Origin of the sequence: Nocardia sp. No.11, from assembly GCF_038752175.1 — a bacterium.
Lineage (GTDB): Bacteria > Actinomycetota > Actinomycetes > Mycobacteriales > Mycobacteriaceae > Nocardia > Nocardia canadensis.
The window spans coordinates 171,329-228,032 of the sequence record NZ_JBCGFB010000001.1 but is presented as its reverse complement, the minus strand read 5'-3'; the positions used below and the strand labels follow the sequence as shown (position 1 = coordinate 228,032).

The following is a 56,704-nucleotide window of genomic DNA, read 5'->3' as shown; positions in this document are numbered from 1 at the left end:
CCAGGGTCAATATCCGCCACCCCAGTACGGTGCGCCGCCGCAGGGCTACGGGCAGCCACCGTACGGTTATGTGCCACAGCCCTCTCCGGGTCCGCCGCGCCGTGGTGGTGGCGGTGCGGGCGTGATCATCGCCGTGGTGGTCGTGGCGGTGCTGGTCGTCGTCGTGGGCATCGTGGCCGTCGTGCTCGGAACGCGCTCGTCCGACGACACCACCGCGTCCCCGACATCGGTCACCTCCGCGGCGGTGCCGACCGGGTCGCTGTCGGGCACCACCACGGCCCCGGTGACCCCCGGTGCGAAGGGCGTGCTCATTCCCACCTATCGGGTCGCCTACGACGTGCCGTCGACCTGGTCGGTCGCCCCCTCCTACGACACGATGAGCTTCACCACCGCGAGCGGTTCCATCGACGGCCGCGGCCAGTCGACCGAGGGCGAGAAGTACTGCCCCGGCTCCGCCTATCGGGCGATGGCCGCGGTCACCACGAGCACGGAGTCCGATCCGGCCGCCGCGGCGAAGACGGTCGCGAAAATCGCTGCCGAGGGCGGATATTCGGATCCCAGTGGCGGCAAGCTCACCACGCCGAGGTCGTTGACCACCCGGAGCGGCGTCGCCGGACAGTTCGTGGAGAGCACGGGACCGTGGAAGCCCCAGCTCTCCGGCTGCACGGCCGATGCCTACTCGGTCTACACCTTCGCCTTCCGCAATGCCGCAGGCACCCTGCTCGTGCTGACCATCCTCGTCGACCGCAACACGAGCGGGGAATTGAGCGCCGAGGAGGCCGAGAAGCTCGTCACCAGTCTGCGCCTGGTCTAGCGGCGGAAGCCGCGCGGCCGCGGTGTTCGTAGACTCGACCTATGACGGCAGCGGCATCCGATTCGACTGTGCTACCGGCGAGTCTGGTGGAGATGACGGCGCGGCACGTGCGGGCCGAGGTGCTCAGCGGCGCACTGGCCCCGGGCGCGCGAGTGGGGGAGGAGGCGCTGTGCGCGCGGTTGGGGATCAGCCGGGCGCCGGTCCGCGAGGCGCTGCGTCGCCTCGCCGAACAGGGCTTGATCGAGCACCTGCCGCGACGGGGCTACCGGGTGGTGGTGTGGTCGGCGTCCGACATCGTCGAATTGTTCGAAGTACGCCGGGCGTTGGAGCGCCATGCCTTGACCACCGCGCTGCCCCACGCCGACCTGGATCGTGGGCTCGGGGGAGTGCGCGCGGCACTCGACGAGCTGACCGAGGCCGACCGGCGCGGCGACTGGGTCGCCCGTGACGACGCGCACCGCCGTTTCCACGCCGAGATCGTGGCGCTGGCAGGTAATCGGCAGCTCGACCAGGTGTACGGCCAGATCCTGGTGAAGCTGCAATTGGCGATGGCCCGCAATCTGCGACAGGAGACCGAGGTGGCCGCGCGCCGCGAGGGTGTGCGCCGCCACCAGGAGTTGCTGGCCGCGGTGGCCTCGAACGACCCGGCGACCGCGGAGGCCGCGCTGAGACAGCACGGCGAGCAAACATACCTGAAACTCGGTATCTGCTAACACATCCGATACAGACGGCGCCTTCGGTCGTCACACATTTTGTCGACAATCGACAACATGATCGGTTCGGCAGGCCCCACGGTCACGGAAATCCTCGCCCAGCACCAGGACGGCAACGGTTCGCCGACCAGAACGGCCGCGCGGGTCGCCGACGCCGTCGCGGCGCGCGGCGACGACGGCACCTGGATCACCCCGGTGCCGCGCGCCGCGTTGCTCGCCGCCGCGGCGGAGATCGAGCGTAGGCCGGGGGCGCGGGCGCTGCCGTTGTACGGCGTCCCGTTCGGGGTGAAGGACAGCATCGATGTCGCCGGCTACCCGACCACGCTGGCCTGCCCGGACTACGGCTACACCGCGACCCGCACTGCGCCCGCGGTTCAGCGGCTGCTCGACGCGGGCGCGTTGTTCGTCGGCAAGACCAACCTCGATCAATTCGCGACCGGGCTCAACGGCACCAGGACGCCGTATCCGTTGCCGCGCAGCGTGTTCGGTGGCGATCTCATCTCCGGTGGCTCGAGCTCCGGGTCGGCGCTGGCGGTCGCGCTCGGGCAGGTGCCGTTCTGCGTCGCCACCGACACCGCGGGCTCGGGCCGAGTGCCCGCCGCGCTCAACGGGATCGTCGGCTGGAAGCCGTCGCGCGGGTTGATCAGCACCGTCGGGCTGGTGCCCGCCTGTCGATCGCTCGACTGCCTGACCTTGATGGCCACGACGGTCGAGGACCTCGACCTGGTCTTCGACATCATCGCCGGGATCGACCACGACGATCCGTGGACGCGGGCGCGCGGGCCGCGCTATCGCGGCGCACCGATCCGGGTCGGCCTGCCCGCCGCGACCGAGCTCGAGTTCTTCGGCGACGAGGCGATGCGCGTCGCCCACCTGGCGGCCCGGGATCGCCTGCCGCGCTCCGGCTTCGACTGCGTGGAGACCACGTTGACGCCGTTCCTGGACGCCGGCGCCCTGCTCTACCAGGGCCCGTGGGTCGCCGAGCGACTCGTCGAGTTCGAGACCTTCCTCGCCGAGCGGCCCGACTCGATGCTGCCGGTGATCCGCGAGATCCTCACCGGCGGGCAGCGATTCACCGCGGTCGAGGTGTTCCGCGCGCAGCAGCGGTTGCAGGAGCTGCGGGCCGGGGTCGGCCGGCTGTGGGCGGACTTCGACGTGGTGATCGTCCCGACGATCGGCACCACCTTCACCGTCGAGCAGGTCCTGGCCGACCCGATCGCGACCAACACCGTCCTCGGGCACTACACCCACTTCGGCAACCTGCTCGACCTCACCGCGGTCGCCGTGCCCGCGGGCACCACCCGCGACGGCAGGCCGGTCTCGCTCATGGTGTTCGGGCCCGCCCTGGCCGACGATGTCGTCCTCGCGGCCGCCGCCCGCCTGCTCGACGAACCCCGCGCTGTCACCCCATCACTCGCCACCGTCCTCGAGGACCACCGATGACCGAGATCCCCGCCACCCCGGCACCGTTCCCCTTCGACCCGGCCACGACCGCGCTGCTCGTGATCGACATGCAGCGCGACTTCCTGCTCCCCGGCGGCTTCGGCGAGAGTCTCGGCAACGATGTCGCGCTGCTGCGGACGGTCATCGACCCGCTGGCCGGGCTGCTCGCCGCCGCGCGCGCCACCGGCATGCCGGTGATCCACACCAGGGAGGGGCACCTGCCCGATCTCTCGGACTGCCCGCCCGCGAAATTGCGGCGCGGCACCCCGTCCCAGCGGATCGGCGACCCGGGCGCGTTCGGCCGGATCCTGATCCGCGGCGAGTACGGACACGACATCATCGACGAACTCGCGCCCATCGAGGGCGAGGTGGTGATCGACAAACCGGGCAAAGGCGCGTTCTACGCGACCGAGCTCGGCGAGGTACTGCACCGGCTCGCGATCACCTCGCTGCTCGTCACCGGCGTCACCACCGAGGTATGCGTGCACACGACCGTCCGCGAGGCCAACGATCGCGGCTACGAGTGCCTGGTCGTCGCCGACTGCGTCGGCTCCTACTTCCCCGAGTTCCAGCGCGTCGGGCTGGCGATGATCGCCGCCCAGGGCGGGATCTTCGGGTGGGTCGCCGACTCGACCGCTGTCGTCACCGCGCTGACGGCCACCACCGCTTCACCAGTCACGGCCTAGCGAACAGGAACAGCCCATGTCCGTCGACACGACCACCACCAGCAAAGCCCCCGAACCTCCTGCGCCCCTGGTGCTTCCGTGGTGGACACGCGGTGACACCAATGCCTTCTTCGGTCTGGCGTTCAACATCCTGGTCAACGTCTTGACCCTCACCACGCTCACCATCGCCGTGGTGCGGATCCCCAGCGGTGATGTCCTGGGCACCGTGCTGCCCGCGCTCGGGGTCGCGCTGGTGCTCGGCAATCTCTACTACATGGTCCTCGCGCGGCGGCTGGCCCGGCGGGAGAATCGCGGCGACGTCACCGCACTGCCGTACGGACCGAGTGTGCCGCACATGTTCATCGTCGTGTTCGTGGTGATGCTGCCGATCTACCTGACGACCGGAGATCCGTTGCGGGCGTGGGCGGCCGGGCTGGCCTGGGCGTTCATGATCGGGGTGATCGTGATGATCGGCGCCTTCGTCGGGCCCGCCATCCGCCGGGTCACCCCGCGCGCCGCGATGCTGGGCACCCTCGCCGGCATCTCGATCACCTTCATCGCCATGCGGCCCGCCGCGCAGATGTGGGAGGTGGCCTGGATCGGTCTGCCCGTGCTGGCCATCATCCTGATCGGCTTCTTCACCGATGTGAAGCTGCCGGGCAATATCCCGGTCGGGCTGGTGGCGCTGCTGGTGGGCACGGCCATCGGCTGGATCGGCGGCTACATGTCCGCACCCGATGTGGCGCAGGCGGCGAGCGATATCGCGCTGGGCCTGCCGGACCTGCGCCTGGATCTGCTGTTCGACGGATTGAGCAACCTCGCGCCGCTGCTGGCCACCGCCATTCCGCTCGGCATCTACAACTTCACCGAGGCGATGAGCAATGTCGAGAGCGCCGCGGCGGCCGGGGACAACTACAACCTGCGCAGCGTCCTGCTGGCCGACGGCTTCGGCGCGATCATCGGGGCAGGCTTCGGCTCCCCGTTCCCGCCCGCGGTCTACATCGGCCACCCGGGCTGGAAGGACGCCGGCGGGCGCACCGGATACTCGCTGGCCAGCGGCCTGACCATCGGCGTCATGTGCCTGCTCGGCCTGTTCGGAGTGCTGGCGACGCTGCTGCCGATTCCGGCGATCGTGCCGATCCTGCTCTACATCGGCCTGCTGATCGGCGCCCAAGCCTTCCAAGCGGTGCCGCGACTGCACGCGGTGGCCGTCGTCGCCGCCCTGCTGCCCAATCTCGCGGAGTGGGCGGTGACCCAGATCGACAACGCGTTGTCGGCGGCGGGCACCTCGGCCGACAAGGTCGGGTCGGCGGCGCTGGGCCAGGCCGGTGTGGTGTACGACGGGCTGAAGACGTTCGGCTCCGGGGCGGTGCTGGCCGGTCTCGTGCTCGGCGCGATCGTCACCTTCGTTCTCGACAAGCGTTTCCGCGCAGCGGGACTGGCCGCGCTCATCGGCGCCGTACTGAGCTGGATCGGTCTCATCCACGCCCACGCGGTCGAGTGGGCGGCCGCGCCGCAAGTGGCCCTCGGGTACGCGTTCTTCGCGATCGTCTGCCTGGCCTACTCACTTGTGCCCTCGGCCGCGACCGAATCGGCGGCGGTCGACGAGACCTGATCGCCGCTCAGCCGGTGCCGTGCTGGTCCGCGGACTGTCCGGGCTCCGGGAGTTCGGTGTAGAACTCGCGCAGCGCCGCCGTCACTCCGACCAGCACCCGGTGGGCCGCCGCCAGATCGCTGTCGGGCAGATCCGCCAGCGCCGCCCGGACGCGCGCGCTGAGCGGGCCGAAGAATCCGGCCGCCACGGCCATGCCGTCCTCGGTATAGCCGAGATGGACGCGCCGCCGATCGGTGGCATCGGGTACCCGCGCGAGATGGCCGGATTCGATCATCCGCTCGACCAGATAGGTCACCGCGGGCGCGGACACGCCCATGAGTTTGCTCAGCTGGCCTGCGGTGACCGGCGCGCCCTCGGCGTCGGCGGTCGCCACGTGCATCAGGGCGCGGAAGTCGTTCGGGCGCAGATTGTTCGACCGTGCGAAGACGTGGCCGATCTGTTCCGAGATCGCGGTCAGCGCGCGCAGATCCCGGGCGATCTCGGTCTGCAGCTCCGTCCGGTCGACGGCCGGATCGGGCTCCGCGATGTCCTCGCCCACGCACTGTCTCCTCTCACTGTCCGGCTGCGAGCTTAGCGTCCGGATCCTGCGACGTTGCATATTAGTTAAGTTTCTGAAATAGTCTCCCTCGTGACGGGAGACAGCGACGGAAATGGCTGGGACCGGTTCGCCCGACTGGTCACCGGAAGGCGATCGTGGGCTGTGCTGCTGGTAGTGCTCGCTGCCGCGGTCGCCGTGATGGCGCTGGCCGGCGGCAACGACAGTGCGGGTCAGGCGCCGGTGTCGCTGCCCGGGTCGGCGGAATCGGCGCGGGCGGCCGAGGCCGTCGAGCAGTTTCCCGACGCGGGGACCGCCACCGCGATCATGGTGGCGACGCGCGTCGACGACGGCGTGCTGACCCCGCCGGACCTCGCGGCGGTGGACGCCGCGCTCACCCGGGCCGGGGTGCCCGCGCCCGAGGGACCGCGGGTCGTTCCCGCGCCCGACGGCCGCGCCGTCCTCGCGCAGATCCCGGTGTCGGCGGAGCTGAACGGTTTCGCGCTCACCGATCGGATCGCCGAGTTGCGCGTCGGGCTCACCGCCGAACTGCCGGATTCGTTGCGCGTGCAGGTGACCGGCGGTCCCGCCTTCGGCGCGGATATCGCCGACTCGTTCTCCGGCGCGAACACCCTGCTGTTGCTGGTCACCGCCCTCGTGGTGATGGTGCTGCTGATCGTCACCTATCGCTCGCCGGTGCTGTGGCTGGTCCCCTTGACCGTCGTCGGCCTGGCCGACCGCGTCGCCACGAGCGTGGGCACCGCGCTGGCCCAGGTCACCGGGCTGACCTTCGACGGGTCGACCTCCGGGATCACCAGCGTGCTGGTCTTCGGCGCCGGAACCAACTACGCCCTGCTGCTGGTGTCGCGCTACCGCGACGAACTGCACCGGCACGACGATCATCGGATGGCCCTGCGCGCGGCGGTGCGGCATGCCGCACCCGCCATCGTCGCCAGCAACGTCACGGTGGTACTGGCGCTGCTGACGCTGTTGCTGGCCCTGCTGCCCAACACCCGCAGCCTGGGCGCGTTCGCCGCGGCGGGCCTCGTCGTCGCCCTGATCTTCGTCCTCGCGGCCCTGCCGCCCGCACTGGCGCTGTGCGGACGAAGGGTGTTCTGGCCGTTCGTGCCACCCGCGGACGGTCGCGATACCGCCGCGCACGGCGTCTGGTCGGCCGTGGCCACGCGCGTGGTGCGGCGGCCCGCGATGGTGGCCGGTGTCGCGTCGGCGGTCCTGGTGGTGCTCGCCACCGGGCTGGCCACCACCGACATCGGACTCTCGCGCACCGAACAGTTCCGGGTCGACGCCGAATCGGTCGACGGGCTCGAGACCATGGCCGAGCACTTCCCGTCCGGCTCCTCGGACCCCGCCGTGGTGATCGCCCGGACGAGCGCCGATGCCGCCGTGCGCCCTGCACTCGAAGGCGTGCGGGGTGTTTCGCGGGCCACGGTGTCCGGTGTCTCCGAGGTCGGCACCACCCGCTGGTCGGTCGTGCTGGACGCGGCACCCGGCTCGGCGGAGGCATTCACCACCATCGAAGCGGTCCGCTCGGCCGTCGGCGCGGTTTCGGGCGCCGAGGCGCTCGTCGGCGGATCCGATGCCGAGGCGCTCGACATCCGCGATGCCGCCCGCCGGGATCAGGCGCTGGTCATCCCGCTGATCCTGGCCGTCGTGCTGCTGGTGCTGCTGGCGCTGTTGCGGGCCGTTCCGGCGGCGGTGCTGCTCGTCGGAGTGACCGTGCTCAGCGCGCTGGCGGCGCTCGGCGCGGGCAGCTGGATCAGCGGCACGGTGTTCGGGTTCCCGGCCCTGGACACCAATGTGCCGCTGTTCGGCTTCCTGTTCCTGGTGGCCCTGGGCGTGGACTACACGATCTTCCTGGTGACCAGGGCCCGCGAGGAGGCCGGAACGTACGGCACCACACAGGGAATGGTGCGTGCCGTCGCCTCGACGGGGGCGGTGATCACCAGCGCGGGTGTCGTTCTCGCCGCGGTGTTCTGTGTGCTGGGCGTTCTGCCGTTGATCACGCTGACCCAGCTGGGCATCGTCGTCGGTATCGGCATCCTGCTCGACACCTTCGTGGTGCGGACCCTGGTCGTCCCGGCGCTGTTCGCGTTGCTGGGCGACCGGGTCTGGTGGCCGTCGTCGCCCGCGAGGACCGAGGACGCGGGCGCCGAGCCGGTCCACGCGTCGTGAGGACGGGGCCTGGCGATCAGGCGTCGTGCGGCAAGGACGCCAGGTAGTCCCGGAAGTCGGTGGCCTGGTGTCCGGTGAGGGCGGGCACCGCGTCGGAGACCTGGGCGAGATCGCCCTGGGCGATGGCGGTGTAGGTGCTTACCCAGCCGTCGACCTCCCACTGCGGCGCGTGGTAGCCGGCGCGCGTGGCGTAGGCCTCCTCGACGGTCTGATCGACGAAACGGTAGGGGCGGCCGAGGATTTCGGTCATGTCGGCCGCGGCGGTCGGCAACGTGAAGGCGCGCGGGCCGGTGAGATCGAAGGTCTCGCCGGTGTAGGTGGTCGAGGCCAGTACGGCGGCGGCGCAGTCGGCGACGTCGGCGCGGGTCACCGCGGCCACCTTGCCGTCACCGGCCGGGCCCGCGATGACGCCGTCGGCATCGGCGAAGTGCGGGATGATGTCCTGATACTGGTTGTCGCGCAGGAACGTGAAGTCCAGACCGGACTGGCGGATGGCCTGCTCGGTGTACCAGTGGTCGCGGCCGAAGGTGAAGGTGCAGTCCGGTGCCGCGCCGACGAACGACAGATACACGATGCGCCGGACACCCGCGCTCCGAGCGGCGTGCACCACTGTGGCCTGCTGCGCGGCGCGGTCGGCGCTCTCCGTGGCCGAGACGAAGAAGAAGGTCTGCACACCTTCCAGCGCGGGGGCCACCGTCGCCGGATCGGCGAAATCGAGGACCGCCCGGCTCGCGCCCGCGATGGCCGGCAGGCGGTCGAGGCGCCGGCCGAGCAACCGCAGCGGTGCGCTCGAGTCCGCGAGCAGCCGGGCGACCCGCCCGCCGATCTGTCCACTGGCCCCTGAAATCGCAATGGTTTCCGGCATCTGCCCAGGCTATTGCACGCGAGGTGCGTGGCAGTGGACGCGCCGGTCGCCGTGTCGCGCGCTGCGGTTCGGCCGTGCGAATGATGAAATCTGCGGGTGCGTGTTTCGAGCGGGATCGCCGCCTTCGCCGCGGCCGTGATCATGACCTTGCCCGCGCTCGTCGCGGCACCGGCGAGCGCGGCGGTGCGTGACACCGCCTGCGGGTCGACACTGTCCGCCGCCGACATCGCCGAGATCGTGCGGCTTTCCGACACCTCGACGATCACCGGCGCCGACGGTCTCGCCCGCCTCGAGGACGCCGTCGCCCGGCATCATCGGATCACCGAGATCCTCGTCGACCACCGAGATCTGCGCGGCTTGTTCGCAATCGGGCTCGACGGCGTCGAATACGCCGCCGTCATGCCGTTGCAGCGCGACCCCGGCGCCTTCGTCGACCGAGAGTACGCGCACGCGATCAGTACCGAACTGCTGCGACGCTTCCTCGACAACCTGTACGCCGAGTTCACCGGCGGCGTCGCCGAGCCGCAGTGGGCCCACTACTTCGCGCTCGCGCGGGACTGCGGCGCCTCGCGCGCCCGCACCGCGATGGCGGGCTACAACGCCCACCTGACCGTGGACCTGACGTATTCGGTTGCGGCCGTGGGCAGCCGGCCGGAGAACGCGCCGGACTATTTCGAGATCGTCGCCGGTATCGCCGCCGCCGGCGATCTGATCGTCGAGCGCACCAAGGCCGTCTACGGGGCCGACCTCGGCCCGCTGTGGCGGTTCTACTTCGTCGGCGAAGGACTCGACCAGCTCTTCGGCGCGGGAGTAGCGACCGAACAGCTGCTCATCGCCGCTGATCTCGGCGCCAACGTCGTCATCTTCACCAACGGCCTAGCCCTCCAGGACCCCGCCCTCGCTCCCACCGTCCGAACCGAGATCACCGCCCTGTGGCAGGCCGCGGACCTGGCGTTCGAGGCGCTGGCCCGGATCAACGCCCTCTGAGATCGGGAGGACGAAGCTACCGGCGAAGACAATCTCCGAGTCGGCGGGCGAGCTGATCCGCGCCGCGGGGAGGACAAGGCGAAGCGATTGTCAGAACCTGACACCGATCGCTGATAGATCATGCCGAAGCATCTCGATCTCGAGAAGTTCGTGAATCCATGTCGGCGCGGTTATGCGGTGGTGCGCCATCTCCCGGACTGCGGTGGCGGCGACCACGGCAGTGGCCAGCGATTGTCCACGGCCGCTGGCCCAGCGTGAGGACCCATCGAATGCTCGCACGAGCACAACCCATCTGTCGCCGCCGGGCATTCGATGCGGAACCACCGCCCGTAGTGCGGGTGCCCAGGTGAGTGCTGCCAGCCCGGCGGTGGCGAGGCGGGAGTCCAGTCTCAGGTAGCTGCGGACTGGTACTGCGAATTCGCGGGTGAGTCGGTGCTGGTCGACGAAGTCGGCGCGCAGCGCGGGAAACGGCCGGTATCCCGCGTATTCGGGAATGGTGAATTGCGCGGGTTCGGTGAAGTTGCGGACGCTGGTGCCGTCGGGGTCGGGGAAGTGTTGTCCCATCAGCCGGTAGGTCCAGGCGGTGGCGGCGGCGCCGTGGTGTTCCCCGGAACCGAGACCGACCATGATGTCGACGGGGCCGGGGTCGCGTGAGAGCACGTCGACGGCGAGCAGGGTCGTCAGGCCGGGCGCCAATCCGACCCCCAGGACGACAGGCCCCTCGACGCGCTCCAATGCCTGCACGTAGCCGGAGGTCGCGGAAATCTCGAGGAAGGCGATCCCGCGGCAGGCGCACGCCTCCGCGAGCCCAATGTCCTCGACGCCTGCGCAATTCACCACGATCGAGACTCCGTCGAGAGCGGAGACGACACTGTCCACCAGGGCGACATCGAGCACGCGGTCCGCGCGTGCCGCATCGCGTCCGGCCGCGAGCACCGGTACACCTCGTGCGCGCAGTAGCCGTACCAGATGGCCTCCGACGGCTCCGTATCCGCCCAGGACCAGCACACTCACAGGGTTTCCTCGGGCGCGAGCGCTTCGACGGAGTCGCCGCGGAGTCGTGCTGAGGGGAGCAGTTGCCGTGTGAGCGCGTCGGTGGCCCACGACGCCCACTCGGCATCCGTCCAGCCGCGTTGGTGGACGAGTAGGCGGTAGGTCTCGGGGGCCAGTGTGGCAAGAGCGATGTCGGCGGCGCGGGCAGCGGTGATGCCACCGCGCAGCGTCGTCTTGCCGGCGAGGGCCTCGGCCAGACGAAGTTGGACCAGGTGACGTTGGGCGACGTTGGTTTCCCAGATCTCGGCGAGTTCCGGGTCGGTCGCCGCGGCCGACCGAATCACCTCGAGCAACGGGCTGACCCGAGCGAAAATCGTTGCCGCTGCGGCGACTTGAAGCCGGATCTGCTCGGCGGGCGCCGCTGCGAGGGCCTCGGTGAACCAGGGACGGTCCATGGTGGCGACCGGTTCGGTGTCGCCGGCGATCTCGACGTCGAGTAGTTCGGACAGGATCGCGCGCTTGGTGGCGAAGGTGAAGTACAGCGTCTGCACCGCCATGCCGGCCTGATCGGCGATGGCCTTCATCGTGGTCGGTGTGTAGCCGCGGGTGGTGAACAGTTCCCGTGCCGCTGCCAGCATCTTTTCTCGGTTGGCCGTTGTCCTGGCTGCTCGCACACCGGTGTTCTTGCCTGTCATGCCTCGCATACTACTTGACTAGAGCGTAACTCTAGTGAAATCTGACTAGAGTTACGCTCTAGCGAAAGGGTTGTGCTCATGCCGAGCAAGGTTGTACTCGCGCCGAAGGACCGGCTGGTCCTGCTGTTGATCACGATGGTCGAGCTGGTGGTCTTCCTGGACACGACCGTGCTGAATGTGGCGCTGCCCAGCATCGGCGCGGACCTCGGGCTCGACGAAGCGGGATTGGGCTGGGTGACCAACGCCTACCTCCTCGCCTTCGGCGGATTCATGCTGCTCGGCGGGCGCGCCGCCGATCTGCTCGGACCACGCCGGGTGTTCGCGGGCGGGCTCGCAGTCTTCACGGTGGCGTCCGCGCTGGCCGGATTCGCGCCGACCCCGGCGGTCCTCATCGCGGCCCGGGCATTGCAGGGCCTCGGCGCGGCCGTGGTCATCCCCGCGCAACTGGCACTGCTCACCCTGACGTTCACCGAACCCACGGCACGCAACCGCGCCTTCGGCGTGTGGAGTGCGATGGGGGCGGCGGGCGCGGCCATCGGCACCGCGGTCGGCGGACCACTCACCGATCTGTTCGGCTGGCCGTCGATCTTCCTGATCAACCTGCCCGTGGGTGTGCTGGCGCTGGCCTACGTCCGAGTGCTCCCGCCGGATCCGGCGCCATCCGTCCGGGCGCTGCGTCGGCTCGACGTGCCGGGTGCGATCACCGGCACGGTGGGGCTGTTGATCACCGGATATGCCATCGGCGCCCTCGGCGGCGAGTCGACGCGCACCGCGGCGTCGGGTCTGCTGGTGACCGGGCTCGCCCTGCTCGCGGGCTTCGTACTCCTCGAGGCGCGGAGCGCGCATCCGCTGATGCCGTTGCGGCTGTTCGCCGTTCGCCAGGTGAGCGGGTCGGCCGTAGTCAACGCGCTGGTCGGTGCGGCGCACGTGCCCACCTTCGCCCTGCTGGCGCTGTACCTGCAGAACACTCAGCACTACAGTCCGACCGGCTCCGGCCTCGCGGTGCTACCGGTGGCCGTGGTGAACGTGGTGGTCTCCCGGACGCTGATCCCGTACGCGCTGGATCGGCTGGGTGCCTGGCGGGTGCTGGCTGCGGGCCTCGGGCTACAGGCGCTGGCCATGGCCTGGTTCGCTCGTCTGCCCGAGCATGGCAACTACCTGATCGACGTGCTGCCCGGGGCGGTGCTGCTCGGCGTCGGCCTGCCCGCCGCGTTCGTCGGCGTCACCGTCCCCGCGGTCACCTCCGTTTCCCCAAGCGACGCCGGGATCGCGGCGGGCATCGTCAACACCGCACAGCGTGTCGGATCGGGGGTCGGAGTCACGGCTGTTCTGCTGCTCGCCGATGTGGTGGCTCGGCAGTCCCCGGCAGTCGACGCCTACCGGACGGGCCTGAACGTCGCCTTCGCGGGCGCCGCCGCGCTGGCCGCGATCGGCGCCGTGCTGACCATCGCCTTGCTGCGCACGAGTCCGGCCACGGACGCGGAGCCGAAGTCCGAAACCCCCGCCGTAGTGAACGATTGACAGGAGTACCCCGATGGCAAACGACAAGCGTGGCTTCCACTGGATTCGCACCGAGATCGAACGACTCGATCCGGAGGTGGACAGCGAACGGATCGTGAGATTGACCAGCTGCCAGCTCCTCCCGAAGAGCCTGCTCGCGGTGCACCTGTTCTATACCGTCGGATTCGTCCGTTTCGCCGGTCCGCCGGTCTCGGCGGAATCGGTGGACCGCAACGGCACCGGGATGCTCTACGGCCACGGAATCCGGCGCGCCGACGAAACCATGTTCCACCTCTTCTCCTGGGTCGACGACGGCGTATCCAGCCCCACCAGCGTCGAAAGCCTCGGCTACGTACGGAACTGGCACTCCGGCGTTGCCCGCAACTGGCCGATGCCCGTGCATACCTTCCAGCACAGCGCCGCCGTCTTCACCCTCATCTACGACCGCCTGCTGCGACAGGTCGTCGGAGCTCCCGGACTGAGCGAGAACGAGCGCCGCGCCCAGCTGATCCACTGGCGCGGCGTGTCCGAACACCTCGGTGTGACCGATATCCCGGGTACCTGGCGGGACATGGAACAGTTCCTCGAATCCTACGAATACGGTGCTTCGCCGTGTTCGCGAAACGCCACCTGCTGCCGAATCCGCGTGCGGTGTTCCGGCTCAGCGACATCATCGCCGAGCACAAGTACTCGGCACTGGTCACACCATCCATCCCGGCGTCGGGAACCACACAGAGCGAACGCTGAGGCGGTGTCGGTTTCCGGCGCGGTACGCGGGTGCCGCCGATGTCGAACCTCTGGTTGAGCGTCCGCCCGTTTGCTGGTCGGCCGGAGGGAAACGAACAGGCCGGCTCAACGGAGACCGACATCGGTGCTGTGGTGATCGGTACCGTGATCGCTGGATTGGGCTTCGAACCATCGGTGCAGTGCGTCGACCAGTGTGGGGTCGGCCGAGGAGTAGTGCAGGGCCGCACCGGCGGTCAGTTCCTCGTAGCGAACGGTGATGCGACCCGCGCCTGCCCGGAGTTCGGCCAGTCCGGGCATCTGGTCGCCGTGAATTCTTGCGGGATCGGTGAAATCGCCCGCGGCGAACTTCGCTGCCTCTGCGGTGAGGTGTTCGCGGATCAGCCGGGTCTGCTCTGTCCCGGCGAGGTCGTTGGCGGTGACGGTTTGCTGTCCGCCGTCGGGGGTGGGCACGAAGGAGTGGGTGGTCTCGGTCAGATCGAACGGCATGACGGCGGCGCCTCGGTCGGCGACCTCTGCCCGCCGTTCCACCAGGCCTGACGGGGAGACTTCCCGTGTCGACGCCCACCACAGTCCGCCGGCGGCGACGATGAGCGCGAGGAAGACCGATACCACGGCACGGGTACGGCCGGACATGTTGTCAATGTTCATCTGCAGCCTCTGTCAGGGTCGAAAGTGCTTGCAGCACAGCGTCTCGCTGCGCTGTCGGGATGCGGCCGAGGAAGGTCTCCATTCGCGTGCGCCGGGCGGCCGAGATGTCCGCGGCCACCCGCTCACCGCTGTCGGTGAGCCGCAGTAGGACCATGCGTCCATCGGCCGCGCCGCCGCGGACTCGCTCGATCCAGCCGCGCCCTTCCATCAGCCCGACCATCCGGCTGACCGTGCTTTTGGTCAGTCGCAGGATCATGCCGAGTTCGGACTGGTTGATCGGTTGCCGTGCGGCGAGTTCGGTCAGTGCATGCGCTTGGGATATCGGGATCGTCTGCCCGCACGGCGTCGTGTCGGGTTGGTGCAACCCGAACGCTCGCACGAAGGCGACAACGCCGCTTTGCAGACGATCGACGTCCGGGTTCGCGGCAGGTTCGTTCGACATAGTTCGACCGTACAACCAATTAGTTCGATCGCACAACTACATGTCGGCAGGAGACTCGTCTGCGCTGGCGTCACCCGCCCGGGTCGCAGTCCCGGGCCGAGCTGCCGTGACCAGAAACAAAACAGCCCCGGGCAACGGGTGAACCGTTGTCCGGGGCCGATTTTCGCGACGGGGGTCAGCCCGCGGTCTGCTCCTTGCTGCGGATCTCGATGATCGGCAGGACCAGGGCGGCGGGGGCGCCTGCCGGGACGGCGGGCTGGTGCGGGGCGACCGGGTCGATGCGGGTGTAGCCGGCGCTCTGGTCGGGGCGGGTGTCGACCTCGCCCTTGTTCGGCCAGTAGGCGGCCGCGCGCTCGGCCTGGGCGGTGATGGTCAGCGACGGGTTCACGCCCAGGTTGGCCGAGACGGCGGCGCCGTCGACGACGCTGAGGGTGGGGTAGCCGAAGACGCGGTGGTAGGCGTCGATCACGCCGTGGTCGCGATCGGCGCCGATCGCGGCACCGCCGAGGAAGTGCGCGGTGAGCGGGACGTTGAAGACTTCACCCCAGGTGCCGCCCGCGACGCCGCCGATCTTCTCCGCGACGCGACGGGTGACATCGTTGCCCGCCGGGATCCAGGTCGGATTCGGTTCGCCGTGGCCCTGCTTGGAGGTCAGCTTGCGCCCGCCGAACAGCCCGCGCTTGGTGTAGGTGGTGATCGAGTTGTCCAGGTGCTGCATCACCAGCGAGATGATGGTGCGCTCGCTCCAGTTCTTCACGCTCAGGAAGCGCAGCAGCAGCAACGGATGCAGGAGTGCGACACCGAGGAAGCGCAGCCAGCGCGGGACCTTGCCGCCGCCGTCGACCATCAGGGTCTGTAGCAGGCCCATCGAGTTGGAGCCCTTGCCGTAGCGCACCGGCTCCACGTGAGTGTCGGGCGTCGGGTGGATCGAGGACGTGATCGCGACGCCCTTGGTGAAGTCCTGACCGGGGGCGAGCGTCTTGGTCGCCGCGCCGACGATGGACTCGGAGTTGGTGCGGGTCAGCAGGCCGAGCTTGTCCGACAGGTTCGGCAGCACGCCCTGATCGCGCATCGAGTGCAGCAGCTTCTGCGTGCCGAGCGTGCCCGCGGCCAGCACGACGTGCTCGGCGGTGAAGGTCTTGGGGTCCTTGCGGACCCAGGCGCCGGTGCGCTCGGTCGCGACGTCCCAGGTGCCGTCGGGCAGCGGACGCAGGGCAGTCACGGTCGTCATCGGAATGATCTGCGCCCCGGCCTTTTCCGCGAGGTACAGGTAGTTCTTGACGAGGGTGTTCTTGGCCCCGAACTTGCAGCCGACCATGCAGTCGCCGCATTCCACGCACCCGGTGCGCTCGGGGCCCGCGCCACCGAAGTACGGGTCGGCCACGGTCTTGCCCGGATCACCGAAGAAGACGCCGACGGGGGTCTGCACGAAGGTGTCGCCGACGCCCATGTCCTCGGCGACGGCCTTGAAGATCTCGTCGGCGGGGGTCATGTGCGGGTTGCGCACCACACCGAGCATCTTCTGGGCCCGCTCGTAGTACGGGGTGAGCTCGGCGCGCCAGTCGGTGATGTCGCGCCACTGGGCGTCCTGGAAGAACGGCTCCGGCGGCACGTAGAGGGTGTTGGCGTAGTTCAGCGAACCACCGCCGACTCCGGCGCCACCGAGGATCAGGACGTCGCGCAGGGGGTGGATGCGCTGGATGCCGAAGCAGCCGAGCTTGGGTGCCCACAGGAATTTGCGCAGGTCCCAGCTGGTCTTGGGCAGTTCGTCATCGGCGAACCGGCGACCCGCCTCGAGAATGCCGACCTTGTAGCCCTTCTCGACCAGGCGCAGCGCGGTGACACTGCCACCGAAGCCGGAGCCGACGATCAAGACGTCGAAGTCGGTGGTGCGATCGGACATACGAGGGCTCCTCGATCGGTGTCGACAGTGACCTCGGTAACGCTAACGTCGACAGCCAGAGCTGTCAAAGTCCGGCGCGGGCGGCCCTATGCTGGTCGGGTGCCCCGATATACCCGAGCGGAACTCGCCGACGTCAGCGGCGTCGCGGCGCGCACCATCCGCTACTACCACTCGCTCGGCGTGCTGCCGAAACCCGGCCGCGCGGGCAAGGAGGTCGTCTACTCCGACGCGCACCTGGACCGGTTACGCGACATCGTCGCGATGCAGGCCCGCGGGCTGCGCCTGGACGCCATCCGCGAGGTGTTCGACGCCGAGCCGTCGCCCGGTGCGGGCGATTGGCGCACGCTGTTCGATCCGCGCGCCGTGCAGGCGGGGGAGCGGGCGGTGATCGTCGACGACGCCGAGCTGATCGAGCTGCTCGGTGACCGCGGCACCGACGTCCTCGCCGAGCTCATCGGAGCGGGCTATCTCGAACGTCGCGACGACGCCTGGTTCGTGCCCGACCGTCCGATGCTCAAGGGCGCGCTCGTGCTCTACGACGTCGGCACCGACATCACGCTCAGCGGCGTCCTGCGCACGCTGATCCGGGAGCGGATCGCCGATCTGGCCGACGACGTGGTGCGCACGGTGCGCGCCGCCGCGGGCACCGGCTACGGCGGCGAGGACATCGGTGTCGACCTGAGCCGGTTCCGCGAGCAGTTCCTGGCCATGGCCTGGGAGGTCGGCGGCGCGACCTTCGCCGCGGAGATCGAACGCGCGGCCGGAGTCGTCGAGCCGGCCGACGACACAGCCCAGCGGCGGCGACTGGACCGGGCCGCGGGTGCGCGATGATCGGGGGATGAGTACCGATCGACCGGGGCCGAGGGCACTGGCGCGCGCCCAGACCCTCGCCGACATCAAGCGGATCGGCCGCGAGCACCTGGCGTCGCAGGGCGCGGCCGCGCTGTCGCTGCGCGCCGTCGCCCGTGATCTGGGGGTCGTGTCGTCGGCGGTGTACCGGTACGTGCGCAGCCGCGACGAATTGCTGACGATGCTCGTCGTCGACGGCTACAACGCGCTCGGCGACGCGGTCGACGCGGCACTGGCCGACGCGCCCGACGACCCGGCGACGCGGTTCCGGGTGGTCGCCCGGACGGTGCGGACCTGGGCGCTGGCCGAGCCCGCCTGGTACGGATTGCTGTTCGGCACGCCCGTGCCGGGCTACGCCGCCCCCGCCGAGGACACCGAGACCCCCGGAATCCGGGTGATCGCGACGCTGCTCGGCATCATCGACAGCGCCTTCCGCGCCGGACAGCTCGGCGCTCCCGCCGTCGAGCCGGTCGTGTCGACCGCCACGTCGGCCGACTTCACCGCAATCCGGGAGCAATTCGGCATGACCGCCCCGGACTGGTTGATCGTGGGCGGCCTCACCGCCTGGACGACCCTGTTCGGCGCCGTGAACTTCGATGTCTTCGACATGTACGGCCGCGACACCTTCGCCGATCGGGCCGAGGTGTTCGACCTCCAGATCGACCAGATGCTGCGAATGCTCGGATTCGGCCGAGTAGCCGTGAACTAGCCATTCGGTCCGGTGTGGCGGACCGCCTACTGTGGACCGGTCGGTACCGTAGCGAACGAGGTGATTCCCACGGTATGTGGAAAGAGAGATGTGTGTACGGCGATGTCCACCGGCGTCGCCAACGAACGGGAGTGCCCGAGTGAATTCTCGCGAGGAGATGTTGCGTCGCGTCCGTGACGGGCTGCTGGACCTACCCGACGACGAGCGCCGAGTCCCTCTGCGCCGGACCTCACGGCACGGCGACGATGTCGATCCCGCCGAGCGTGCCGCGGTCCTGGCCGAGTTCGCCGAACGGTTGCGCGACCACGGCTCCCTCGTTCGTACCGTCGACCTCGCCGGCCTCCCGGCCGCGGTCGCCGACGTCTTGTACGGCATGAGCGTGCGCTCGGTCCAGGCCGCGGTCGAACCGGGCCCGGCCTGGCTCGATCACTGGGCGAGCGCGCCCGGGCACGAGGTCGTGCACCGCGGCTCGGGTGCGGCGGACTCCGGCGACGCCGTCGTCCGCGACGCGGTGGCGGGCGACGCCTCGACCGGCTCTCTCGCTCTCGACGTCGACGGCGGTCCCGACGTCTCCGAAGTGGTTCCTCAGGTCTGTGTCCTGCGCGCCGAGCGTGTCTTCGGCTCCCTGCCCGACGCCCTCGACCGCCTCGACCCCCGCCGCCCCCTGGTCTGGCTGGGCGGTCCCGGCGATGCCGATCTCGCGCGCCGGCTGGTCGTGCTCCTCGTCGAATAGCGGTTCGCGATCGGCGGTCACAAGTCGGTGTGGCGGGTTGTGTGGGACTGTGGGTCTCAGTTATTCTCGGATCAACCGGTGTGACGACGCTTACAGCGCCGACGCCGGACGCGAACCGAGGAGGCACCGATGACGCTGACCGAATCGAGCCGTGGCGGACTCATCACCGAGGAGTACCGAGATGCGCTGGCGACCCTCTCGCAGGGGTCGGTCGACCGGCATTTCGATCCCTACCTCGATATCGACTGGGATTCGCCGGAGCTCGCCCTTGACCCGGACGACGTGCGCTGGGTTCTCTCGCCCGACGTCGACCCGCTGGGTGCCACGCAGTGGTATCGCGACCAGCCGCTGGATCGGCAGATCGCGATCGGGAAATGGCGAATCGCGAACACGATCAAGGTGGGCGCGGCCTTCGAGAGCATCCTGATCCGCGGAATGATGCAGTACATCATGAAGCTGCCGAACGGCTCGCCCGAGTTCCGGTACTGCTTGCACGAGATGACCGAAGAGTGCAACCACATCCAGATGTTCCAGGAGCTGGTGAATCGCATCGGGGTGGACGTGCCCGGTATGCGCCCGATGTTCAAGGCGCTTTCGCCGCTGATCGGTGTCGCGGGCGGCTACGCCCACACGATCCTGTTCATCGGCATCCTCGGCGGCGAGGAACCGATCGATCACTATCAGAAGGCGGTCATCCGCGAGGGTGCGTCCATGCCGCCGATGGTGTTGCGGACCATGGAGATCCACATCGCGGAGGAAGCGCGGCACATCTCCTTCGCCGGTGAGTTCCTGGCTGCGCACATCAGCCGGATGGGCAAATTCAACCGGGGCGCGTGTTCGGTGGCGTTCCCGATCGCCATGCGCTGGCTGGCCGGAGAGATCATGGCGCCACCGCGGTCGTTCGAGCGCGAATTCGGCATTCCCCACGAGGTGATCGAGCAGGCGTTCTGGAAGTCGGAGCACTCGCGCAAGATCCTGTCGGGCTACTTCGGTGACATGCGCAAGCTCGCCGACGACCTCGGCCTGATGAATCCGATCGCCCGGCGGTTGTGGCGCACGCTCGGTGTCGACGGCCCGGCCTCGCGCTACCGCAGCGAGCCCGAGCGCGGACATCGCCGGGTCGCCTGACGGCGGATCAGCTCGTGGCGAGTCGGGTGATGATGTCGACCAGCTGCTGATCGGGATCAAGGGTCAGGCCGTGGCGGCGGGCGACACCGTCGACCACGTGCCAGGCGTAGGAGGCGACCTCCTCGATCAACTGGTCCCTGGTCAGCACCGGCTGCGGGTCGTTGGCCCAGCGGGTGACGGTGGCCTCGGTCATCGACACGATGGCGAAGGTCATCGTGTCGGCCGAGCCGTCGTCGCTCACGCCGACGACACCGGCGAGGCCGGTGACCAGCGCCCGGGTCGACGCCGCGATGGTGCCGATCAGCGCGCTCATCGCGTCGATCTCGGAGTCGTCGTCCGACGGACCCGTCCGCAGGAACTCGTGCAGCCGGGGGTGGTCCTCGATCCAGGTGACCACGGCACCGACCGTGCGCACGAGAATGCTGTTGATGGATCCGTCCGCGATGTCGAGTGCGTCTTCGATGTCGGCGACGAAGCGGTCGGCGATCTCGCTCCTGATCCGCCGGTCGAGTTCGTCGCGGCCCGCGAACTGCCGGTACACCACCGATTTCGCGAGGCCGGCGTGCTCGGCGATCTGGACGATCGGCACCTCGACCCCGGCGGGCGCCTGCTCGAGCAATTCGACCGCCGACAGCACGATCCGCTCCCGGCGGCTGTCGTTGTGCGGTTGCCATCGGGCTTGTCTGCCGCTCACGGCGCTGGAGGGGCGTGACGTTGCGCTCGACACCCGCCCGAGTGTAGAGCACCCGGCACGCGCGGAAACCGCTACCGAGGGACCGACACGGGATCGGTGCAGCTCGTCGCCGCGTCGACCAGCGAGCACGGGACCGGTGCGCGGGTCGGGCGGTAGTCGGCGGGGACGCCGCCGCCCGCGGTGATCGCGCGGTAGGCCGCGACAGCGTCGGTCGGGGTACGGGTCAGCGTCGGGTCGGTCAGCACATCGACCGTGTACAGCCCGAAACGTGGTGTGTAGGAACCCCATTCGTAGTTGTCGGTCAGGCTCCAGTAGTTGTAGCCGATCAGCGGGATCCCGTCGGCGACGGCGCGCTGCAGCCAGTAGACGGTGTCGCGCAGGGAGTCGGCGCGGGTGTAGCCGTCCGCGCGTGGGAGACCGTTCTCCGTGGGGATGCCGTTCTCGACGATGTAGAGCGGCTTGCCGGGGAATCGGCGGGTGTAGTGGTCGAGGGCGTAGTAGATGCCTTCGGATTGCAGGGGCAGTGTCCAGAGTCGGTCGAAGTCGGGGACGGTGAGCTGGGTGGGGGAGACACCGTAGTAGTAGTCGATGCCGATGTAGTCGAGACGGGCCGCGATGCGGTCGAGCAGTGGCCCGCTGACCGCGTCGTCGACGCCGGGAATGAAGGCGATATTGCTGGTGACCCGCGCTCCGGGCTGCACGGAGTGGATGTAGTCGTAGATGTTGTTGTGCGCCTGGGCGATTCGGTCGGTCATGGCAGGGGCGTCGGCCACGCCGATCCCGCCCTTGCGCACTTCGTTGACCAGATAGAACGTCGGCTCGTTGAAGGTCACCCACAGGGGGTCGACGCCGGCGAAACGGTCGACCACCGCCCGCGCGTTGGCGAGCCAGTTCGACACGATCTCGGGATCGCGCCAGCCACCACGGTCGGCGGTCCAACCCGGGTACACCCAGTGGTCGAGGGTGAGCATCGGGCGCATCCCCGCGTCGGTGATCGCGCGCACGACGTCGTCGTAGAAGGCGAGTGCGCTCTCGTCCCAGACGCCGGGTTGTGGTTGCACCCGCGCCCACTCGATGCCGATGCGGTACACGCGCACACCGAGATCCGCGGCGAGGGCGATGTCGGAGCGGTACCGGGTGCGGAAGTCCACCGAGTTCAGATAGGGGTCCTGGGTGGCACCCGAGGCCGCGTAACGGCGCCAATTGCTGTCCGGCGCATCGCCTTCGGCCTGGAATCCGGAAGCGGCTACGCCCCAAAGGAATTCGGGGCCGAGTGAGGCGAGGTGAGTCGGCGCCGGTGGACGGGCGATGGCAGGGGAGGGGCTGGCCGCCAGGAGTGCCGTGGCGGCCATGGCGACGGCGGCGAGGAATCGGCGACCGCTGGGGGAGGGCATGGCACTCGCTCCTGAGAGGAAGGGTGGGGGAGTGGTCCAGTGTGCGTCATCGGGACCACGGATTCCGGGAATCGCGTCGGTGCGGCGCCCGAAGAGCAGCGAACTGGCATTTGAAACATGATGTTACGTAGATATGCGCATCTATTTATTGATGCTCACCTACCCCGTTCAACCCACTCACGTTCTCGACATGTCCTCATGTCATCACCGCTCACTCGCATGGACGAGGGGGCGGGCGGCGGCGCTCCGCATGTCGCCCCCGGCACTCCGGGAAGGTGAGTGAGTTGCCTCTCAGCGGCCGGTCCCGAGTCGAGGTATCCGTTCCGCTCGAGACAGGATTCGAGGATGGCGTGGAATCCCTTACCTGCCCTCGCACGTGAATTCGCGGCACAGCCCTGGGTGATGCGCGGCGCGGGCATCGTGCTGCCGACCGAACGACTGCTCCGCAAGCTCAGTGGCGGCCGGTGGGGAGTTCTGGATCTGGCCGGCCTGCCGTCGATCGAGGTCACCGTGGTCGGGCGCAAGTCCGGGCAGCCGCGCACGACCTCGCTACTGTGCGTCCCCGACGGCGACGGCTTCTATCTGGTCGGGTCCAACTGGGGTAAGCCCGAGCACCCGGCGTGGTCGGCGAACCTGCGTGCGGCGCGCACGGCCTCGGTCCGTTACAACAGCAGCTCCGCGTTCCCGGTGACGGTCGCCGAGATCACCGGCGTCGAGCGCAAGCGTGTATGGGACCAGGCCGTCGAGTTCTGGCCCGGCTACGAGATGGAGTTCGAACGCTCCGGTGGTCGCGAGTTCCGCATCTTCCGCCTGGACCGCATCGCTGACTGACACGACGCTACCCACCGTGCCGGCGGGGTGTCAGAGGCCGAGTTTGGTGACGGCGTTGTCCTCGAGGGGGTTCGCGGTGCGGATGTAGCCGTGGACGGTACGGGGGTTGGACCAGCGGCCCTGGCGCATGATCTCGCGGTCACTGGCGCCGCCGAGGGCGGCCTGGGTGGCGAATCCGGCGCGGAGGGAGTGACCGGAGAACAGGTCCGGGTCGAGGCCGGCGCGGGCGGCGTAGCGTTTGACGAGTTCAGCGACGGCTCGGCCGGACAAGGGGGACGCGCCGATGGAGCCGTGGCGGTTGATGGTCGGAAACAGTGGTCGCTCGGTGTCGGTCGCCAGGGGCGTGCCGGTGAAGCCGTGGCAGCGGTGAATCGTGGTATCGGGGACGGGGTGATCGGCGGTCCAGGAACGGGCGCCGAGGTCGCCCGCTGCCGCGTGCACTTCCAGGAGGCGCACCCAGTCGGCGAAGGCGCAGATCGGGCAGGTGCGGGGATGCTTGCCGCGCGGCAGGGCGATGCGCTGTTCGGCGACGCCGGTCGGGTCGGTCTTCGTGGTCGGCAGATGGACGACGAGCAGTGGTTCGCCGGTGGAGTGGTCGGTGCGCACATGGACGTCGCTGACGCGCAGGCCCGCGAGTTCGCTGCGGCGCAGAGCGCCGGCGAAACCGACCAGCAGGGCGAGGGCGTCGCGGCGGCGGGCGGGTTCGGTGGGCCAGCCGGCGTCGGGGAGTTCGGCGAGCAGCTGGTCGAGGGTGTGCAGCAGGACGGGTCGTTTGCGAGTCGGTGGGGTGCGGCGGGTGCGCCGGATGCCGCGCAGGGTCAGCCGGACGACGTCGGAGCGGGTCGGCGAGGGTAATCCGTTGGCGGCGTGCACGGCGGCGATGGCGGCCGACTTGCGGTCCAGCGTCGCGGGGCTGAAGGCCCAGGAGCCGTTGTCGCGCCGGGCGTCGGCGGCCGCGGCCAGGTATACCGCGACGTCGAGGGGGTCGGCGGGCAGCGCCTGCCGGTGCTCGGCCGCGCACCAACCCGCCCAGGCGATCCAGTCGGTGCGGTAGGCGCGCAGGGTGTTCGCGGACTGGGAGGCTTCGAGGTAGCGGCGCAGGGCGGCGGCTTGGCCGTCGTCGAATCGTTCGCGGACCAGGCGCAGCGCGGCCGTGTCGACCAGGACGCTGCGCACGCCGCGCCGCAGTTCGGTCCGGACCTGTTCGGGAAGGACGACCGCTGCGTCGCTGCCGCTCACCTCGCCACTCCTCGCGTGAATCAGTCCGCCGCCGATGACTCCTGGCGTTCGAGCCTAGGTCATCGGCGGGCGTTCACGGCATTTCGGCGAGCTCGGCGAGCTTGGTGTGGATGAAGGCGGCGAGGCGGTGCCGGGCCGCGGTGGTGAGGAAACTGGTGTCGCCGAGTCGTGGGAAATGGTCGTCAGCGGGGTCCGACGGGGTTTCGGGGGTGTCGACGAGTTCGAGGCGTGCCGGATGTTGCTGGGGGAGAGGAACATTCGGCACGTCCGAGTCGGTGTGTGCTGCTCCGTGACGTACCATGCCTGAACCCTAACGTTTTGATTACGACCGTTGCCAACACGGTGGGGCCGGTAGTGATAACCGCCACGTTTTCAGAGTACGTGGATGATCGGCGCCCGCCAGCGGAACAGCCGCGACGTCGCGGAGAGGGCCACGACATCGGGCACGACCCGGGCGGTGGCGTCGCGGATGGCCGCGCTTCGCGGGGAATCGGGCATGTTGTTGCCGGTGGCCTGGCGCGACAGCCACGACACCGTCCGTACCCGCCGCCGTCGCGCCTTCGAATACGCGCGCAGGTCGGGTGCGTGGGCGGCGAGGGTCACCGCGTCTTCGAGTGCCATGGCCGCGCCCTGCCCGAGTTCCGGGCGCATCGCGTGCGCCGAGTCGCCCACCAACGCGACCTTGCCGAGGGTGAGGGTGCGCGGCACCGGCACCTCCAGGAACTCGTCGCGCAGGATGCGCGCCGGGTCGGCCGCGGCGAGGATGTCGGGCACAGGCGCGGCCCAGTCGGCGAAGTGGTCGAGGCTGTCGATGCCGGGCTGGGCGGCGGCGAAGAAGTAGGTACGGGCTCCCGGCATCGGCAGTACGCCGAACTCCGCGCGCACGCCGACCATGCCGCCGACGAAGTCGGGAGCCGGAGTGTCGAGGACTCCTCGCCACGCGGTGATTCCGGTGTGCCGGACGGCGGTGTCGCCGGGCCACAGGCGCTGCCGGATCGCGCTGTGCACTCCGTCGGCCGCCACGATCAGGTCGTGGCGCGCGGTCTCTCCGTCGACGCGCAGTGTTCCGTCCGGGTCGACGTCGTCGATCGTGCTCCCCGGCCGCAGGCATTCGTCCGGCAGTGCGCGCAGGAGCAGTGCGATGAGTTCCGCGCGGTGCGGCACGGCGAAACCGCCCGGCAGTGGTTTCGCCCAGCGGGTGAACAGGGCGCGGCCTGCGGAATTGCGGATCGCGCCGGGAACGGCGCCGACTCCCGCGGCGCGGATCTCGGCGCCGATGCCGAGTGCGTCGAGTGCGGTGAGCGCGTTGGGGAACAGTGAGATTCCCGCGCCCGCTTCGGTGAACCCGGGCGCCCGCTCGTAGACGGTCACCTGCCAGCCCGCCTTGCGCAGTGCGATCGCGGCGGCGAGGCCGCCGATGCCACCTCCCACGATTCCGGCACTGCGTCCCTGTGCTGTGGAATTCGGCATGCTCAACCCCCGTCGGCGTTTCGGTGCGACCACCCCGCACCTAAGTTACTCGAAAGTAACAACGGGTCGATTGTGTTGTCCAGAGGTGAAATCGGAGCTCGTCCACGCGAATCCCCGCGGCGGCGGTATCGGTCGAATGGTCGATGGCCGTACGGTCGGGGCATGGTTTCCTTGCGTGGCTGGGCGTCCTTTCCCGACGACCTGCCGGACTTCGACCCGGACTCGGCACCGTCGACACCGCAGGAGCTGTTCCTCGACTGGCTGCACGAGGCCGGCGAACACGTGCTGGCCCCACACGCGGTGACGCTGTCGACCGTGGACGCCGAGGGCGCTCCGGACGCGCGCGTGGTGATCCTGAAGGACGTCGGCCGCGCGGGATGGGCGATCGCTACCAGCTCGGAAAGCCCGAAGGGCCTGCAGCTGAGCAAGACTCCGCAGGCGGCGCTGACGTTCTTCTGGCCCGGTCGCGGCCGTCAGGTCCGGCTGCGCGGCCCGGTCACACCCGCGGCGCCGGACGTCTCCGCCGAGGACTTCCTCGCCCGACCGCCGGCCTCGCGGGTCGAGGCGTTCATCGGACGACAGTCGCAGGTGCTCGACGATCCGGCGCAGCTGTCACGGGCCGTCCGCGACGCCGAGCGCTGGGTCGCCGAGAATCCCGACGTGGCGCCGGAGACCTGGACGCGGTACCTGGTCGCGCCGGTCGAGGTCGAGTTCTGGCAGGCGAGTCACGACCGTCGACACCTGCGCTTGCGCTACCGCGACACAGGCGAGGCCTGGGTGCGGGAACGTCTGTGGCCGTGAGGTCGGCCGAGGTCAGGACGCGCGGGCGGTGGCGTTCTCGGTGAGGGTCGCTTCGCTGACATAGCCCGCGACCGGGCTCAGCTGGAGCACGGTGGGCATGCGGCGGGTCAGAGCGGCGGGACCGGCGAAACTGACGCGGCCGGTGCGCTGGGCGTGGGTCAACGGCATCCGGCCGAGCCAGACCTCGTAAAGGGCGGCCACATCGGCGATGATGGCGACGTCGACGGGGTAGCCGGGGTCGGTCTCGCAGACCGAGGGCGTGGAACCCTCGACGACGATCCAGAATCGGCGGACGTCGTCGGTGAACCGGACCTGCAGGACATGGCGTCTGCCCGGGAATCCGGACGTGTCGACGCGGGTGTGCATCCACCACACCAACAGTGCGGCGTCGAGTTCTTCGTGCTGTGGGGCACCGAAGGTCCATCGGGCGCCCCATTCACCCAGGCCGAACAGGATCGGTTCGAGCTGGGTGCCCGCTTCGGTGAGCAGGTGGTCGGCGCCGATCTTGTCGAGCAGCCCGGCGCGTTCGAACTGGCGCAGCCGTTTGGCGAGCAGGCTGCGCGACAGTCCGGGCAGGCCGCGGGCCAGGTCGTTGAAGCGGGTCGTGCCCAGGTAGAGGTCGCGCAGGATGAGCAGCGACCAGCGCTCGCCGAGCACGTCGAGCGCGCGGGAGATCGGGCAGTACTGGCCGTAGCCTGCGGTCGTATCAGTCATGGTCACCTCGCCGACGGGGTCCAGTTTCTGGACCGGGGGAGTCCACTTTCTGGACTATCCGGTTATCGCGGCGGTTCCTACCTTCGAAACATGACTTCCACATTTCCCGACACCACCTCCCGCACCGACCGCGTCGCTCTGGCTCGCCTGCTCGGTGAATCCCTGCGTTCGGAGGTCCCCGAGCGGGACCGCACCGGCGAGATCTCCGTCGCCGCCTTCGACCGGCTCCGTGCCGACGGCCTCTCGGCCGCGCTCGTTCCCGTCGAGTTCGGCGGGGGCGGTGCCACCCATCAGGAGATGGGGGAGATCCTGCGTGAACTCGGTCGCCATGATCCGTCGACCGCGGTCGCGTTCGCCATGCATTCGCATCTGGTGGCCGCGCAGGTGTGGCGGCACAAGCACGGTGTCGACGCCTCCGCGGTCTTCGCGAAGGTCGCGGCGGGCGCGATCCTGGTCAGCACGGGGGCGTCGGACTGGGTCGACTCCAACGGCACGGCCGTGCGCGTCGACGGCGGCTATCTGGTCAGTGCCAGGAAGGCGCCCGCGAGTGGGTGCGAGGTCGGGGACGTGCTGGTGACCAGCGTCCGTTTCGAGGATCAGGTCGTGCACTGCGCGGTGCCGATGACCGCGCCCGGCGTGAGCATCGACAAGACCTGGGACGCGTTCGGGCTGCGCGCCAGTGGATCGCACACGGTCGTTCTCGACGAGGTGTTCGTGCCCGACGCCGCGGTCTCGCTGATCCGTCCGGCCGGTGCCTGGCCGCCGGTGCTGAATGTGGTGATCGGCGCGGCGCTGCCATTGGTGTTGGCGGCCTACCTCGGTGTCGCCGATACCGCCGTCGAGCTGACCGCCCGTATGCTCGAGGGTCGCACCGAGTTCCACACGGTGCAGTCGGCGGGGGAGATGCTCAACGCCTACACGACCGCGGCGGATCTGATCACCGCCATGTTCGCCGACTCCGAGGACCTGACCTTCGCCAACACCGACGCCTACGCGGCCCGCGCCCTGAGCCGCAAGACCGTCGCCGCCGACGCGCTCATCACCACGGTCCGCCTGGCCATCGAAACCACCGGCGGCGCGGGCTATTCCCGCGCCTGCGACCTCGAACGCCTCTACCGCGACATCCACGGCTGCCAGTTCCATCCCCTGCCCCGCGCCAAGCAGACCCGCTTCAGCGGCCGGGTCCTGTTGGGCCACAGCCCGATCGACTGACCGCCCCGTTCTCGCATGGCCCGCTCAGATGGTCGCGCGACAGCTCGAGCGGTGCCGGACGTTGTAGTCGGCGCCGCGGCATTCGGTCCCGACCGCTGCGGCGTGGTGGCGTCACGGTCTGCGTGGTGACAGCTGTCGGCGAGGTAGGTCGCGCGGGGTCGTCGGTCACCGGTCGTTGCTCGACATCGCCGCATGTGTTGACCTGCGGCGATGTCGAGCAGGGTGTTCAGATTTCGGCGAGTTGGTGGTCGGCGACGTGGCCGGCCAGGTAGCGCAGGTGGTCGCCGGAGTCACCGAGGGTGTGCTCGATGGCGGTCAGGCGCGCGGTGTAGTGGCCGACCGGGTATTCGGCGGTCATCCCGATGCCGCCGTGCATCTGGATCGCTTCCTGTCCGATGTGCCTGCCGGAGCGTCCGATGCGCAGTTTGGCGCGGGCCGCGACGACGGGGTCGGCGACGCCGTCGGCCAGTGACATCGACGCGTACAGGCTCATGCTCCGGGCCAGTTCCAGTGATACGTACATGTCGGCGGCGCGCTGGGTGAGCGTCTGGAAGCTGCGCAGCGGGACACCGAATTGCTTGCGGGTCGAGAGGTATTCGGTGGTGAGTCGCAACGCTTGCGACATCGCGCCGATCGCCTCGGCGCCGAGCGCGGCCTGGGCGGTGACGATGATGTCGGCGATGGCGTCGCCGGCGTCGACCGCGGCGCCCAGGGGAACCGCGGTGGTGCGGTCGAAGGTGAGGTCGGCGCCGCGTCTGCCGTCGTGGGTGCGGTAGCCGGCGACGGTCACCCCGGAATCGGTGGGCTCGATCAGGAACAGTCCGGTGCCGCCGTCGGGCAGCGCCGCGCTGACGATGAGCTGGTCGGCGCAATCACCCCAGGCCACGGGATGTTTGCGTCCGCTGACCTGCCAGCCGTCGCCCACCAGCGTCGCCTGGGTCGTGACCTGGGCCGTCACCGGGCGCAGACCGGGCTCACCGTGCGCGAACACGATGCGGCGTTCGCCCGAGGCGACCTCGGGCAGGATCTGCTTGCGCTGGAGCTGTGACCCGGCCCTGGAGATGAGCGCGCCCGGCAGCAGCGCGCAATCCAGCACCGGTTCGGGTGCCAGGACACGGCCGAGTTCCTCGAGCACGAGCATCGTTTCGATGGGGCCGGCGCCCATCCCGCCGTCCTCGGCGGAGATGGTGAGCCCGAGCAAGCCGATCTCGGCGAAGGTCGACCAGACCTGCGGGTCCCAGCCCGGATCGGTGCCGATGACCTGGGCGCGATGTTCGTGGGTGTAGTGGCGGGCCAGCACGCTGCGCACGGTGTCACGCAGCATGGTCTGTTCGGTGGTGAGTTCGAAATCCATGACGGTGTCTCACAATCCGAGGATCGTCGAAGCGATGATGCTGCGCTGCACCTCGTTGGATCCTCCGTAGATCGATGTCTTGCGGTAGTTGAGGTAGGTGGCGGTGCTGCGGCGAGCCCAGTCGCCGGTATCGCCTTCGCGGGCCAGGGAGTCGGGTCCGGCGATGTCGACGAGCAGTTCGGTGACCGCCTGCTGGAGTTCGGTACCGCGCAGCTTGAGAATCGACGACACCGGGTTCGGGGCGCCGTCGGCCGAGCCGGCCACGACCCGCATCTGTACGAGTTCCAGTGCGAGCAGCTCGTTTTCGAGCTCGGCGATGCGGGCGGCGAAGACCGGGTCGTCGAGCAGGGTGCCGGTGTCGAGTGGGGTCTGCTTGGCGTATTCCTTGGCGAGCCACAGCCGCACCTTGGTCTGGCCGACGGCGGCGATGCCGGTGCGTTCGTTGCCGAGCAGGAACTTCGCGTAGGTCCAGCCGTGGTTCTCCGCGCCGACGAGCTGGTCGGCGGGGACGCGCACGTTCTCCAGGAATACCTCGTTGACCTCGAATCCGCCGTCGATGAGCTCGATCGGGCGGACCGTCACGCCAGGGGTGTCGAGGGGGAACAGCAGCATCGAGATGCCTGCCTGCTTCTTGGGCGCGTCCGGGTCGGTGCGGGCCAGGCAGAACATCCAGTCCGCGCTCTGGGCGGCGGTGGTCCAGGTCTTCTGTCCGTTGATCACGTAGTGGTCGCCGTCGCGGACGGCCACGGTGCGCAGCGAGGCCAGGTCCGAACCGGCATCGGGTTCGGAGAAGCCCTGGCACCACCAGATGTCGAGGTTGGCCGTGGCGGGCAGGAAGCGCTGCTTCATCTCCGGTGACCCGAAGTGGGCGATCACCGGACCGATCATGTTGGTGTTGAAGGTCAGTGGCTCGGGCACCGAGGCGAGCTGCATCTCGTCGTGCCAGAGATGGCGCTGGATGGGGGTCCAGTCGCGCCCGCCCCACTCGACCGGCCAGTGCGGCACCGCGAGTCCGTGCGCGTGCAGGATGCGCTGGGTCGTGACGATGTCGTCCTTGCTCAGTTCGGCCATGTGCCTGGCCCGATTGCGGATGTCGGCGGGGATTTCGCGCCGGAAGAAGGCCCGGAGCTCGTCGCGGAAGGCGAGCTCGTCCTCGGTCAGTGCCAATTGCATGGACGAGTATGTTACACAGCATGTCGTATGTTTCAAATGGTGGTCACGTGGGAGCCCTTATGCTGTGCGATGTGACGCGAGCCGACGGGACACGAGCACCGGGACGCCCCGCCGCGGCCAGCCGTGAGGACGTGCTGCGCACCGCGATCGAGGTGTTCCTGTCCGGCAACCGCATCGACGTCAACGCCATCGCCGCCCACCTCGGCCTCGGCCGGACCAGCATCTACCGCTGGTTCGGCTCCCGCGACGGCCTGCTCGGCGCCGCCATCGCCGGCCAGCTCGAGCGGATGGTCGCCTACGCCGACCGCACCAGCGAGGCGACCGGCGCCGAACGCCTCAACGAGATCCTCGATCGCTGCATCCACTGGCTGGTCCAGGACGATTCGCTGCGCACCTACTTCGACAACGAGTCCACCGCCGCCCTGCGCCTGATCACGCGCAGCGACGGGCCCGTCCACCAGGCCGCGGTCGCCGTCGTCGAAGGGCTCATCGCCCGCGCCGAAGACGAGGGCTACCGCCCCCCGATCGAGCGCGCCACCCTGGCCTACGCGCTGGTGCGGCTCTGGGAAGCCTTCCTCTACAACGACGCCGTCGCCGGTTTCCGCGGCGACGTCGAGCGCCTGCGCCAAGTCCAGGCCGCCCTCCTGCGCGCCTGATCCGAACGGGTCACTCGCCTTTCGGGCCGATGGTCACCCGGCGGCGGGACCTTGGCCCCTAAACGCCGGACCGCGCGGGTGGTGCTATTGCCCGGAGCCTCTTGCGGGACGGGATCAAGCAGCGGAAAGCAGGTCGGATTACGTGAGTTCTCCCCGACTACGGTGGACCGGTTCGGAGATCGCGGTGGTGACCGCCGGTGCGGTCGACGCGGTCGATGTCGCGCGAACGGCGCGTGCGGTCGAGGCGGTGCTGCGCAGCCGCCGGGTCGACGGACCGGTCCGGATCCGGTTGTCCGCCGTGCCTGCCGGATCGGTGCTGGCGCAGGTGAACGCGGGGCAGGGGCCCGCCATGCTGCGGGTGCAGGTAGCAGGTCCCGCCGGATTCGTCGCGCGGATCGTCTCCGAGCGGCTCGACCGGGAGATCTCGCGGTCGGCACCGGCGGGGCCGCCGAGAATCTGGCCCGACCCGGCGCGGCCGCCGCTGGCCTCGGTGAGCGAGGTCCGGCCGATCGTGCGCCGTAAGCGTTGCGCGCTGCTGCGCACCGACCCGGCTTCGGCCACCCGGGTGATGGACGGGCTGGACTACGACGCGCACCTGTTCATCGACGGCGAGACCGGTGAGGACGCGCTCGTCTACTGGGCGGGACCGCTGGGCGCGCGACTGGCACGACAACACCACACCCGCCCGCCCGGCGTCGGGACAACGATGGCGCTGACAGTGAACCCGCATCCGGCGCAACAGCTCACCGAGTCCGAAGCCGCGAGCCGGCTGTGCCGATTCGGGCTGCCGCACGTGTTCTTCACCGATCCGGGCAGTGGACGTGGCCGACTCGTGTACCGCCGCTACGACGGCGACTTGGCGCTGGTGTGTGCGGCGGACCACGAGGCGCGGTCGTGATCGAACTGGCCGGTGACGGCCGGGAACCGTGCGATGTCGTCGAACTCGAACGGGCCGAGGCGATGCGGCTGGTGGCAGCGGCGCCGTTCGGCCGGGTGCTGTTCACCCGCGACGCGCTGCCGGCGATCCGCCCGGTCAACCACCTCGTCGACGAGGACGACGTGATCGTCGTCCGCACCCGGCTCACCTCGCGGTTGACCGGTGCGGTGCAAGCCAACGCGCCCGTGGTGGTGGCCTACCAGGTCGACGACATCGACGCGGTGCGGCGCACCGGGTGGTCGGTCATGGTCACCGGACTGGCGCGCACCGTCACCGATCCGGCGCGGGTGGCGCGTTACGAACAGCTGTTGCGGCCGTGGGTCGGCCGGGTGATGGACACCGTCGTGGCCATCGAACCCGAGATCGTCACCGGCATCCGACTCCTCGAACAGAAGGGCAGGCACCCCCGTTGACCCGCGATCTGACACAGCGTGAGATCCTCACCGAACTCGAACCGACGGCCGAGGACTGCGTCCACCGCCACCTGGCGCTGGCCAAGGACTGGCATCCGCACGACTACGTCCCGTGGGACGAAGGGCGAAACTTCGCGGCGTTGGGCGGAACCGACTGGGAGAGTGATCAATCCAAGCTCGGCGAGGTCGCCAGGGCGGCGATGATCACCAACCTGCTCACCGAGGACAACCTGCCCTCCTATCACCGTGAGATCGCCGAGAACTTCTCCCGCGACGGTGCGTGGGGCACGTGGGTGGGCCGATGGACCGCGGAGGAGATGCGGCACAGCATCGTGCTGCGCGACTATCTGGTGGTGACCCGCGGGGTCGATCCGGTGGCGCTCGAGAACGCCAGGATGGTCCACATGACCAATGGCTTCGCTTCCGGGGCCACGGCAGCCGACATCGACAGTGGCTCGGCGTTCCTGCACTCGGTGGCCTATGTCAGCTTTCAGGAACTGGCGACCCGCGTCACCCACCGCAACACCGGGCGGGTGTGTGACGACGAGATCGCCGACCGGATGCTGCAACGCATCGCCGCCGACGAGAACCTGCACATGATCTTCTATCGCACCGTGTGCGCGGCGGCGCTGGATCTGGTGCCGGATCAAGCGATCGAGGCGATCGCCGACATCGTGGAGAACTTCCGCATGCCCGGCGCGGGAATGCCGAACTTCCGTCGTCACGGCGTGCTGATGGCCAAGCATGGTGTCTACGACCTGCGACAGCACCTCGAGGAGGTCCTGCAGCCGGTGCTGCGGCAGTGGAACATCTTCGGCCGCAACGATTTCGGTGCTCGCGGCGAGCAGGTGCGCGAGCGGCTCGCCGGATTCCTCGACGACCTGGCCCAGGTGCGGATTCCGCGTTTCGAAGAACAACGCGACCGCGCCCTGGCCAGGGAACGCGCCAGGGCGTAGGGCGCCGGTGTCAACGGTGCCCGGCCAGCACGAGCGGGATCTCGGTGGCGTACGCGACGGTTCGGCTCACCGACCCGAAACCGTCGTGGGCGCCGCGCCGATGACCGCCGAGCACGAGCAGTTGGGCACCGGCCGACTCGCGCAGCAATCGGCGCGCCGGATCGTCGTCGGTGACGATCCGGGTGATCGGCACATCGGGATACTTCTCGCCGTAGCCGACCAGGCTGTCGGCCAGCAGGCGATGGGTGTGCTCGGTCATCCGGGAGTCGTGTACGCCGGGGGCCGGTGTCGTCCACGCGCGCAGCGCGACGAGGCCGACACCGCGCAGCGACGCCTCCTCGATCGCGAAGTCGAGGGCGCGGTCGCTGCCCGGGGAACCGTCGAGACCGACCAGTACGGGTCGACGGTCGGGCGCGGGATCGAACGAGGCGGGGACGATCGCGAGCGGACACACGGGGCGGCGCGCCAGCGCGCTGCTGACGGAACCGAGCAGCGCCCGTTCGAAGGCGCCGAGGCCGCGGGTGCCGACCGCGAGGAGCTGGGCATGGCGGGCGCTACGGCGCAGCGCCGACACCGGGGCCGGGCTCACCACCGATGTTCGCATCTCGAGGTGATCGGGTGCGGTCTCGGCCAGGGCGACCGTGGTCGCGCTCGCCAGCGCGGCCCGGCCGTCGTCGTGGAAGTGCTGATTGTGTATCGACACCGTGCCGACGCGGCCCAGATCCCAGCCCGAGCTCATCGCGTGCACCGCGTGCAGCGATGTGTCGCGCAGGACCGCGGCCCTGGCGGCCCAGCGAACGGCGGTGAGGGCGGAATCGGAGCCGTCGACGCCGACGACGACGGGGCGGGTGGTCGGTGTTGACATCGGTACTGCCTCACTGCTCGGACAGGGAACGTGCGCAGCCGATTCTCGCCCGACGCGGCGGCGGTGGAAGAGGGCCGAAGTGCTCTGCTGTAGAGGACTTCGGTGGACTGGCCCTCGGCCTCCGGCCCCACACCGGGCGGGCGTGTCAGGGTGGCATCGGCACAGCGGGGCCAACAGAAGGAGCGACGACATGATGCGTACGTGGCGAGTGGAACATCCCGGTCCGGTCGGCTCGGCGCCGCTGCGGCGCGGACACGAACCGGTCCCGGAACCCGGCCCCGGTGAGCTCCTGGTGCGGGTGCTGGCATGCGGTGTGTGCCGGACCGATCTGCACGTCGTCGAAGGCGATCTGCCGGTGCACCGCAAGCACGTGACTCCGGGCCACGAGGTGGTCGCCGAGGTGGTGTCGGTTCCGGACGGCTGCGTGAACGTGGCGGTCGGTGATCGAGTCGGCATCCCGTGGCTGCGGTACACGTGTGGACAGTGCCGGTACTGTCTGCGCGGGGCGGAGAACCTGTGTCCGCGCTCGCGCTACACGGGCTGGGACGCCGACGGCGGGTATGCCGAGTTCGCCACTGTGCCGGTCGATTTCGCGGTGGCATTGCCGAGCGGCTACCGCGACGACGAGCTGGCACCGCTGCTGTGCGCCGGCATCATCGGCTATCACGCGCTCGTGCGGGCCGAGGTGCCCGACGGTGGGGTGCTCGGCATCTACGGCTTCGGCGGCAGTGCTCATCTCACCGCGCAGGTCGCTCTCGCCCGGGGCGCGCGCGTGCACGTGATGACCAGGGACGCGGCGGCCAGGGAGCTGGCCCTGGCCTTGGGCGCGGATTCGGTGCAGGGCGCCGCCGACGCGCCGCCGGAACCGCTGGATTCGGCGATCCTGTTCGCTCCCGTCGGCGCCCTGGTCCTGCCGGCGATGGCGGCGCTGGACGCCGGGGGGACGCTGGCGGTGGCCGGTATCCACCTCACCGACGTGCCGCCACTGAACTATCAACGACATCTGTTCCGGGAGCGCCAGATCCGCAGCGTCACCTCGAACACGCGGGCGCAGGCCAAGGAGTTCCTCGAGCTCGCGCAACAGCGTCGGCTCACGGTCTCGACCCACCGCTACCCGCTCGATCACGCGGATCGCGCGTTGAGCGATCTGTCCCTCGGCCGCTTCGACGGTGCGGCGGTCCTGGTGCCGTGACCGGCCGCACCGTCGATCGTGGCGATCAGCGGCTCGTGGTCGGCCGGGCGATGATCAGCGGAGCCTCGGCGCCGTGCAGGACGGTCTGAGCGACCGAACCCAAGGTCATGCCGGCGAACCCGCCGCGCCCGTGACTGCCGACGACGATCAACTGGGCATCGGACGCGGCCGCGAGGACCGCTCTGGCCGGGCGGTCTTCGACGACGACCCGTTCGACGGTGACCTCGGGATACTTCTCGGCGTAGCCGGCGAGGCTTTCCGCGAGCACCGCCTCGGCTTCGGTCTGCATCGTCGAGCGGGCCTCGTAGCGGTAGAACTCCGACCAGGCGTGGATCGCGATCAGGCGGGTATCGCGGCGGGCGGCTTCGTCGAAGGCGATGGCGACCGCCTCGACGCTGCACGGTGAACCGTCGACCCCGACCACCACCGGGCCGTCGGCCGGTGCCTCCGACTCCGGGATCACAGCGACCGGGCACGCGGCATGTCGGGCGATCGCGGTGCTGACCGAGCCGAGCAGGGTGCGGCGGAAAGCTCCGAGTCCCCGGCTGCCGACGACCAGCAGGCGCGCCGATTCGCTGCGTTGACGCAGTACCGCGACCGCGGAGCCGAGGACGGCGTCGGTCGAGACGGTGATATCGGCGATCGGCGTGGTGACCTCGGTTGCCACCACGGCGGCGGCGGCGACCACGGACTCGCCGTGTTTGCGCAGCGCTTCGAGGTCGTAGAGGGGACCAGCCAGGCCCGGCCCGTAGTCGACCGGGACGTCGGCGGCGTAGACGAGCTGCAGCGGTACCCGGTGGTGCGCGGCGAAGTCCGCGGCCCAGCGCAGCGCTCGGCGCGACTGGTCCGATCCGTCGACACCGACGACGACCGGCTGCTTCGGGTTTCCGGGTGTGGTCATGATGTCTTCCTTTCCGTTTCTGTCACTGTGCGCCGGTTCCCGGGACGAGCGGCAGGGTCTCAGGGCCCGCACCGGTGGGCCCTTCGTCGTGGGCGTCGGTGGCCGCGATCGAGGACTCGGCGGGGCCAACGGCACTGGGGAGCCGGAGCGGGACGGAGCAGGGTGAAGGGACAGACACACCCCCTACCGAGGCAGGTTCGGCGATGAGCATCCAGATCCAGACGACCGGCGACGCGTCGACCGCGTCGGAGCCGCAGCGGGTGAGTGTCCTGCTGGCTCGTTATCTGCACACCCAACGAGAAACGATCATGGACGGTCAGATCGCGGCCGGCCACGATGACCCGGATGCGGTCGTCGAGATGGTGATCGCCGCGCGCCGTGCTCGCAGCGCGCTGTCTGCGCACCGGCCCGCGATCGGCAGGCAGACCGAGATCCGACGGCTGATCGAGGAACTGCGCTGGTTCGGTATCAGTCTGGGCGCGGCCCAGGAACTGCGTACGCAGTCCGCGCGCCTGCACGCCGCGATGGATGTGCTGCGCCCGCGCTACCTACGGGGTCCGGTGCGGGCCCGGACGTCGAAGTATTTCGACGCGCGGGTGCGACCGGCCTGGACCGCCGCGCGTGATCTGCTGGCCTCGCCGCGGTTTCCGGCCATGATCGAGGATCTGATGGCCGAGGAACGGTTGTTGCGCAGCGGTGTGGTGCCCGGGATCGATGAGCCGGACAACGCCGTGGTGCTCGATGCGTTGCTGGCGCGGGTGCGGCGGCGGATGCGCGCGATCGAGTCGGCCAGGGACGAGGACGCCACCGACGCGGCGATGCACGCGCTGCGCAAGGCGATCCGGCGCACCCGCTACTACCTGGAGTCGGTGCACGACCTGGATCCCGCGCGCAGCGATCAGGCCGCCGAGGGCCTGATCGCCCTGCAGGACCTGCTCGGTGATCACCAGGACGCGGTGGTGGCCAAGCATCACCTGATCCAGCTGACCAGAGAAGCGGAGAACGCGGGGGAGTCGACGTTCACCTACGGGCTGTTGCTGCAGCGCGAGATCGATCGCACCGCCGAATGCGCGGCGGCGCTGCCCGCGATGTACTGGCGGTCGTTGCGCACGGTGCGCGTGATGGCCGACGTCCACCCCTCGACCACCGGCTGACGGGCTAAGGCAGCGGGGCCGACCAGCGCAGGACGGTGCCGCCGCCGTCACGGGCGCGGATGGTGAAAGTGCCGCCGGACTCTTCGGCGCGGGCGGCCAGATTCGCCAGGCCGCTGCGCCGGGTGATGTCGGGGTCGAGGCCGGTGCCGTCGTCGGCGACCTCGATGGTCACCTCGTCGCGCACCACCAGTTCGATCGAGATGGTCGTGGCTTTCGCGTGTCGTACGGCGTTGCTGAGCGCTTCTCGCAACACGGCTTCGACGTGGTCGGACAGCGGAGATTCCAGCACCGTGACAGGTCCGGCGAGGCGCACCGTGGTGCGCAGCCCGGTATCGGTGGTCATCTCGGTGATGATGTTGTGCAGACGCTTGCGATAGGACGAGGAATCGGTGGCGGTATTGGACTGCAGGTCGAAGATCGAATGCCGGATGTCCTGCACGATCGCCTGGACATCGTCGATGGTCTCGTCGAGCCGGGTGCGCACTTCGGCGGTTTTGGTCCGCTGCATCGTGCTCTGCAGCGACAAGCCGACCGCGAACAGCCGCTGGATGACGTGGTCGTGCAGGCCGCGGGCGATCCGGTCGCGGTCGGCGTACACATCGAGCTCACGCATCCGGCGCTGGGTCGCGGCCAGCTGCAAGGCCACCGCCGCTTGATCGGCGTACGCGGCCATCAGCGTTTGATCCGTGGCGCCGAGTTGCTGCGAGCCGGCGGGAAACACGGTGGTGAGTACGCCGGTGACGGTGCCGTTCGCGCGCAGCGGCAAGGTGAGGACCGGCCCGAACTTGTCGACGGAATCGAAGATCGGGTTGTGCGCCGGGGAGTCGGCGGTGACCTTGTGTCCGGTGCGGAACGCCTCGGCCGAATGCGAATCGGTGACCGGGATGTGCCTGCCGACCAGCACAGCGGCGTCGGCGCCTGCCGCCGCGACCACCACCAGCTCGGTGACCTCGTCGTGTGGGATGTCGGGGTCCGCGGGCAGCGCCAGGAACGCACACGCGGCATTCGTCAGCAGCAGGCCACGTTCGGCGACCATCCCGAGTACCTCCTCGGACGGACTGCCCGCCAGCAGTTCGGTGGCCACGTCCCGCATCGCCTCGAGCCACTGCTGGCGCACCCGCGATTGCTCGTACAACCGGGCGTTCTCGATCGCGATGCCCGCGGCGGCGGCCAGCGCCAGTACCACCACCTCGTCGTCCTCGGTGAACTCGAAGCCACCGGCCTTCTCGGTGAGATAGAGGTTGCCGAACACCTCGCCGCGCACCTGCACCGGAACACCCAGGAACGTCCGCATCGGCGGATGATTGTCCGGAAACCCGACCGACGACGGATGATCGGAAAGGTTGGTCAGCCGAATCGGTTTCGGCTCGGCGATCAACAACCCGAGAACCCCGTGCCCGCGCGGCAGATCACCGATCAGCACCCGCGTGCGGTCGTCGATGCCCTCGTAGACGAACTCGGCGAGCTGATTGCTGGTCTTGTCGGTCTCGCGCACCCCCAACGCGCCGTAACGGGCATCGACCAGTTCGATCGCGGTATGCACGATCGTGCGCAACGTGTTGTCCAGATCCAGGCCCGCCGTCACAACGAGCATGGCCTCCATCAACCGATCCATCCGGTCGCGGACATCGACGATCTGGGCGATCCGGTCCTGCACCTCGGCCAGCAGCTCACGCAACCGCAACTGAGACAGGGTCTCGGTCACCGGCGGCCGCGCGCCACCTACCGACTCGTCGTCCATGACCTGCATTCTTCCACGCCACGACGGGGAGGCCGGGACATCATCGTCGCTGCGGCCGGTCCAGATCGGCGGCCATCACCGCGGCCTGCGTGCGCCGTTCGACACCCAGTTTGGTCAGCAACCGGGACACGTAGTTCTTGACGGTCTTCTCGGCCAGGAACATGCGCGCCGCGATCTGACGGTTGGTCAGGCCTTCTCCCAGCAGCGACAGCAGCGTGCGCTCCTGCTCGGTCAGTGTCGCCAGCGGGCCGGTGTCCTCCTGCGCCTCCGAGCGCAGCTTGGCCATCAGGGCGGCCGCGGCCCGGTTGTCCAGCAGCGACTTGCCCTCGCCGACCTCACGGACGGCATGGATGAGCTCCAGGCTGCGGATGTCCTTGACGACATATCCGCTGGCACCGGCCAGGATCGCGTCGAGCATGGCCTGCTCGTCGGTGAACGAGGTCAGGATCAGACAGCGTAGGCCCAGTTCGGCCGAGAGCAGCTCGCGGCACAGCTCGATGCCGTTGCCATCGGGCAGGCGGACGTCGAGCACGACGACATCGGGACGCAAAGCGGGAATCCGGGCCAGCGCCTGGGCGACCGTGCCCGCCTCACCGATGACCTCGAGGTCCGGTTCCAGGGCGATCAGATCGCCCACCCCGCGCCGGACGATCTCGTGGTCGTCGACCAGAAATACCGTGGTCATGGAAGGCTCTCTCTCGCGTGGGGAACGTCGCCCTTCATTGTCCGCCAAACTCGGCGGCACAGGGAGCGAGGTGATGCTCTCGGTACTCGGCGATGATCACGTTCAGCGCCGGAGAGTGGGCTGGTGCCCGAGTGGGGGTGCGCCGAGGGCGGCCACGGTCACCGCCAGGATCACGCAGACCGGCTGCGACCAGCTGAACTCACGCAGGATCAGCAATTGTGCCAGGACCCAACCGATCAGCAGGTACGCCGCGGCCAGGGTCGTCTGAGCGGTCGCCGGATCATCGTCGTGGGTGACGGTGAGGGCGACGACGGTCATCGGCAGGCCGACGACCAGCGCGAGCAGCACGCCGGCGAGGATGGGGCTGTGCCACGGCAGGCGGGCCTCGGCGACGGGACCGAGGGACAGTGCGCCGGTGATGAGGCCGAGGGATCCGGCGAAGGCCCAGATCGCCAGCAGCCCGGAGAACACGCACAGCGTGGCCCTTCGGGGATCGAGCCGCCGGAAGTACGTGGTGATCATCTGCACAGCCTCGCGCGCCGGAGGTGTGGACAGGCAGGGCCGAAGGTCCCGGAAGCCGGGGACCGGTGGCCTGACCTGCCGCAAGCGCGGCCGACGGCACGGACCACGGCGAATTCGAGGTCGATCGGCCCGCCCCCGCGATGACTTTGTCCCCTGCCGAGGGTCCATCGGCCGCGACGATGCTCGAAGGTGAACCGGCGTTGGTCTGGTTGACCCGACGAGGAAAGGTACCCCGATGACCGACAAGAAGGCACGGCCCACCGAACATCGTCCCCGGCCGGTGCTGGCCGCGGTCGACGGGTCGGCGAACTCCTACCAGGCCGCCGCATGGGCCGCGGCCGAGGCGGCGCTGCACCACCTGCCCCTGCACATCCTGACCTCGGGGGCGTTGCAGACCGGGTTCGGTCCCGGCATGTCCCTGGGGGAGGCGGACCTGGAATGGCTGCGCGTCGATGCCGAGCGGGTGGTGGGCGAGGCCGAACGGGTCGCCCGCGCCGCGGTACCGGACGAGGACCTCACGATCACGACCGAGGTCGCGTTCGAACTGGCGGCGCCGCTGCTGATCGAACGCTCGACGACGGCGGAGATCCTCGTCGTGGGCAGTCGTGGCCTCGGCGCCTTCCAGCGTGGCCTGCTCGGGTCGGTCAGCCGTGCGGCGGCTCAGCACGCGCACTGCCCGGTGGCCGTGATCCACGGCATCGCGGCGATCGACCCGGTCTCGGCGGCACTGCCGGTGCTGGTCGGTGTCGACGGCACCGCCAACAGTGTGCCCGCGGTCGAGCTCGCGTTCGACGAGGCATCGCGACGCAAGGTCGAACTGGTCGCGCTGCACGCGTTCAGTGACTCCAGCGCACTGGATCTGCCTGCGTTCGGGTGGGAGATGGGCAGGCAGTCGGCCGAGGCCGACCTCGCCGAAACCCTCGCCGGCTACGCCGAGCGCTACCCGGATGTGCCGGTGCGCCGGATCGTGGTCGCCGACCGGCCCGTGCGCTCGCTGGTCGACGAAGCGTCCTCGGCGCAACTGGTCGTGGTGGGCAGCCACGGCCGCGGTGGTTTCTCGAGCATGCTGCTCGGCTCGACCAGCAACGCGCTGCTGCATTCGGTGGAGATCCCGACGATCGTCGTCCNTGCTCGGCTCGACCAGCAACGCGCTGCTGCATTCGGTGGAGATCCCGACGATCGTCGTCCGCAGCAGAAAGTAGTGACGCTGCTCGAACAGAGCGAGGCGGCCACCGGATTCCGGTGGCCGCCTCGCTGTGGTGCCTGGCGCGCTCATGTCGTCGTGGTGAGGACATCGGTCAGCGGCCTGCGCGGGGTGGGCGGCGGTCGCCGATCGTCGGGCGCGACACCGATCCGCAGCACGACCTGAGGGACGCCGGGGTGGCCGATGAGGCTGCTCAACAGTCGCCGCCCCGCGGCCAGTTCGGTGATGTGGGTCAGCGCGCAGGTCGACAAGCCGGACGCGGTGCATTCGAGCAGGGCCGCCGACAGCGCCTCGCCGGTATGCAGCCAGGACAGCGGAGTCTCGCTCGTGGCGGTGAGGACGGCCAGGCGCGCGTGGTCGCGCAGCTCACCGCGGCGGGCGCCGGGTCCCGGCGACGGGAACGTGCGGGCGACGCCGACGCGGGCGGCTTCGGACTCCGAGACCAGCGACGCGGGCGGAACTCCCTCGGGCATATCGGGATGCCCTGCCCACCAATGGATTTCGGATTGGTACTCCATGTCGTAGCGGCGCAGCGCGCCGGATTGTTCCGAAGCCACCGACAGTCGGGCGCGCGCGTCTTCGTCGAGCACGTCGAGGGTGAGTTCGTGTGCGCTGACCAGGTCCTCGAGCTCCGCCCTGACCGACGCCCAGCCGCTGGGCTCCGCCATCGGCAGTCGGTCGGTGTAGCGGTATTCGATCGCCTCGGCCCGCCGTACCACCGCGGGGGGCGGATCGGGCCACGGCCGGAACTCGAGGGTGGCCAGCAGGTCGGGCCGACCGAGGTCGGGTAGGCGGGCGACATCGGTACGCCAGCAGAAGGACGCGAAGGCGGTGCGTACGTGGTGCAGCGCCGCGCCGCAGCTCATCACGGCTTGGCGGCCGTGCGGGTCGGCCGCGGTGAGTTGCCGGTCGGTGTCGCGGAACAGGTGCAGTCGGGTGCCGTCGAAGACCCACCGCCACGGCTGGGTGTTGTGGACCGACGGCGCCCGGCATCCGAGACCGACAGCGGCTCGGAGGGTCGGAGGGTCAGGGACTCGGGGAACTGGTTGTTCGCTCATACCTCGAGTCTGGTCGGTAAGGGGGTTCGCCGAGACGGCCATTGCGCCTGTTCAGCGGGGACCAAATGCCTTCGTCGCCGGCTCACTCGGGGTGCACGACCAGCACGGGGCAGTCGGCGTGCTGCACCAGCCAGTTGCTGGTCGAGCCGAGGAGCAGGCCGCGGAACCCACCGCGGCCGCGACTGCCGACGACGATCAGGCTCGCGGTCCGCGACCACCGCGCCAGCCGTTCACGCGGATCGTAGAGCTCGATCTCACGGTGGACGACGACCTCGGGGTATTGCTCGGTCCAGCCGGCCAGCCGTTCGGCCAACAGCGCCTCTTCGGCGGTGTCGAAGTCGGGGATCGGCAGCTCGAGATAGCTCGAGCCCGCGAATCCGCCGCGGGACAGATCGCTCCAGGCATGGACGGCGACCAGGTCGCTGCCGCGTTCGGCGGCTTCGGCGAACGCGGCGGCGATGGCGGGCTCGCCGACGGTGCTGCCGTCGACACCGACGACGACCGGTCCGGTCCGGGTGTCCGGGTCGGACCCGCGCACCACCACGACGCAGCCGCGGGCGTGGGAGGTCACCGCGAGCAGAGTGGAGCCGAGATGGGCCACCGAGCCCGTCGAGGCGGTCGCGCCGAGCACCACCAGATGTGCCTGTGCGGACCGTTCGACGAGGGCCCGCGCGGCGTTGCCGTCGATGAGTTCGGTGCTCACCGCCAGCTCGGGTGCGACGACCAGAGCGTCGTCGAGTGCACCGGCGAGGACCCGTTCGGCGCGGAGCCGGATGTCCTGCATCGTGAAGGCGACGAACGCGTCGTAGAGGCCCCGAGGTGTGGCCGTGGTGACGGGGTCGATGCTGTGCACGATCCGCAGCCTGCGGCCGCGGGCGACGGCGACGCGGGCCGCCCAGCGCACCGCGATTGCCGAGCCGGCCGATCCATCGGCGCCGACGACGACCTCGGCGCCGACGGATCGGTGGGGATTGTCGGGGTGGTCGGTCATCGTCGGGCCTTTCCGAGGGACACCGGTTCAGGACGAGGTCGTGACGGGAACGGGCGGGGTGCGGGCGCGCCAGGCGTGCAGGGCGGTGGCGACGGAGTCGGCGAGCGCTGTGCTGGTGTCGACGGTGACCGCGTCGGGCCATGGCGCCGCGGTCACGGCCATCGCGTCGGCGATCGCGGTCGTCGCGTCGGATTCGTGGCCGTGCCGACCCTCGATGCGGCGATGCGCGAGGTCGGTCGGGCAGACACAGTGCAGGAGAACGAGATCGGCGCAGGCCTCGGCGGCGGTCGCCGTGGCGCGCTGTCGATCCTCGGCGGAGGTCCAGCTGGCGTCGAGGATCACCGAGACGCCGCCGGCGAGCAGCACTCTGGCCCGCCACAGGAGTTCGTCGTAGACGCGGGCCCGGTTGGCGTCGGAGTAGCGGCCCGCGCCGAACTGCCCGAGGTGTCCCGGCACTGCGTCGACTCGGGCCAGTTCTTTGCGGATGTGGTCGCTGGCGAGCACGACCGCGCCGGTTTCGGCGGCGAGTTCGGCGGCCACAGTGGACTTCCCGGTTCCCGGAAGACCGCCGACCAGGGTGAGCCGCACCGCGCCGCGGGTCAGACGGTCCGCGGCGATGCGCAGGTGGGCGCGCAGTCGCTCGCCCGCGGCCGGGTCGCCCTGGTCGGCGCGCAGGGCATCCACTTTCGCGCGCACGGTCGCCCGGTAGGCGATGTAGTGGTCGCGCAGTGACGTGGGCGCGGTGTCCCCGCTCATCCGCTGGTAGTCCGCGACGAGCCGGTCACCGAGCGCGCCGTGACCGAGGAATTCGAAGTCCATCGCCAGGAACGCGATGTCGTCGAGCCGGTCGACATAGCGCAGGCGGTCGTCGAAATCGAGGCAGTCGAGGACCCGGAACCCGTCCGGGAGTTCGAAGATGTCCTCGGCCAGTAGATCGCCGTGACCGTCGACGAGGTAGCCGTCGGCGATCCGGCTGTCGAACAGGGCGGCCCGGCCGGCGAGGAAACGCATCGCGGCTCGGTCGACGCGGGCACACAGGTCGGGGTCGACGAGGTCGGCGGGCGCGGCGCGCAGCGGGTCGAGCAGGGACCGCCACCGGGCGCGCACGGCGGTGACGGTGCCTTCGTGGTCGATCTCGGGGCCGCGTGCGGCCGCGTCGTGGAATCGCACCAGCAGACGGACCAGGGCAGCCGAGGCCGCCGGGGTCAGGCCCTGACTGTCGGTGAGCAGTTCGGACAACCGGCGCGACTCGGGCATCCGGCGCATGATCAGCACCGGCTCGGCCGGACCGCCCGCCGGATCGCTGAGGTGGGCGACCCCGACGTAGACGTCCGGCGCCAGCCTGCGGTTGAGTTCGAGTTCGCGCGCGCACGCGCGTTCGCGCAGGGCCGGGGTGCTGAAGTCGAGGAAGTCGGTGCGCAGCGCCTTCTTGACCTTGTACGCGCGGTCGCCGTAGAGCAGGACGACTCCGGTGTGCGTTTCGTGCACCTGTGCCGGTGCCGAAGCCGAGGTGAGCATCGGGTCTCCTCAGGAGGGGGTGAGCAGTGCCGCGCCTGCGGTGGCGCCGCCGTCGAGCACGAACTCCGAACCGGTGGAGAAGGTCGCGTCGGTGACGATGAAGCCGACCATGGCGGCGACCTCTTCCGGTTCGCCGAAGCGTGGCAGCGGCTGCGCCGCGGCGATACCCGGATCCATGCCGGCGGTCATCGCGGTGTGGATCGGTCCCGGATGCACCGAACAGACGCGGATTCCGGCACCGCCGAGCTCGATCGCGGCCGCTTTGGTCAGGCCGCGCAGGCCCCACTTGGCGGCGACGTAGCCGGAGATGCCCGAGTAGCCGATCAAGCCCGCGGTCGAGGAGACGTTGACGATGACGCCGTCGCCCGCGGCCCGCAGCCGGGGCGCGGCCAGATGCATACCCAGCCAGGAGCCGACGAGATCGACGTCGAGCACATGGCGGAACTGGGTGGGCGATTCGGCTTCGACGCCGCCGAAGTCGACGATGCCCGCGTTGTTCACCAGGACCGCGAGCGGTCCGAAGGTCGCTTCGGCGTCGTCGAGCACCCGCCGCCACTCGTCCTCGTCGGTGACGTCGAGATGCCGGAAGATCGCGTGGGAGCCCAGGGATTCGGCGACGGCTTTGCCGTCGTGCTCGAGCAGGTCGGCGACGACGATCCCGGCGCCGGACTTGGCGAGGGTGCGCGCGACGGCCGCGCCGATGCCGCGGGCGGCGCCGGTGACGACGACGCTGCGGCCATGAAGATCGGACATGATCGAACCTTTCGTTGCGGATGGGCGGAAGTTGTTGGAGGTCACTGTGTTTCCGTGCTGGCTGCGGTGAGCGCGTGATCGAGCAGCACTCGCCGTTCGGCGGCGGCGACGGCGTTGCGGGTGGCGGTGACGGCGTCCGGCGTCACCGAGACCGACGTGATGCCCATCCGGACGAGGTGTTCGGCGAAGGCGGGACGATTCGACGGCGCCTGTCCGCACAGCGAGGAGGTGATGCCGAGCCGGCGCGCGGTACCGATGATCCGGGAGATCGCGTCCAGTACGGCGGGATCGGATTCGTCGAACAGTTCCGCGCACTGCTCGGAGTCGCGGTCGACACCGAGCATGAGCTGGGTGAGGTCGTTGCTGCCGATCGAGACGCCGTCGACTCCCAGACCCACGTATTCGGGCAGCCAGTAGGCCACCGACGGCACTTCGGCCATCACCCACCGGTGCAGCCCGCGTTGGCGGCCCAGCGGGCTCGCGTCGATCAGTTCGAGGCAGGCCTCGAGCTCCCAGCGGGTGCGCACGAACGGGACCATCACGTGCAGATTGGGGTGACGTTCGCGGGCCGCGGCCAGGGCGGCCAGCTCGGCGGCGAACAGGTCGGGTTCGCGGATATAGCGGTAGCAGCCGCGGTAGCCGATCATCGGATTGTGCTCGACGGGCTCGTACTGCTCGCCGCCGCGCAGTGCGCGGAACTCGTTGGTCCGGAAGTCGGTGGTGCGATAGACGACCGGTCGCGTCCCGAATGGTTCGGCGATGCGGTGCAGCGATTCACTCATGCGATCGAGGAAGAGCCGCTGCTCACCGGCGGCGATGACCTCGCGGGGGTGGCGGCCGTCCAGGGCGGCGGTCAGCAGGGTCTCGGCGCGGAGCAGCCCGACACCGTCGACGTCGCCCGCGGCGACCTGGGCAGCGCGCTCCGGGGTCGCGAGGTTGACATAGATCTTGGTGGCGGTGGGTGCGGCCGCCGACAGCGGCGGTGCGGCCGCGACGGTGATCCGATCGGCGACGCTGCGGCCTGCGGTGACCTCGCCGGTCGATCCGTCGACGGTGACCAGGGTGGCGTCGGCGAGGGCGGTCGTGGCATTCCGTGCACCCACGATGCACGGAATGCCCAGTTCACGGGCCACGATCGCGGCATGACAGGTCATGCCGCCGCTGTCGGTGACCACCGCGGCGGCGCGGCTCAGCGTCGGCAGCCAATCCGGGTTGGTCATCGGCGCGACCAGCACCTCACCGTCGCGCAGCTGGGCGCCCTCGTCGGGACCGGCTAGTACCCGGGTGCGGCCGGTGGCGGTGCCGGGCGCGGCGCCGACCCCGCGGATGAGTACGTTGTGGCCCGGCCCGGCGGCATCGGATCCGGTCGGTGTGGTGATGGGCCGGGCCTGCACGATCCACAGGCCGGCGTGGTCGAATGCCCACTCGATGTCCTGTGGGATGCCGTGGTGATGGGCCTGGACCGCCAGGGCCAGTTCGGCGACCGCGCGTGCCCGGTCCTCGGTGAGCACCGGGGTGGCGGCCTCGTCGTCGGTGACCGCGACCCGCCGGTCGCCGTCGGGTCCGGCCACGACGGCCCATCGCTGCCGGCCGACCCGGGTGTGCAGCAGGGTGGGGCCCGCGGCGTCGAACAGGTAGGTGTCGGGCTCGGCCTCGCCGGACACCACGACTTCGCCTTGGCCGCGGGCCGCTTCGACGACCACCCGGTCACGGCGCCCGGTCGTCGGGTCGGCGGTGAACGCGACACCGGAGCATTCGGCGGCCACCATCGTCTGCACCACGACAGCCATCACCGGTCGCCCGCGCATGCCGCGCCGCGCCCGGTAGGTCACCACCCGAGGGGTGAACAGCGAGGCCCAGCAGTCGACGACGGCGTGTAGCAGCGCTGTGTCGCCACGGATGTTGGTGCGCGTGACGTTCATCCCGGCGAAGGAGGCGCTCGCGCTGTCCTCTCCGATCGCCGAGGAGCGCACCGCCACGGCCACGTCGTCGCCGAGGGCGCGGTAGGCCGCCAGCACCGGCGCGCGCACCACATCGTCGAGCTCCGCGGACCGGACCAGCGCCGCCATCCGGTCGCAGAGGGCGCCCACCGCGGCGGGATCGGTGCTCGCGGCCACGGCCCGGCTGTGCAGTCGATCGAGTTCGGCGCCCGCGGCCCCCTCGGTGAGGACGTGTTCGTAGGACGCGGCCAGGATGACGAAGCCGGACGGGACAGGCGACCCGGCCGCGACGAGTTCGCCGAGGTTGGCGCCCTTGCCGCCGGCACGATCGGCGTCGGTCAGCCGCAGGTCGTTGAACTCGGTGACGAATTCGCCCATATCGATTCCCTCGTTTCCGGGTGGTCGTCGGTGTGTCTCCAGCGTCGCCGGTGGCCGGGTCCGGTCGATACGGCCGAAGGTCCCGGCCGAGCGCTGGCATTGGTCCCCGATGGTCCCCGCCGGTGGCGCCTCGGCGTCGGCGCGAATGTCGTTGTCGCGGGCCACGGAGTCCTCCCGAACGAGGCACCATGGCCACGTCGACCGTGTCGTTCGGATCTGCCGACGAGTGGGAGCCGGGCCGATGATGGAGACATGAGCACGACCGCCACGTGGTCGACAACGACGTCGGACACGTAGCTCGCACCGACACAACGAGGTGACGTTGCGGCTCGTGCGGTAGCTCCACCCCGGACGGTCAGGGGCGCCGACCGACCCGGCGCCGGTGCCGACGACCGCGCCACGCCTTGTGCGCGGTGTCGGACGCCAGCAACGCGGGTATCGCGCAGGCCGCCAGTCCCCAGCCCAAGGCGCTCGGCGGCGCGCCCCCGAGCAGGCGGGGCAGCGGCGGCACCCACAGGAACAGGACGAGCAAACCGATCTCGACCCCGACCGTGGCCAGCAGCAACGGATTCCCGCGCCAGCCCACCGCTCCCACCCACCGTGACTCGCTGCGGCAGGCGAACGCGTTCGACAGTTGTCCGAACACGATCGCGACGAACAGCGCCCCCGACGCCGAGGCCAGCACCCTTGCATCCACCTGCTCGCCGGGCCGCCAGCCCGCGACGGCGAGCACGGTCAGGAACGTGATCATGCCGACGGTCGCCTCGGTGGCGCCGAGCACGCCGAAGACCCGGCGCAGCAGCGTTCGATCGATGAGGGTGCCGACCGCGGGCCGTCCCGCCATGGTCCGGGGATTCGGTGGTTCGGCGCCGAGCGCGAGGGCGGGCAGCATGTCGGTGCCGATGTCGAGCGCGAGCACCTGCAAGACCGTGAAGCCCAGCGGGATGGTGCCGCCGCTGGCTGCCCAGAGCGCGAACGGCGCGAGCTCGGCGACATTGTCGGTGAGGTGGTAGGTCAGGAACCTGCGGATGTTGGCGAAGGTCGCGCGGCCGAGCCGGATCGCGGCGACGATGGTGCCGAAGTGGTCGTCGAGCAGGACCAGATCGGCGGCCTCCCGCGCGACATCGGTGCCGGAGGCCCCCATGGCGATGCCGATATCGGCCGTGCGCAGAGCCGGGCCGTCGTTCACGCCGTCGCCGGTCATCGCGACGACATGCCCGCGCTGTTGCAGCGCGGCCGCGATCCGCAGCTTCTGTTCGGGCGCGACCCGCGCGATCACGACCCCGCCGCGTTCGAGCAGGGTCGCCAGTTCCGCGTCGTCGGCGGGGAGGTCGGCGCCCGAGACGACGACACGGTCCGGACCGAACAGGCCGACCTGGTCGGCGATGGCCGTGGCTGTTCCGGGGTGGTCACCGGTCACCATGGCGACCTCGATGCCCGCGCCGCGACAGGCCGCGATCGCCGCGGCGACATCGGGTCGGGGCGGATCCTCGAGCCCGATGACGCCGAGCAGACGCGGGGCGGTGCCCGGCTCGCGGGCCCTGGCCACGGCGATGACGCGAAGTCCACGCGCGGTCATGTCGACGACCCGCTCCGCCGCGTCCGCCGGTGCGGAATCGCAGAGCGCGACAACGGCTTCCGGTGCGCCAGTGATGTGTTCGCCGTCGGCGTCGACCACCGACGCGAGACGGGTGTGGGTGTCGAACGGGGTGCGGTGCCGGGGTGCCGGTGGGGCCGTGGCGCCGGTGCGCGCGGCGAGGACGTGCACGGCCACTTCCATCGGGTCACCGATCGGCACCCACTTGTCGTGCACCAGCTGGGCGCGCGCGTCCGGTGAACAGCGGGCGGCGGAGTCGGCGACCGCGCGCGTGGCCGCGAGCGCGCCCTCGCCGCCGCGCAGAGTCGCGGCGGGACCGTAGCCGGTGCCGTCGACGTCGACTTGTCCGTCCGGGGTCCACACCTCGACGACCTGCATCTCGTTGCGGGTCAGGGTGCCGGTCTTGTCCGTGCAGATGAAGGTGGTCGCGCCGAGCGTCTCGACCGCTTCGAGCCTGCGGACCAGGGCGTTCTCGGCGGCCATTCGCTGTCCGGCGCGAGCGAGCGACAGGGTGACGGTGGGCAGCAGTCCTTCGGGGACGAGGGCGACGGTGACGCCGATCGAGAACAGCAGGCTCTCGGTGAGGTCGCGGCCGAGTACGGCGAAGGCGCCGAAGGACGTCACGCCGACCAGCAGCGCGATCAGCGCGACCAGTCGCACGACGCGGTGCAGCTGGCGGGTCAGCGGGCTGGGCGGTCTGGTCGCACCGGCGGTGACGGCGGCCAGGGTGGCCAGGCGGGTGTCCGCTGCGATCGCGCTCACCTCGGCCTCGCCCTGTCCGGCGACGACGTAGGTGCCTGCCAGGACCGGCTCGTTCGCGCCACGCGGCACCGGTTCCGCCTCGCCGGTGAGCATCGACTCGTCGACGGCGAGGTGTCGCGCGTCGCGCATCGTCGCGTCGGCGCAGACCCGATCGCCGGCTTCGAGTACGAGCAGGTCGCCGACCACGAGCATGCTCGACTCGACGGTGACGACACGTCCGTCGCGCCGGACCCGGGCCCGGACCGGCAGCAGGTCGCGCAGGCGCTGCGCCGCCCGGTCGGCGCGGAACTCCTGCACGAACGCGAACACGCCGTTGAGGATCACGACGCAGGCGATGGCCAGGGCGAGCGCGGGCATTCCGGCGACGAGTGCCAGCGCGGCGGCGATCCACAACATCGCGGCGAAGAAGTGGGACAACTGCGCGGCGAACTGCGCGATCCGATTCGGTGGGGGCGGTTCGGGCAAGGTGTTGGCCCCGTCGCGGCGGTGGCGCAGGACGGCTTCGGCGTCGGTGAGTCCCCGGTGCTCGACCGTCGTCTCCATGGCGGCCCCTTTCCGCTGCTCCGATGGCTACCTGATCCAGTCTTTCGAGTCAGCGCAGGCCCGGATACTGCCGAAGTGCCTCACGGAGGGGACGGAATGGCACCATCCCGCCCAGGGATTCGGCATCCTCGCCGATATCGACATGCGCGACCATGAAGGCCGAACCGGGCCAGGAGATGGATGACTGCCGCGTGCCGCCGGCGACGACTTCAGCGCGCGCTGATCGCGACGGTACCGGTGCTGGACGTGAGCGGGACCTCCCAGCACCCGCCCGCGTCGAGGACGCGTTCGATGCCCTCGACACTGACCCGGATCGGATCGGCGGTGCTCGGTGGCAGATCGAGTCGCACCCGGGCGTGGGTCACGTTCACGATGACCGGCTGCCCGCGATAGGAGATGGTGAACTCGGCCTCCCGCAACTCGGCGGGCAGAACCGGGTGCAGCCGGAGCAGATCGTGGCGGGTCTCGATACCGCAATAGCAGCGCAGCACCATGTCGGCCGTGCCCGCCATGGCTCCGATATGAACGCCCTCTCTGGTCGTCCCGCCCTGGGTGTCGGCCAGATCGGCATCGAGGGCCCGGGTGAACAGCGACCACGACGCCTTGCGATCGGTGCGGGCCAGCACCCAGGCATGGGCGAGGCGGCTCAGCGTCGACCCGTGACTGGTGCGGGCCAGGTAGTACTCGACGGTGCGGGGGATGATCTGTGGCGGTAGCGAATAGCCGAGCCGTTCGAGGATGTGACGCAGCTCCTCGGCGGAGAAGAGATAGAACAGCATCAACACATCGGCCTGTTTGGACAGCTTGTAGCGATTGGTCGTGTCGCCCTCGGCGTGCAGGATCAGATCGAGCCGCTCGATGTTCCCGTAGCGCGCACGGTAGGCTTCCCAATCGAATTCGGCCAGATCCTCGTACCCCTCGAACTGGCTGATGATGCCGTCACGATGGAACGGCACGCGCAACCGCCTGCTGACCCGGTCCCAGCGGATCGGTTCGTCGGCGCGCAGCCGCAGCCGTTCCCACAGCGGCGCGCAGTCGCGGCCGTCGAGCAGCCGGACCACATCGCGGGCGCGCGCCAGCGTCCAGGCGGCGAGCACGTTGGTGTAGGCGTTGTTGCGCAACCCGCATCCGGGTGACTCCGGTCCGCCGTCGTGGTATTCGTCGGGTCCCATCACGCCCTCGATGTCGTATCGGTCGTCGGCCGCGTCGTAGGCGGCCATCGCGGCGAAGGAGCGAGCCACCTCGACCACGATCTCGGCGCCCACGTCGACGAGGAACCGTTCGTCGCCGGTGGCCTGGTAGTACTGCCAGATGCTGTAGGCCACGGCCAGGCCCACGTGGCGCTGCCGAGACGAATGGTCCGGCATCCACTGACCGTTTCGCACATTGAACAGCTCCGCCGGAGCCTCCTCCCGGCCGTCGCTGCCGCTCTGCCAGGGGAACAGCGCGCCGTCGAGCCCGGCCGCGCGGGCAGCGGCCCTGGCCCGGGGCAGGCGCTCGTAGCGGTAGTGCAGCAGCGCCCTGGTCAGCTCGGGCTGTCGCAGCGTGAGCATCGGGTAGACGAACAACTCGTCCCAGAAGACGTGCCCGCGGTAGCCCTCACCGTGCAGGCCACGCGCTGGTACACCGATGTCGAGGTCGGTGCCGGTCACGTGCACCGCCTGCAGGACATGGAATACGTGCAGGTTCAGCGCCAGGTTGTGCTCGTGGCGATCGCCCAGCCGGATCGCGAACCGATCCCACAACCGCGCCCACGCCGCGACATGGGCGTCGCGCAGGCCGGCGGCATCGGCGAGTATCCCGATGCGATCGGCGGCGGCGAGCGCGGCGGTGGAGATGCCGCGGTCGCGCGAGGTGCTGACCACGGCGACCTTCTCGATGTGGACCGGGGTTCGACGACCGATCCGGATCGTGGCGACCACACCCGGCCGCGAGCGTTCGTCGAGGAACGCGCGGTCGGCAAGCGCGCCGTCGACGCGCGTACGCACCGCGGTGGCGATCGTGAGCCCGGACTGGCGGGTGGTGGTCTCGTACAGCACGGTGTCGTCGTCGACCCGGTGGTGGGTGCCCGGATCGAGGTGCTCGGCGGTCAGTGCCCGGTCCGCGGCGACATTGCGGTTGCGCACCCGGCCCTCGATCACGGACTCGACGATGATCTCGCCGTCCCAGTTGTGGGCGAGCACGGACATTTCCAGAACGGCGACATGAGGATCGGCCATCGAATGGAACCGCCGGGTCGTCACCGTCGTCTGCCTGCCCGCGGCGTCCTCGTATCGGTCGAGGCAGGTAAGCACGCCCGCGCGTAGATTCAGATCCTGGTGATGGCCGACCATCTCGGGGGCGCCGGGCCGGAGGACCGTCCCGTCGGTGTGCCGGACCACGACCGACGTCCAGTCGGGGGCGTTCACCAGGTGTTCGGTCTCGACGACGCGCTCGCCGACGGACGAGACGCACCGGTCGTAGATGCCGGCCAGGTAGGTGCCGGGGTAGTGGATGCCGTCGGGCACGGTGCCCGGGGCGGCGGCGCGGCTGGCCCAGTACCCGTTGCCGGTGGCGCACAGTGCTTCCCGGGTGCCCTCCTGGGCCGGATCGACATCGTCGTAGATCAGATTCCAGCCACCCGAACTCGCGGTGACAGCGCCACCGCACCACCGAGCCGCCGCGGGGATCGGGTCCTCCTCGGCGGATGTCAGCGCCAGGTCCGACAGGTCGGTGACGATGTTGTCGGCGCCCACGGCCGCGAGGCGGGCGCCGGAACCGGTGCGATCGACACCGACGACGAGTCCGAACCTGCCCTCGACGGCCGCCTGCACCCCCGACGTGGCGTCTTCGAGGACGACGGCATCGATCGGCTCGATTCGCAGCCTGCGGGCTGCCTCGAGGAACATCGCCGGATCGGGTTTGCCCGGCAATCCGTAGCGGCGGGCGTCGTTTCCGTCGACACGGGCCGTGAACGCCTCGGTCAGCCCGGCCGCGGTCAGCACCGCGGCGCTGTTGGCGCTGGCGGTCACCAGTGCGGTCGGCACCCGGGCGGCGCGCAGTCGGCGCAGCAGCGCGGCGGCGTCGGGGAATACGCGCACTCCGGATGCGGCGAGCTCGGCGGTGAACAGCTGTTGTTTGCGAGCGCTGATCCCCGCCACAGTCAGCCGATCCGGTGTGTCGTCGGGACAACCCTCGTCGAGGGTGATGCCCCGGGCGGCCAGGAAGGTCCGGACGCCATCGGCGCGGTCACGGCCGTCGACGAAACGCCGGTAGTCCTCGTCGCTGTCGAATGGGGTCACGGTGGGGTCTGCCAGCCGGGGCAGGACCTCGTCGAAGAGCTGTTTCCACGCGATGGCATGGACGGCCGCGGTGTCGGTGACGACGCCGTCCATGTCGAACAGCACCGCGCCGAAGCCGTTCGCGGTGCGGCCCGCCGCGACCGGGAGGTTCGCCAGGCGCATCACCACCATGCCCTCCACACGGGCGGAGCCGGGAGAAGCCGTTCACTGTCCACGAACTTCATCCTGCCGAGCGCGGACCGGCGTGGGAAGGGCGCGGGGGTACGCCGACGGATACCCGAAGTCCTTCCGAATGGGGACGTCGGGCCCTTATCCCGGCCGCCGGGCTGCTGGGACGGTGAACACAACCCACTGCGACGAAGGACGGACATCATGAGACACGGACTGCCCGACGACACCACCGTCAAGGCGGCACTCACCCTCGCCGGCCGCGCGCCGTCCGTGCACAACGTGCAGCCGTGGCGCTGGCGCATCGCCGACCGCAGCATCCACCTCTACCTCGACACGCGACGCGCGCTACCCGCCACCGACCCCGATCATCGCGACATCGTGCTCAGCTGTGGAGCGGCGCTGCATCACCTCACGGTGGCGTTGACGGCGATGGGCTGGGCGCCGGTGATCCACCGCATCCCCGACCCGGCCGAACCGGACCACCTGGCCGCGCTGACCCTGGTACCGCATCGGCCCACCGCGCTCGATGTCTCGCTCAGCGCTGCCATCACCCAGCGACGTACCGACCGTCGCCACTACACCTCCTGGCCCGTACCACCGGGCTATCTCGGCCTGCTCACCGAGCGCGCCGCCGTGCTCGGCGCGGTGGTGCGCCGGATCGACGACCGGGAACGGGTCAAGGCCGCGGCCCGGACCGCGAGCCGGGTACACGCCGACGACGAAACCTACCGGTTCGAGCTCGCGATGTGGTCGGGCAGGCATGGCAGCGCCGACGGCGTGCCCGCACGCAACACGCCTGCGCCGCGACCGGACGACGACTTCCCGCCCCGGGAGTTCGCGGCGCCGGAATTCCTCGACCCGGCGAGTCGCCCCGACCATGCCGAACTCCTGGTGGTCGGCACCTCGGCCGACGATCGCGCTTCGCGACTCCGCGCCGGCGAGGCGATCAGCAGCGTGCTGCTGACCGCGACCGGGATCGGCCTCGCGACCTGCCTGCTCACCGAACCACTCGAGATCGCGCACGAACGCGCGCGGCTGCGGGAGCGGCTGCTGCACGATTCCGCCTATCCGCAGGCGATCGTGCGGGTCGGCTGGGCGCCGACGAGCGCCGACGCCCCGCCGCCGACGCCGCGTCGGACCCTCGAGGAACTGCTGATCACCGAGAACGAGGGACTTCCATGAGCGGGGCGGTCGGTCCCGATCTCGGCACCGTCCGTGCGGTTCTCGGGCGTGCTTCGCGGGCACCCTCGCTGCACAACGCGCAGCCGTGGCGGTGGCGCTGGGACGGCGCCACCGCGGCACTGTCGATGGACCCGCAGCGGCTCCTGCCCGCCACCGACATGTTCAACCGGGAAGGAGTGCTCGGCTGCGGGGTGATGCTGCACCACGCCGAGACCGCCTGGTCCGCCGCGGGCTGGGAGACCGCC

General features: G+C 70.0%; 52 protein-coding genes (2 of these 52 cut by a window edge). 25 read left to right on the top strand and 27 right to left on the bottom strand.

The window, feature by feature from the left end:
• The 5 genes in view from V8688_RS01050 to V8688_RS01030 are tightly spaced (at most 57 nt apart) and all read left to right on the top strand, a layout consistent with a single transcriptional unit that may run on beyond the window.
• Positions 1 to 814: the 3' portion of a hypothetical protein gene (locus V8688_RS01050; protein ID WP_218720075.1), read on the top strand. Its footprint begins 122 nt before the window's first position; only the last 814 of its 936 coding nucleotides appear in the window; its start codon lies off the left edge, out of view; the stop codon is at positions 812 to 814.
• Positions 815 to 855: 41 nt separating this feature from the next.
• Positions 856 to 1,527 carry a GntR family transcriptional regulator gene (locus tag V8688_RS01045; protein WP_218720076.1) on the top strand — a complete coding sequence of 224 codons (672 nt, stop codon included), beginning with the start codon at positions 856 to 858 and terminating at the stop codon, positions 1,525 to 1,527.
• Positions 1,528 to 1,584: 57 nt separating this feature from the next.
• Complete coding sequence (locus V8688_RS01040) at positions 1,585 to 2,970, top strand: allophanate hydrolase (protein ID WP_342799931.1); 1,386 nt, start codon at positions 1,585 to 1,587, stop codon at positions 2,968 to 2,970.
• Positions 2,967 to 3,656: a cysteine hydrolase gene (locus V8688_RS01035; protein WP_342799930.1), complete on the top strand. Its 690-nt coding sequence runs from the start codon at positions 2,967 to 2,969 to the stop codon at positions 3,654 to 3,656. Before V8688_RS01040 ends, V8688_RS01035 begins: the two co-directional genes overlap by 4 nt.
• 16 nt (positions 3,657 to 3,672) lie before the next feature.
• Entirely contained in the window at positions 3,673 to 5,250 is a 1,578-nt protein-coding gene (locus V8688_RS01030; protein WP_342799929.1) for a regulator, read from the top strand.
• A 7-nt stretch (positions 5,251 to 5,257) separates the two neighbouring features.
• Here V8688_RS01030 and V8688_RS01025 read toward each other — a convergent pair whose 3' ends face one another.
• On the bottom strand, positions 5,258 to 5,788 hold the full coding sequence (locus tag V8688_RS01025; RefSeq protein ID WP_308248587.1) for a MarR family winged helix-turn-helix transcriptional regulator: 531 nt from the start codon (positions 5,786 to 5,788) through the stop codon (positions 5,258 to 5,260).
• Between the two features lie 198 nt (positions 5,789 to 5,986).
• On the opposite strand from V8688_RS01025, the gene V8688_RS01020 reads away from it, so the two are divergent.
• Positions 5,987 to 7,978, top strand: a complete 1,992-nt coding sequence (locus tag V8688_RS01020) for an MMPL family transporter (RefSeq protein WP_342799934.1) — start codon at positions 5,987 to 5,989, stop codon at positions 7,976 to 7,978.
• 16 nt (positions 7,979 to 7,994) lie between these two features.
• Here the strand turns inward: V8688_RS01020 and V8688_RS01015 are convergent, their stop codons facing one another.
• Positions 7,995 to 8,843, bottom strand: a complete 849-nt coding sequence (locus tag V8688_RS01015; RefSeq protein WP_218720081.1) for an NAD(P)H-binding protein — start codon at positions 8,841 to 8,843, stop codon at positions 7,995 to 7,997.
• Between the two features lie 96 nt (positions 8,844 to 8,939).
• Between V8688_RS01015 and V8688_RS01010 the strand changes: the two genes are divergently transcribed.
• Positions 8,940 to 9,830 (top strand): DUF5995 family protein, encoded by an 891-nt coding sequence (locus tag V8688_RS01010; RefSeq protein ID WP_342799928.1) that lies wholly within the window; start codon positions 8,940 to 8,942, stop codon positions 9,828 to 9,830.
• Between the two features lie 90 nt (positions 9,831 to 9,920).
• Here V8688_RS01010 and V8688_RS01005 read toward each other — a convergent pair whose 3' ends face one another.
• Both V8688_RS01005 and V8688_RS01000 read right to left on the bottom strand, forming a co-directional pair.
• Complete coding sequence (locus V8688_RS01005; RefSeq protein ID WP_342799927.1) at positions 9,921 to 10,844, bottom strand: NAD-dependent epimerase/dehydratase family protein; 924 nt, start codon at positions 10,842 to 10,844, stop codon at positions 9,921 to 9,923.
• The gene (locus tag V8688_RS01000) at positions 10,841 to 11,518 is read right to left on the bottom strand and encodes a helix-turn-helix domain-containing protein (protein WP_342799926.1); all 678 of its coding nucleotides are present in this window, start codon (positions 11,516 to 11,518) and stop codon (positions 10,841 to 10,843) included. The genes V8688_RS01005 and V8688_RS01000 overlap by 4 nt, the downstream gene beginning before the upstream one ends.
• Positions 11,519 to 11,596: 78 nt before the next feature.
• Between V8688_RS01000 and V8688_RS00995 the strand changes: the two genes are divergently transcribed.
• Together V8688_RS00995 and V8688_RS00990 are read left to right on the top strand one after the other, a co-directional pair.
• Positions 11,597 to 13,039: an MFS transporter gene (locus tag V8688_RS00995; RefSeq protein WP_342799925.1), complete on the top strand. Its 1,443-nt coding sequence runs from the start codon at positions 11,597 to 11,599 to the stop codon at positions 13,037 to 13,039.
• A gap of 13 nt (positions 13,040 to 13,052) precedes the next feature.
• Complete coding sequence (locus tag V8688_RS00990) at positions 13,053 to 13,823, top strand: hypothetical protein (RefSeq protein ID WP_342799924.1); 771 nt, start codon at positions 13,053 to 13,055, stop codon at positions 13,821 to 13,823.
• Positions 13,824 to 13,870: 47 nt separating this feature from the next.
• Here V8688_RS00990 and V8688_RS00985 read toward each other — a convergent pair whose 3' ends face one another.
• The 3 genes from V8688_RS00985 to V8688_RS00975 all read right to left on the bottom strand — a co-directional run bounded on the left by V8688_RS00985 (position 13,871) and on the right by V8688_RS00975 (position 16,758).
• Positions 13,871 to 14,413, bottom strand: coding sequence for a hypothetical protein (locus V8688_RS00985; RefSeq protein ID WP_316574752.1), 543 nt, complete (start codon positions 14,411 to 14,413; stop codon positions 13,871 to 13,873).
• On the bottom strand, positions 14,403 to 14,855 hold the full coding sequence (locus tag V8688_RS00980) for a MarR family transcriptional regulator (protein WP_316574753.1): 453 nt from the start codon (positions 14,853 to 14,855) through the stop codon (positions 14,403 to 14,405). Before V8688_RS00980 ends, V8688_RS00985 begins: the two co-directional genes overlap by 11 nt.
• 175 nt (positions 14,856 to 15,030) lie before the next feature.
• A complete protein-coding gene (locus V8688_RS00975; protein WP_218720089.1) occupies positions 15,031 to 16,758 on the bottom strand; it encodes a GMC family oxidoreductase in 1,728 nt (575 codons plus the stop codon).
• Between the two features lie 99 nt (positions 16,759 to 16,857).
• Between V8688_RS00975 and V8688_RS00970 the strand changes: the two genes are divergently transcribed.
• The 4 genes from V8688_RS00970 (at position 16,858) to V8688_RS00955 (ending at position 20,177) form a co-directional block, all read left to right on the top strand.
• Positions 16,858 to 17,589, top strand: a complete 732-nt coding sequence (locus V8688_RS00970) for a MerR family transcriptional regulator (protein WP_218720090.1) — start codon at positions 16,858 to 16,860, stop codon at positions 17,587 to 17,589.
• Positions 17,590 to 17,596: 7 nt separating this feature from the next.
• Positions 17,597 to 18,316 (top strand): TetR/AcrR family transcriptional regulator, encoded by a 720-nt coding sequence (locus V8688_RS00965; protein WP_218720091.1) that lies wholly within the window; start codon positions 17,597 to 17,599, stop codon positions 18,314 to 18,316.
• Between the two features lie 139 nt (positions 18,317 to 18,455).
• A complete protein-coding gene (locus V8688_RS00960) occupies positions 18,456 to 19,049 on the top strand; it encodes a hypothetical protein (protein ID WP_316574755.1) in 594 nt (197 codons plus the stop codon).
• 129 nt (positions 19,050 to 19,178) lie between these two features.
• Positions 19,179 to 20,177, top strand: coding sequence for a diiron oxygenase (locus tag V8688_RS00955; RefSeq protein ID WP_218720093.1), 999 nt, complete (start codon positions 19,179 to 19,181; stop codon positions 20,175 to 20,177).
• Between the two features lie 7 nt (positions 20,178 to 20,184).
• On the opposite strand, the gene V8688_RS00950 is transcribed toward V8688_RS00955, so the two are convergent.
• Together V8688_RS00950 and V8688_RS00945 are read right to left on the bottom strand one after the other, a co-directional pair.
• Positions 20,185 to 20,904 (bottom strand): TetR/AcrR family transcriptional regulator, encoded by a 720-nt coding sequence (locus tag V8688_RS00950; protein ID WP_342799923.1) that lies wholly within the window; start codon positions 20,902 to 20,904, stop codon positions 20,185 to 20,187.
• A 38-nt stretch (positions 20,905 to 20,942) separates the two neighbouring features.
• Complete coding sequence (locus V8688_RS00945; protein ID WP_218720094.1) at positions 20,943 to 22,265, bottom strand: family 1 glycosylhydrolase; 1,323 nt, start codon at positions 22,263 to 22,265, stop codon at positions 20,943 to 20,945.
• A 345-nt stretch (positions 22,266 to 22,610) separates the two neighbouring features.
• Between V8688_RS00945 and V8688_RS00940 the strand changes: the two genes are divergently transcribed.
• Complete coding sequence (locus tag V8688_RS00940; protein WP_218720095.1) at positions 22,611 to 23,096, top strand: nitroreductase family deazaflavin-dependent oxidoreductase; 486 nt, start codon at positions 22,611 to 22,613, stop codon at positions 23,094 to 23,096.
• Between the two features lie 30 nt (positions 23,097 to 23,126).
• On the opposite strand, the gene V8688_RS00935 is transcribed toward V8688_RS00940, so the two are convergent.
• The 3 genes from V8688_RS00935 to V8688_RS00925 form a co-directional block, all read right to left on the bottom strand.
• Complete coding sequence (locus tag V8688_RS00935) at positions 23,127 to 24,335, bottom strand: site-specific integrase (protein WP_218720096.1); 1,209 nt, start codon at positions 24,333 to 24,335, stop codon at positions 23,127 to 23,129.
• Between the two features lie 73 nt (positions 24,336 to 24,408).
• On the bottom strand, positions 24,409 to 24,600 hold the full coding sequence (locus tag V8688_RS00930; RefSeq protein WP_218720097.1) for a hypothetical protein: 192 nt from the start codon (positions 24,598 to 24,600) through the stop codon (positions 24,409 to 24,411).
• Between the two features lie 107 nt (positions 24,601 to 24,707).
• Positions 24,708 to 25,766, bottom strand: coding sequence for an FAD-dependent monooxygenase (locus tag V8688_RS00925; protein WP_342799922.1), 1,059 nt, complete (start codon positions 25,764 to 25,766; stop codon positions 24,708 to 24,710).
• Between the two features lie 201 nt (positions 25,767 to 25,967).
• On the opposite strand from V8688_RS00925, the gene V8688_RS00920 reads away from it, so the two are divergent.
• Positions 25,968 to 26,606 (top strand): pyridoxal 5'-phosphate synthase, encoded by a 639-nt coding sequence (locus V8688_RS00920; protein ID WP_342799921.1) that lies wholly within the window; start codon positions 25,968 to 25,970, stop codon positions 26,604 to 26,606.
• 12 nt (positions 26,607 to 26,618) lie between these two features.
• On the opposite strand, the gene V8688_RS00915 is transcribed toward V8688_RS00920, so the two are convergent.
• The gene (locus V8688_RS00915) at positions 26,619 to 27,320 is read right to left on the bottom strand and encodes a winged helix-turn-helix transcriptional regulator (RefSeq protein ID WP_218720100.1); all 702 of its coding nucleotides are present in this window, start codon (positions 27,318 to 27,320) and stop codon (positions 26,619 to 26,621) included.
• 90 nt (positions 27,321 to 27,410) lie between these two features.
• On the opposite strand from V8688_RS00915, the gene V8688_RS00910 reads away from it, so the two are divergent.
• Complete coding sequence (locus V8688_RS00910) at positions 27,411 to 28,532, top strand: acyl-CoA dehydrogenase family protein (protein ID WP_342799920.1); 1,122 nt, start codon at positions 27,411 to 27,413, stop codon at positions 28,530 to 28,532.
• Positions 28,533 to 28,758: 226 nt separating this feature from the next.
• On the opposite strand, the gene V8688_RS00905 is transcribed toward V8688_RS00910, so the two are convergent.
• Both V8688_RS00905 and V8688_RS00900 read right to left on the bottom strand, forming a co-directional pair.
• Positions 28,759 to 29,886 carry an acyl-CoA dehydrogenase family protein gene (locus tag V8688_RS00905; RefSeq protein WP_342799919.1) on the bottom strand — a complete coding sequence of 376 codons (1,128 nt, stop codon included), beginning with the start codon at positions 29,884 to 29,886 and terminating at the stop codon, positions 28,759 to 28,761.
• Positions 29,887 to 29,895: 9 nt separating this feature from the next.
• On the bottom strand, positions 29,896 to 31,059 hold the full coding sequence (locus V8688_RS00900) for an acyl-CoA dehydrogenase family protein (protein ID WP_342799918.1): 1,164 nt from the start codon (positions 31,057 to 31,059) through the stop codon (positions 29,896 to 29,898).
• A gap of 71 nt (positions 31,060 to 31,130) precedes the next feature.
• Between V8688_RS00900 and V8688_RS00895 the strand changes: the two genes are divergently transcribed.
• From V8688_RS00895 to V8688_RS00880, 4 genes are all read left to right on the top strand, one after another.
• Positions 31,131 to 31,715: a QsdR family transcriptional regulator gene (locus V8688_RS00895; protein WP_316574762.1), complete on the top strand. Its 585-nt coding sequence runs from the start codon at positions 31,131 to 31,133 to the stop codon at positions 31,713 to 31,715.
• A gap of 142 nt (positions 31,716 to 31,857) precedes the next feature.
• Entirely contained in the window at positions 31,858 to 32,613 is a 756-nt protein-coding gene (locus tag V8688_RS00890; RefSeq protein WP_342799917.1) for a sigma 54 modulation/S30EA ribosomal C-terminal domain-containing protein, read from the top strand.
• The gene (locus V8688_RS00885) at positions 32,610 to 33,065 is read left to right on the top strand and encodes a pyridoxamine 5'-phosphate oxidase family protein (RefSeq protein ID WP_308248590.1); all 456 of its coding nucleotides are present in this window, start codon (positions 32,610 to 32,612) and stop codon (positions 33,063 to 33,065) included. Before V8688_RS00890 ends, V8688_RS00885 begins: the two co-directional genes overlap by 4 nt.
• Positions 33,062 to 34,021 carry an acyl-ACP desaturase gene (locus tag V8688_RS00880; RefSeq protein ID WP_218720106.1) on the top strand — a complete coding sequence of 320 codons (960 nt, stop codon included), beginning with the start codon at positions 33,062 to 33,064 and terminating at the stop codon, positions 34,019 to 34,021. The genes V8688_RS00885 and V8688_RS00880 overlap by 4 nt, the downstream gene beginning before the upstream one ends.
• Before the next feature lie 10 nt (positions 34,022 to 34,031).
• Here V8688_RS00880 and V8688_RS00875 read toward each other — a convergent pair whose 3' ends face one another.
• Positions 34,032 to 34,886 carry a universal stress protein gene (locus tag V8688_RS00875; protein ID WP_342799916.1) on the bottom strand — a complete coding sequence of 285 codons (855 nt, stop codon included), beginning with the start codon at positions 34,884 to 34,886 and terminating at the stop codon, positions 34,032 to 34,034.
• 193 nt (positions 34,887 to 35,079) lie between these two features.
• On the opposite strand from V8688_RS00875, the gene V8688_RS00870 reads away from it, so the two are divergent.
• Positions 35,080 to 36,078 (top strand): zinc-binding alcohol dehydrogenase family protein, encoded by a 999-nt coding sequence (locus V8688_RS00870; RefSeq protein WP_342799915.1) that lies wholly within the window; start codon positions 35,080 to 35,082, stop codon positions 36,076 to 36,078.
• Positions 36,079 to 36,103: 25 nt separating this feature from the next.
• On the opposite strand, the gene V8688_RS00865 is transcribed toward V8688_RS00870, so the two are convergent.
• Complete coding sequence (locus V8688_RS00865; RefSeq protein ID WP_342799914.1) at positions 36,104 to 36,979, bottom strand: universal stress protein; 876 nt, start codon at positions 36,977 to 36,979, stop codon at positions 36,104 to 36,106.
• Between the two features lie 203 nt (positions 36,980 to 37,182).
• On the opposite strand from V8688_RS00865, the gene V8688_RS00860 reads away from it, so the two are divergent.
• The gene (locus V8688_RS00860; RefSeq protein ID WP_218720109.1) at positions 37,183 to 38,133 is read left to right on the top strand and encodes a CHAD domain-containing protein; all 951 of its coding nucleotides are present in this window, start codon (positions 37,183 to 37,185) and stop codon (positions 38,131 to 38,133) included.
• Positions 38,134 to 38,137: 4 nt separating this feature from the next.
• On the opposite strand, the gene V8688_RS00855 is transcribed toward V8688_RS00860, so the two are convergent.
• From V8688_RS00855 to V8688_RS00845, 3 genes are all read right to left on the bottom strand, one after another.
• A complete protein-coding gene (locus tag V8688_RS00855) occupies positions 38,138 to 39,874 on the bottom strand; it encodes a GAF domain-containing sensor histidine kinase (protein ID WP_342799913.1) in 1,737 nt (578 codons plus the stop codon).
• A 40-nt stretch (positions 39,875 to 39,914) separates the two neighbouring features.
• Complete coding sequence (locus tag V8688_RS00850; RefSeq protein ID WP_342799912.1) at positions 39,915 to 40,559, bottom strand: response regulator transcription factor; 645 nt, start codon at positions 40,557 to 40,559, stop codon at positions 39,915 to 39,917.
• Between the two features lie 102 nt (positions 40,560 to 40,661).
• Positions 40,662 to 41,081 (bottom strand): hypothetical protein, encoded by a 420-nt coding sequence (locus V8688_RS00845; protein WP_218720112.1) that lies wholly within the window; start codon positions 41,079 to 41,081, stop codon positions 40,662 to 40,664.
• Positions 41,082 to 41,316: 235 nt separating this feature from the next.
• On the opposite strand from V8688_RS00845, the gene V8688_RS00840 reads away from it, so the two are divergent.
• Positions 41,317 to 42,450: a universal stress protein gene (locus V8688_RS00840; protein WP_342799911.1), complete on the top strand. Its 1,134-nt coding sequence runs from the start codon at positions 41,317 to 41,319 to the stop codon at positions 42,448 to 42,450.
• Here the strand turns inward: V8688_RS00840 and V8688_RS00835 are convergent.
• From V8688_RS00835 to V8688_RS00805, 7 genes are all read right to left on the bottom strand, one after another.
• Entirely contained in the window at positions 42,354 to 43,343 is a 990-nt protein-coding gene (locus V8688_RS00835) for a hypothetical protein (protein ID WP_342799910.1), read from the bottom strand. The genes V8688_RS00840 and V8688_RS00835 overlap by 97 nt on opposite strands.
• Before the next feature lie 82 nt (positions 43,344 to 43,425).
• Positions 43,426 to 44,334 carry a universal stress protein gene (locus V8688_RS00830; protein WP_342799909.1) on the bottom strand — a complete coding sequence of 303 codons (909 nt, stop codon included), beginning with the start codon at positions 44,332 to 44,334 and terminating at the stop codon, positions 43,426 to 43,428.
• 27 nt (positions 44,335 to 44,361) lie between these two features.
• Entirely contained in the window at positions 44,362 to 45,852 is a 1,491-nt protein-coding gene (locus V8688_RS00825) for an AAA family ATPase (RefSeq protein ID WP_342799908.1), read from the bottom strand.
• Positions 45,853 to 45,861: 9 nt separating this feature from the next.
• Complete coding sequence (locus V8688_RS00820) at positions 45,862 to 46,605, bottom strand: SDR family oxidoreductase (protein ID WP_342799907.1); 744 nt, start codon at positions 46,603 to 46,605, stop codon at positions 45,862 to 45,864.
• 41 nt (positions 46,606 to 46,646) lie between these two features.
• Positions 46,647 to 48,923: a phosphoenolpyruvate synthase gene (gene ppsA / locus V8688_RS00815; protein ID WP_342799906.1), complete on the bottom strand. Its 2,277-nt coding sequence runs from the start codon at positions 48,921 to 48,923 to the stop codon at positions 46,647 to 46,649.
• 355 nt (positions 48,924 to 49,278) lie between these two features.
• Positions 49,279 to 51,825 carry a cation-transporting P-type ATPase gene (locus tag V8688_RS00810; protein ID WP_342799905.1) on the bottom strand — a complete coding sequence of 849 codons (2,547 nt, stop codon included), beginning with the start codon at positions 51,823 to 51,825 and terminating at the stop codon, positions 49,279 to 49,281.
• Positions 51,826 to 52,034: 209 nt separating this feature from the next.
• A complete protein-coding gene (locus V8688_RS00805) occupies positions 52,035 to 55,268 on the bottom strand; it encodes a beta-phosphoglucomutase family hydrolase (protein WP_218720539.1) in 3,234 nt (1,077 codons plus the stop codon).
• Between the two features lie 210 nt (positions 55,269 to 55,478).
• Here V8688_RS00805 and V8688_RS00800 point away from each other — a divergent pair, with 210 nt between their 5' ends.
• Positions 55,479 to 56,459, top strand: a complete 981-nt coding sequence (locus V8688_RS00800) for an NAD(P)H nitroreductase (RefSeq protein WP_316574770.1) — start codon at positions 55,479 to 55,481, stop codon at positions 56,457 to 56,459.
• Positions 56,456 to 56,704, top strand: partial view of a hypothetical protein gene (locus V8688_RS00795; RefSeq protein ID WP_218720121.1) — the beginning only. Its footprint extends 720 nt past the window's final position; the window shows 249 of its 969 coding nt (coding positions 1–249); the start codon lies at positions 56,456 to 56,458; the stop codon falls past the right edge of the window. Before V8688_RS00800 ends, V8688_RS00795 begins: the two co-directional genes overlap by 4 nt.

Bases quoted from the DNA above. Each gene is read 5' to 3' on its own strand.
- V8688_RS01045 (WP_218720076.1), top strand. From the start codon at position 856: ATGACGGCAGCGGCATCCGATTCGACTGTGCTACCGGCGAGTCTGGTG.
- V8688_RS01040 (WP_342799931.1), top strand. From the start codon at position 1,585: ATGATCGGTTCGGCAGGCCCCACGGTCACGGAAATCCTCGCCCAGCAC.
- V8688_RS01035 (WP_342799930.1), top strand. From the start codon at position 2,967: ATGACCGAGATCCCCGCCACCCCGGCACCGTTCCCCTTCGACCCGGCC.
- V8688_RS01030 (WP_342799929.1), top strand. From the start codon at position 3,673: ATGTCCGTCGACACGACCACCACCAGCAAAGCCCCCGAACCTCCTGCG.
- V8688_RS01020 (WP_342799934.1), top strand. From the start codon at position 5,987: ATGGCGCTGGCCGGCGGCAACGACAGTGCGGGTCAGGCGCCGGTGTCG.
- V8688_RS01015 (WP_218720081.1), bottom strand. From the start codon at position 8,843: ATGCCGGAAACCATTGCGATTTCAGGGGCCAGTGGACAGATCGGCGGG.
- V8688_RS01000 (WP_342799926.1), bottom strand. From the start codon at position 11,518: ATGACAGGCAAGAACACCGGTGTGCGAGCAGCCAGGACAACGGCCAAC.
- V8688_RS00995 (WP_342799925.1), top strand. From the start codon at position 11,597: ATGCCGAGCAAGGTTGTACTCGCGCCGAAGGACCGGCTGGTCCTGCTG.
- V8688_RS00990 (WP_342799924.1), top strand. From the start codon at position 13,053: ATGGCAAACGACAAGCGTGGCTTCCACTGGATTCGCACCGAGATCGAA.
- V8688_RS00985 (WP_316574752.1), bottom strand. From the start codon at position 14,413: ATGAACATTGACAACATGTCCGGCCGTACCCGTGCCGTGGTATCGGTC.
- V8688_RS00980 (WP_316574753.1), bottom strand. From the start codon at position 14,855: ATGTCGAACGAACCTGCCGCGAACCCGGACGTCGATCGTCTGCAAAGC.
- V8688_RS00975 (WP_218720089.1), bottom strand. From the start codon at position 16,758: ATGTCCGATCGCACCACCGACTTCGACGTCTTGATCGTCGGCTCCGGC.
- V8688_RS00965 (WP_218720091.1), top strand. From the start codon at position 17,597: ATGAGTACCGATCGACCGGGGCCGAGGGCACTGGCGCGCGCCCAGACC.
- V8688_RS00955 (WP_218720093.1), top strand. From the start codon at position 19,179: ATGACGCTGACCGAATCGAGCCGTGGCGGACTCATCACCGAGGAGTAC.
- V8688_RS00945 (WP_218720094.1), bottom strand. From the start codon at position 22,265: ATGCCCTCCCCCAGCGGTCGCCGATTCCTCGCCGCCGTCGCCATGGCC.
- V8688_RS00940 (WP_218720095.1), top strand. From the start codon at position 22,611: ATGGCGTGGAATCCCTTACCTGCCCTCGCACGTGAATTCGCGGCACAG.
- V8688_RS00920 (WP_342799921.1), top strand. From the start codon at position 25,968: ATGGTTTCCTTGCGTGGCTGGGCGTCCTTTCCCGACGACCTGCCGGAC.
- V8688_RS00915 (WP_218720100.1), bottom strand. From the start codon at position 27,320: ATGACTGATACGACCGCAGGCTACGGCCAGTACTGCCCGATCTCCCGC.
- V8688_RS00910 (WP_342799920.1), top strand. From the start codon at position 27,411: ATGACTTCCACATTTCCCGACACCACCTCCCGCACCGACCGCGTCGCT.
- V8688_RS00905 (WP_342799919.1), bottom strand. From the start codon at position 29,886: ATGGATTTCGAACTCACCACCGAACAGACCATGCTGCGTGACACCGTG.
- V8688_RS00900 (WP_342799918.1), bottom strand. From the start codon at position 31,059: ATGCAATTGGCACTGACCGAGGACGAGCTCGCCTTCCGCGACGAGCTC.
- V8688_RS00875 (WP_342799916.1), bottom strand. From the start codon at position 34,886: ATGTCAACACCGACCACCCGCCCCGTCGTCGTCGGCGTCGACGGCTCC.
- V8688_RS00870 (WP_342799915.1), top strand. From the start codon at position 35,080: ATGCGTACGTGGCGAGTGGAACATCCCGGTCCGGTCGGCTCGGCGCCG.
- V8688_RS00865 (WP_342799914.1), bottom strand. From the start codon at position 36,979: ATGACCACACCCGGAAACCCGAAGCAGCCGGTCGTCGTCGGTGTCGAC.
- V8688_RS00860 (WP_218720109.1), top strand. From the start codon at position 37,183: ATGAGCATCCAGATCCAGACGACCGGCGACGCGTCGACCGCGTCGGAG.
- V8688_RS00855 (WP_342799913.1), bottom strand. From the start codon at position 39,874: ATGGACGACGAGTCGGTAGGTGGCGCGCGGCCGCCGGTGACCGAGACC.
- V8688_RS00850 (WP_342799912.1), bottom strand. From the start codon at position 40,559: ATGACCACGGTATTTCTGGTCGACGACCACGAGATCGTCCGGCGCGGG.
- V8688_RS00845 (WP_218720112.1), bottom strand. From the start codon at position 41,081: ATGATCACCACGTACTTCCGGCGGCTCGATCCCCGAAGGGCCACGCTG.
- V8688_RS00835 (WP_342799910.1), bottom strand. From the start codon at position 43,343: ATGAGCGAACAACCAGTTCCCCGAGTCCCTGACCCTCCGACCCTCCGA.
- V8688_RS00830 (WP_342799909.1), bottom strand. From the start codon at position 44,334: ATGACCGACCACCCCGACAATCCCCACCGATCCGTCGGCGCCGAGGTC.
- V8688_RS00825 (WP_342799908.1), bottom strand. From the start codon at position 45,852: ATGCTCACCTCGGCTTCGGCACCGGCACAGGTGCACGAAACGCACACC.
- V8688_RS00820 (WP_342799907.1), bottom strand. From the start codon at position 46,605: ATGTCCGATCTTCATGGCCGCAGCGTCGTCGTCACCGGCGCCGCCCGC.
- ppsA (WP_342799906.1), bottom strand. From the start codon at position 48,923: ATGGGCGAATTCGTCACCGAGTTCAACGACCTGCGGCTGACCGACGCC.
- V8688_RS00810 (WP_342799905.1), bottom strand. From the start codon at position 51,825: ATGGAGACGACGGTCGAGCACCGGGGACTCACCGACGCCGAAGCCGTC.
- V8688_RS00805 (WP_218720539.1), bottom strand. From the start codon at position 55,268: ATGCGCCTGGCGAACCTCCCGGTCGCGGCGGGCCGCACCGCGAACGGC.
- V8688_RS00800 (WP_316574770.1), top strand. From the start codon at position 55,479: ATGAGACACGGACTGCCCGACGACACCACCGTCAAGGCGGCACTCACC.